Origin of the sequence: Oceanispirochaeta sp. M1, from assembly GCF_003346715.1 — a bacterium.
In the GTDB taxonomy this organism is placed as follows: domain Bacteria; phylum Spirochaetota; class Spirochaetia; order DSM-2461; family DSM-2461; genus Oceanispirochaeta.
Genome location: NZ_QQPQ01000026.1, coordinates 1 through 56,901 on the forward strand (window position 1 = coordinate 1; position 56,901 = coordinate 56,901).

A 56,901-nucleotide genomic window follows, 5' to 3' on the forward strand; every position below is an offset into this window, starting at 1 on the left:
AAAATGTAAATGCCTGGAAAAATAGAATGAATAAGCAGAAAGTAAAGTTTGATTGGAAATTTACCTTTAAGAAGGCGAAAATTAAGTTCCGGCTGGATGATTAAAATTCAGCCGGTCATGACACTAGTTTAAAAGGGACAAAGACAGAAAAGAATATCCTCACCGCATTTTGCGGAGAGTCACAGGCAAGAAACCGTTATACATACTATGTGAGCAAGGCTAAAAAAGAGGGCTTTGCTCAGGCTGCCTGGGTATTTGAAGAGACTGCAAATCAGGAAAAAGAGCATGCCAAACGGCTTTTTAAATTGCTTGAAGGCGGAGATGTTGAAATAGCAGCCGCTTTCCCTGCAGGGGTTATCGGCACAACTTCTGATAATCTGGCGGCAGCAGCAGCAGGTGAGCACCATGAGTGGACAGTGATGTATCCTGAGTTTGCTGTAACGGCAAGAGAAGAGGGATTTGATCAAATAGCTGTTATTTTCGAAGCCATTGCGGTTGCAGAAAAACAGCATGAGAAAAGATACCTTGGTCTTAAGAAAAATATTGATGCTGGAACAGTCTTCAAGAAAGACTCTTCAGTTGTATGGCGCTGCATGAACTGCGGTTATATTTACGAAGGTAAAAGCGCGCCGGAAGTATGTCCTGCATGTGCACATCCTCAGGCTTATTTTGAGCTTCTGGGTGAAAACTGGTAATTTTCCGCCCAGGTCTATTGTTCTATATCACCCGGGCTTTATATGAGATTCGGCAGGATGGAAAAGACAGGGCAGGAATAATATAGATTTTTATTAGGAGATAGATATGATAGCTGTAAATCAGGTATATAAATGTGATCACTGTGGTAATATTGTTGAAGTACTGACTGCGGGTGGTGGCGAACTTGTGTGTTGTGGTGACCCTATGAAACTGCAGGAAGAAAAAGCTGCTGATTCTTCAACCGAAAAGCATGTTCCTGTGATTGAAAAAATTGATGGCGGATTCAAGGTGACCGTCGGAAGTACACTGCATCCAATGACAGAAGAACACTCCATTCAGTGGATTGAGCTTATTGCTGACGGAAAAGTATACAGACAGAATCTCAAACCTGGAGATGCTCCTGTTGCAGAGTTCTGTGTAGAGGCTTCTGAAGTTTCTGCCAGAGAGTATTGCAATCTTCACGGCTTGTGGAAAGCCTAGTCACTTGCTAGTATAAAATGTCTTGTTTCAGGACGATTAATGACTATAATAAAAATTGAAGCACAAAGCTTCCGGAGGTAATGACAATGAAATATGTATGTGATGTTTGCGGTTATATTTATGATCCTGCAGATGGTGATCCCGATAACGGAGTAGCCGCAGGAACCGCATTTGCCGATATCGCCGAAGATTGGGTATGCCCTCTCTGTGGTGCTGAAAAATCCGATTTCTCTCCTAACGACTGATATCAGATTTAATCAAATATGGAAAAACCGTCCTTTTCAGGACGGTTTTTTTATTCTTTGTATTATACTCTTAGTAGCTACAGTATTAGAGAACAGGAGCTTATTATGGACTTTTATTCAGTACTGTCCCGCTATTATGATGAGGTTTTTCCCCTATCAGAAGAGTGCAGCGGGTTTGTACAAAAAAATATGAACAGCGGAGGAACCCTGCTGGATGCGGGATGCGGTACGGGTGAACTTGTTCTGCATCTGCAGAAAGAGGGGATTCAGGCCCATGGCTTTGATCTTGATGAGGGGATGATTCTAAGTGCAGCCTCTGCTGCCGCGGATGCCGGATTACCGGGTAATGATCTATTCAGAATCGCCAATCTGAGTGAAATGAAGAATCAGTATGAGGATAAATCCCAGGACGTTTTAAGCTGTCTGGGGAATACCCTGATACATATTCCCTTTAATGAGCAGTTCCAATTTCTGCAGGATACAGCGAAAGTACTGAAACCGGGGGGCCTTCTTATTCTGCAGATTCTCAACTACAACAATATCCTGCATGATGGTTTGAAGTTTCCTCTTATTGAGACGGAAAACTGTATTTTTAGACGGACATACGAAGCCCGGGAACTGGTAGGGGAACTTGACTTTGTTACAGAACTTGAAATAAAAAACAGCGGGGAGACATATACAAACAGTATTATTCATTATCCCCTTCTTCCCGAAACACTCATGGCTGCCTTAAGCATGTCAGGTTATTCCGGCTGGGAGACATTCGGGTCCTATGATGGCAGTCCTGCAGGGGAAGGGAAGCTTCCTCTGATTATTACGGCCCGCATTCCTGATTGAAAAGTCTGCTCAGGTCATCTGAAGGCTTTTCTGCGCACCCAACCTCAATAAGTGGTCACACACTACAATGGCTGCCATAGCCTCCATTACAGGGATTATACGGGGACAGATGATGGGGTCATGTCTGCCCTCTGTGATAATCTCGCATTCATCACCCTTCATATTGACCGTACTCTGGGGAGATGAGATCGAAGCCGTGGGTTTCACGGCTGCACGGAAAATGATTTCCTGACCCGTTGAGATCCCTCCGGTGATTCCTCCGGCATGGTTGGTGACAAAGCCGTCAGAGGACATATCATCGTTGTGCTCTGTTCCGAACATATCCGCCGCTTTAAAGCCCTCACCGATCTCAAAACCTTTTACGGCGCCGATGGACATGATTCCCTTGGCAAGATCCGCCTCAAGTTTATCAAATACGGGTTCTCCCAGACCCGGAGATACTCCCTCTATTCTGCACTCTATGATTCCACCGGCGCTGTTGCCCTTGTCTATAAGTGATTCAATAACCTCAATCATCTTTACTGCAGCATCGGGGTCACAGGCTCTTACTGGATTCTTCTCAATCTGTTCCGGAACATATTTTTCGCATCTGATTCCTGCCGCGGCAAGTGTGTAGGCGGTAATGGTGATTCCCTTTTCTCTGAGGATCTTCTTGGCTATGGCGCCGGCTGCAACACGAGCTGCTGTCTCTCTGCCCGACGCACGGCCGCTGCCACGCCAGTCTCTGATACCGTATTTCTTATGATAGGTATAGTCAGCATGACCCGGACGGTATTTATCCATCACATCGTTGTAATCACTTGAGATTGTATTTGTGTTGTGAAGTATCATCATCAGGGGGGTACCGGTGGCTTTACCTTCAAAGGTGCCGCTCTGGATGGTCACCTCATCACTCTCCTTGCGGGGAGTCGTTATGTCGGACTGACCGGGTTTCCGGCGGTCCATTTCCGGCTGGATATCTTCTTCTGAGATAGGGAGTCCGGGAGGTACGCCGTCGACGATAACACCCACACTCCTACCGTGGGATTCTCCGAAAGTGGTAATTCTGAATGCTGTTCCGAAACTGTTACCGCCCATATACGCTCCTGATGACCTGAACCGTTTTTTCAGCAGACTCCTGCTGATCCAGGCCGTGAATATTAATTATATGATCACCCTGCTCAAGCAGAGTCGTTCTTCTTTTTTTATACAGTTCACCAAAAGAGGTTTTGGGATCATCTCCCTCCAGAAAGGGGGGAATGCCTTTTCGTATGATTCTCTCAAAGAGGATATCCTCTTCTTCATCAAGTATAAAGATTCGGGCACCCGCATCTTTGAGCAGTTTAACTGCTTCAGGATTTTCCAGGGTTCCTCCTCCCAGAGAGAGAATACTCAGTTCATCCTCAGTAGACTCCCCGAGATAAGTCCTCAGGGCCTGGGCTTCCTTCTGCATAAATGCATCGCCCCCCTTTTCTCTGTACCATTTTCTGACAGACCACTTGAAGGGGAGTATCTTCAGGATGAGATCATCCAGGTCGTGAAAGGGGAGTTCAAGTCTTTTGGACAGAATATGTCCTACTGTAGATTTCCCTGTGTGTTTGATTCCACCCAATATAATTACCGGCATATTTGCATTTTTTCAAACACTGAGTCAAAAGGCAAGCCCCATTGAGTAAATAAGCAATGCTAAAAAAGAATATTAAAATGCCGATAAATAGAATAACACCCTCGGGTTCCGGGCTTATTAGGCTGGAAAGCTGTGTTTCAGCTTTATAATCGGGAGTGGAATTAAAACAGCGGGATTGCAAATCAGTCCCCACAGCAGAGGAGTTCAAAATGAAATCTTACAGCATTAAAGGCACACCCGGACGGAAAGATATACTGGAAGTCCTGAGAGAAAACAAAGACGGTTATCAGGTTAAAATTATTCGCGACAGAAGCGGCTGGATGGAAGAGAAAAAAGAATTCATGCCCAGGGAGCTTTTTGATACCTGTATCCGCACAGAATATCTGAAACCCATCACCCCGGGGATCTGATTTCCCCGGTTCAGCAGATCATTGGTTACCATAGGACTGTTCAATTAAGAACAGCATTATACATTAATCCTGATCGTACCAGAAACTGATCTGCTGGCGCAGCTCTTTTACTCCGTCTTTTTTGACAGAAGAGAGGGTCTGTATGCTCCAGGGAATAGGCAGTCCCTTCAGAGCCTTATTCATTTCACTCAGTGTTTTCTGTCTTGCACCGCTCTTTATCTTATCTGCCTTACTCAGCACTATATGAACTTCTCTATCCCCCGTAACTGCCAGATCAAGCATAGCCCGGTCAAGCTCTGTCAGAGGGTGTCTGATATCCATTACCAGCACGATTCCCACAAGGGACTCTCTCTTGAGGATGTAGTCGGTCATCTCCTGCTGCCAGCGTTTCTTCTCTTTGGGGGGAACTTTGGCGTAGCCGTATCCCGGCAGGTCCGCTATACGCAGATCATCGGTAACCTTGAACATGTTAATATGCTGCGTCTTGCCGGGTACTGATGATGTCTTGGCAAGATTCTTTCTGTTGGCAAGGGCATTGAGAGCACTGGATTTACCAGCATTTGATCTGCCGGCAAAGGCTATCTCTATTCCATTTTCCTGGGGCAGTGCTTTTACATAGGCCCCACTCATTACAAATTTGATGGTATTGAAGTTTATTTCTTTCACGGGCTTATAATAGCGGAAAAGGGGAGGGAAATGAAAGGGGAGGCTTTGTACAGATGGAAAGAATAGTTTATTATCCATTCTATGAAGATAAGAATGAATACAGTTCTATTGGGAATACTCACACTCATAGCCCTGGGCGCTGTACTCCATGTCATGCAGCTGGTATTTTTACCCCTGGTTATAGCGGTCCTTCTATCGTTTATTCTTACCCCACTGGTCACTCATTTTAATAAAAAAATATCACGAACCCTGGCTGTATTGCTGGTTATCATAATCCTTATAGTGGTCCTCTATGTGATCGGCTGGTTTTTCTATACGAGTATAACTTCGTTTATTTCGGTCATCGGTTATTATCAGGACAGGTTCAGCATTATTATCAACGAGCTGGTTCTCCGCTATAATCTGCCCGATGATATTCTGGAGCTTATGGAGATCTCAGGCAGCCTGAGAACCGGAGTCTATAATATTTCGATCTCCTTTGTGAATTTTGCGGGTCAGCTGATTATTGTGCTCTTCTTTGTGGTTTTCATGCTTCTTGAAAATCCCCTGTCTGAGCGAAAAATGAAAATGGCTTTTCCCAAGTTAAGTGTTCAGACCCGTCTGAGTGCAATCATCAAAAAAATTACATCACAGATCGCCAGATATCTGACTGTAAAGCTTGGAATCTCAGCAGCCACGGGTGCTCTTGTGGCTCTATGTCTCTATTTCATTGGTCTTGATTTCTACCTGATGTGGGGCTTTCTGGCCATCCTGTTCAACTTCATACCCAATATCGGCTCCACTGTGATCATGATTGCAACAATACTTATGTCATTTATACAGTTTTATCCCGAGTGGAACCCAATTCTGGCTACCCTTATCACGATGCCCCTTATTCAGATGATTTTTGGTAATTTCCTTGATCCCAAACTGCAGGGGAATCAGCTGGACCTCTCCCCGGTAATTATCCTGGTCTCTCTGGTGTTCTGGGGATGGATCTGGGGTATTCCGGGTATGTTTCTGGCAGTTCCCCTTGCTGAAGCCATTAAAATCATCTGTGCCAATATTGAAACCCTGGAACCCGTCAGCATTCTGATGAGCAGCGGGAAGGCACTTAATACAAGAAGGCGAAAGAAAAAAAACAATCCTGAGACGGACAATGCTGAACCTGAGAGTTCAGAGCTCCCTGTGGATTCAGAAAATAAGGAAAAATAAATAATGAGCAGACTTGATGCCATTCTCTTTGATATGGACGGGACCCTTATGGATTCCGAACCCTGCTGGCTGCGTGCCGACCTTGCGATGATAGCCGCCTTCGGTGGTTTTATGACCGAGGAGGAGCACGATGCCTGTATCGGTATGGGGGCCGTCACCTTTCTCCCCTATGTACAGGAGAAGTACGGTATAACAGCTTCCTTCGATGAAATGAAAGAATTCCAGGAAAAAACATTTCTTGAGATTGCCAGAGCCGAACTCAAACCCTTTTCCGAGATGATCGAATTCTCACGCTGGGCCAGAGAGAAGGCCATACCCATTGCAATAGCCTCAGGGTCCACTAACCATATAATAGAGGAAATGACGGCCCTCACGGGGATTCAGGAGCTGTTTCCTGTAAGAGTGTCCTCTCACGAAGTGGAAAAGGGCAAGCCTTTTCCCGATGTATTTCTGGAAGCGGCTAAACGGCTGGCTGTAAAACCCGAGAACTGTCTGGTTATTGAAGATTCACCCGTAGGTGTCATGGCCGCCTATCAGGCAGGGATGCACACTGTTGCCGTACCCCCACCTGTTGTGCAGGATCCAAAGGGATACCTGAACAAAGCCGACCATCTTTATGAGGATGGTATGCTCGGATTCAGTTCAGAAAAGATGATCCTCTGGCTGAAGGAATACTTCAGCGACAGCACATTCTAATCTGAAGATTTAAATCAGGACTCTTCAAAGATTCCCGTATTAGAGGGAGTCGCTTCCTCCTGGGCAGCGGTTCCTGCCATCTCTCCCATATTCATCTCTATCTCAACAATACCCTCATCTCCACTGTCAGTTTTAGCAGGTATACGGATCAGCGCATTAGCGGGCCCATCCTTGGGGACCAGGAAAATATTCTGCAGGAAATCACTTGAAATAGAGGGAAGGAATACAATCCAGGCCTTGAAAGGCTGATCGGGAGTGACGATGATAGTGTCCCCGCTCATGGTTTTCTTCATATTTGCCTTTTTCTGTGCCTGTTCAAAGTCACTGTCATAGTAGGGCTGCCAGTCGATGTCTAATGTCCGGCGGGAACGGGCTCTTGATTCTGAGCGGTCGTCAAGTGAAATAGTAATATCCCTGAGTTTAATTTCCACTTCAGAGCTCATCGTTGTGATGGTGGTGTCAAAGACAAAGAACTGCTTTCGCGGGAGTTTCCCGGGGTAGTTATAGTAGGGGTTGTAATCATCTCCGAAACGTTTCCGGCTCTCCTGCTCTGTCACATAGCGGAGTTGAAATACAATATCCCCCACAGTTTTCTCTATTACAGGTGTGTCGGGAGTAAATTCAGTACTCTGGCAGGCAGTCAAGATAAGCAGTGTCATAAGAATCAGAGGGAGGATTAAAATCCGTTTCATGGGTTTTCCTTCAGAAATAAAATTGAGATATGCAGGATATCACAGAATATAAACCCCCGAAAGGCAGGGTTTGTTACTTATAAATAAAAACTGCTCCCCGAAGGGAGCAGATATTAGCAATCTAAGTAATCAGAGAACTGATTAGAAAGAAGCACCAACTTTTACATACATGTTACCAGTGTCACTCAGTTCAGCATCATATGCTTTGAACTCAGATCCGTCTGTGTAACCGATGCTGTATTTAACACCGTCGAGTGTGTAGTCAACACCAACTTCGTATCCAAGTGTGTCACCCAGGTCGTCGAAAACAAAGGAGTTTTTAACGGCAGCTGTTACATTGAACATCTCGGCAGCGGCCCAAGTTACATTGAGTCCAAGACCGGAGTCTGCAGCAAAGTCAGATCCATCGTAGAAAGCTGTTTTGAAAGCAATACCGGGAGTTACAGAACCGATAACGTATTTAGCAGCAATACCAATTTCAGTATTCATTGGTTTTGTACCAGTTACACCAGTAGCAGCCTGAAAATCTTTTTCAAGATCTGTTTCCCAAAGAACACCTACGGAAAGAGCGTCAATAACGAGACCGAGGTTGGCACCGATCATGTCACCAGCTTCATCAATGGCGTCGCCATCGCTGTCAGCAAGGTAAGAAAGGTTAGACATTGTGTAGTAAACAGAAACCTGTGCGGGACCGAATGTTCCGTAAGCGTTCACTGCAAACTCAGCAAAGTTATCAGCATCGAAGTAACCGTTGGCTGCATCTGCTGCTTTTTCAAAGTAAGAAGCGGGGAATACAACGGCGTCAATCATGATCATGTCAGCAAAACCGAATGTCAGAACTGTTCCGAGCATTGAGTTAGTTGTGAAATCAGTGTCATCAGCTTCATATCCCTGACCGATTTTGGCATCTCTACCAGCATCTTCGTATCCACCAACACCGGAGTAGTCAGCAGGCTGATAAGTCTGTTTACCCATTTTATATGCGAAAGAAACAGGTCCTTCAACACCGAGGGCACCAGTTACATCCTGGCTCAGAGTCATGAGAGTTGCAGAAGCATTAGAGTTTTCATCAGCCTCAATACCTACAGAGATAGTTGAGAACTCACCAACTTTTCCGTCGAGGGAAATTTTAGTGTCGTTACCAGTATCAGTTGCAAAATCAGAAAAGTCAGTACCGTATTTGAACTCTACAGAACCAGTAAATCCAGTTTCTGCGAAAACGGGGGCGGCTACGAGAGCCAGAACGATTGTTAATAAAACAATAGTCTTTTTCATATTACTTTCACTCCTACTTGTTTTTTACAGAACATACGTCCTGCGTAATTTATACAATTAACTCGATATTAGGAGTCATATTTGTTGATAATATGAAGGAATTGTGAAGAGTGTGTGAAGCAAGGAAAAAATAACACCTTTTTAACAGTCCTAGGTGCTCTGTGTTCTTCCTTACTGTGAAGATAGTATGTAGGAGGCTATGTTAAGAATTCTTAAAAGTCCTTTTTCAGCCGTGATTTAGGCTGAATTTGAAGCAGACAAGCCCCTGAGGCAGATTTTCAACCTTAATTGAACCCTTATGGAAAGAGGCAATATGGCTGGCTATGGTTAATCCCAGGCCGCTGCCCTGCTTTTTTCTGCTGTTATCGGTTTTATAGAGGGGATCAAAGAGGTGATCCAGATGTTCTATGGGTATGTGTCCTTCATTCAGAATGGTGAATACGGGACTTTCGGAGCTTCCTTTCAGCTTTATTTCCACAGAGGAATGAGGCTGACTGTGCTGTACTGCATTCTTGACCAGGGCTTCTAGTGCCCGGCTGCATAGATCAAAATCACAGAACACCGTGTCCACCGACGCCTCCCAGTTCAGTTTTACCTGATGTGATTCCGCAAGTTGCTGGAGAGAGTCGAAAATACTGAGCCTGAGACTTTCATTCTTTACTTTCTTTACCAACAGGGTGCGGCCGGCATTTTCCAGTTCTCCCAGAATCAGAAAATCCCTTGTCAGAGACTCCATAGTCTCAAGTTCGCTTATTATTTTATCCCAGCGATCTTCTGTCAGCACAAGCGCTCCATCCCGGCATGCGGTAAATTGTGTGCGCATGGCAGTCAGGGGGGTGCGGAGGTCGTGGGCTATGCTGGTGGACCATCGCTGTCTACGCTGCTCTTCTGTTATGAGCATGGTCTGTAGAGAACCCGCAGCTACATTGATGGATGCCAGTTCCTGAGTAGGGGTGTTCTTGAATTCTTCAGTCCGCGATCCTGCTGCCAGATTTATCAGAGAGCGTACTGTATTTCTTGCCTCTTTAGTAAATCTGCCTGAGATACTGTATGCCAGTAGAAAGGAGAGCACAGTTGACGTTATAAGTCCCAATAATAAAAGCTGAATGATGCGGGATATAAATATATTGTTATGTTTCAGGTCTCTGAATTTAAGAGGGACTATTTCAACAAAGCCTCTCAGCTGATCTTTCAGATAAAGGGGGGATGCAAGTGATATCTCACCCTTCAGGGGAGTATAGTCGCTGAGGGTCGGGTTAATCCAGACGCCCAGTTCCTCCTCCTCAGGAGAAAAAAGGATAAGCTGTGCAGTATTGATCAGACTGCTGTCATAATCATTTAAGAGCTGGGAGGCAGTGCCTGAATCCAGGACACCTCCTGTCTCCATGACACCCGTCAGGAATTCCATTACAACCTTATGGGATTCCTGTTCTACAAGATAGTTCCAGTATTTACGTGAACTGCTGAATCCCAACAGCAGGGACATTACAAGCAGAACAGTATTTAATAGGATAATAAGGAAAAAAGCCGCCAGCATTCTGGCGCGCATGGATCTCACTTACTGTTTCCTGCAAACCTGTATCCGTAGCCTCTCACAGTTTCAATCCAGTCCGGATTCTGCAATTTGGCACGCAGGTTCTTTATATGGGTATCCACGGTCCGGTCATATCCTTCAAAAGAATATTCCAGACAACGGTCCAGTATCTGCTCCCGGGAGACAACGGCTCCACCATTGGAAGACAGGTATAGGAGGATTTTCCACTCTGCGGCTGTAAGTTTAAGCAGCTGGTTGTTCAACATTGCCTTGTGGGAATCTTCATCGGTGGTCAATATCTGACCATCAAGTTCCCAGCCCTGCATCTTCTTCTGAGGGACGGCAGTTCCCGTTCTTTTCAGAACAGCGCCTACTCTCAAAACCAGCTCTTTTGGAGAAAAGGGTTTGACGATATAATCATCCGCCCCTACTTCAAATCCGGTAATACGATCCGACTCAGATTCACGGGCTGTCATGAAGATGATAGGAATATCCGATTTCTGCCTGATCTCCTTGGCGAAAACGAAACCGTCTCCGTCAGGAAGCATGGCATCCAGTATCAGAAGTTCCGGGCTTTTGGCTGCTATTGCATCCTTAACCCTGCCCAGGGTATCAAATTCTTCCACTTCATAATCAGAAAGCTTCAGATATCCTGAAACAGCTTCCCGTATCGAGTCATTGTCTTCAATTACAAAAATCAGTGCCATACTGATATTTTGCCTGAAAAGAATTGATTTTACCAGTCCTTTTTGCCTTGAGCTCTAAAAATCTCCTGGTTAAGAATGATGGCAGAGCATATTGTTCCCATTTTGAAGTTGATATGGAGAGCTTGAGGAGATGTTTAAAAAAAAGTGATTGTATATTAAAAGAAAAAGTAATATACAAAATCTAAATATAAAAGGAGTAGGTAAATGAAAAAAACTATTTTAATTGGTCTCGTATTAGTACTTGTCAGTGCTGGTTTCCTAAGTGCTCAGGCAAGGTTTGGTTTAAAAGTGGCGGGTGGTTTGTCATCCTATACCGGTTCAGATTGGAATGATGTCACAGACCTCAGTTCAATTGTTGATAATAAACTGGGATTCTCCTACGGTGGAGGAGTATTATTAAATGTTGCTTTCTCAAAAATGTTTTCAATACAGCCTGAAATCCTTTACAGTTCTTTAACGGGAGGAAGGACTTTTCCTGATTATGATTACAATTACGAGTGGCGAGAGAATACATTGGAAGTACCTGTTTATCTTCAGCTGGGATTCCCTGTGGGGAATGGTAAATTCTTGATTATGGGTGGTCCTGATTTTTTTTATACCTTTGGTGAAATCAAATATAAAGATTCTGATGGTTATGAGACCTCAGTTGCAGCATCAGATGATATGGATAATCTTTTCAGAATCGGGTTTGCTGCCGGTATTGGATATGAAGTCAATAATATCCAGTTTGCTGCCCTATACAAAAGAGCACTCAGCTCTCAACTTGATTCTTTTGAAATACACAATCAAAACATGACATTGGAGATAGCTTACTTGTTCTAATCAAACAAAGAAGTCATCAATTTAGAGGGCGGTTTTCCGCTCTCTTTCCTTTTATAAAGGACTATGTTAAAATCGCCCGCATTAAATGACAGCCTGATGTACAATCAGCTTTACTAAGAAAGGATCTTCTATAATGAGCAAAAAAGTAGTTCTTACAGGAATAAAACCCACCGGAATGCCTCATCTGGGAAACTATCTGGGAGCCATCAAACCGGCTCTGAGTCTTACCGAATCCTACGATACCCGTTACTTCATTGCCGACTACCACTCTCTGAACAGTATTAAGGAGCCCGAACTTCTTAAAAGTTACACATATGAGATAGCAGCCTGCTGGCTGGCCTGCGGTCTTGATCCCGAGAAAACCCTTATCTACAGACAGTCTGATGTTCCTCAAACCTTCGAGCTGTCCACCATGATTATGGCATTCACTTCCAAAGGGTTGATGAACAGGGCTCATGCCTATAAGGCACAGCTTGATCAGAACAGGGAGAAGGGGAAGCCTGAGGATCACAATATCAATATGGGACTCTATACCTATCCCGTCCTGATGGCCGCGGATATTCTTCTTTTTGATACGAATCTTGTGCCCGTTGGAAAAGACCAGGTTCAGCATATAGAGATGGCTGTTGATATCGCTCAGGCGGTAAACCGTAATTATAAAGAAGAGCTTCTGACTCTGCCTGAGGCATTTGTATCAGAAAACACGCAGGTGGTTGTTGGTATGGACGGACGGAAAATGTCCAAGAGCTATGACAATACCATCCCCCTGTTTCTGCCCGAAAAAAAGCTGAAAAAACTCTGTAACAAGATTGTGACAAATTCTCAGACTATGGAAGAAGCAAAAGATCCTGAGACATGTAATGTTTTTACTCTGTATAAGCTCTTTGCCACTCAGGAACAGCAGGATGCACTGGCCGCACGTTACCGTGCCGGCGGAATGGGCTGGGGCGAAGCAAAGGCTGAGCTTTTCAATCTTCTCAACACTACTATTTCTCCTATGAGAGAGCGGTATAACCAACTCATGGAAGATACATCCTATATCGACAAGATACTGGCCGATGGATCCGAAAGAGCCAGAACCATTGCTTCTGCAAAAATCAGCAGACTCCGCAAGGCCATGGGCTTTATAAATTAGTTTCTTAACGATTTCTTAATGAAATGGGATAGAAAAGGGGAAATCAGATTGATTTTCCCTTTTTTTTGCTTCTGGCACTGATCTTGTATCTCTGTGAAGACGGAGGAACATAACTATGCTGGATTATATGACCCATCAGGTATTGGTGTATCAGAGTAGTCTTGGAAGCGGAGTGGAATATGCCCTGAAACAGACCCTTGTGGATGAACTTAGTCTTCATGTCTATTCCTATCCCGGTAAAAGGCACTCTCTCAGTGAAGAGGACTGGAGTGATTTTCTGCTGGGCTTTCATGGGAAAATGCAGGATATACTGATTAATTTCCGCTATCAGGGGCCATCGTTCTGGGGATATCTGAATAAGGTCCTCGAGTGGCATCTGCTCAGCTATTACAGGGCTGCTGTTCAGTTCCGTCAGGCCGAGTGGATCTGTGAGCGGGAATCGATTATCGAATATGAGTGGACTGCCGAACATCAGGAGTCCTGTCTTCTGCTTAAAATCAGCTACATTCTGGATAATGCCGGATTAACCGATTTTCGGACTGAGGCCCTGCGGCAGAGACTGCTTGTCCTTGTGCTGAAAAATGTCGTCTTTATTTCGGAAGATGATTATTTTTCCGTTTTTCCCCTTTTGGGACCATCTGTGGAAGAGGCGGGTAAGTACAGAGATCATCTTCTGACAGTTATGAAAAGAAAGTTTGAGCGGAAGCAGGGGCTGGAACTTAAACGTTGTGAAAACTATTACAAACTTACCCTTACAGAAAAAAAGAGATCCGAGGAGATAGAAACTGAGGCTCTGAGCCGTTTAGATGAGAAGATACTATTGTATCGGAGACGGCTGAAAAGGCTGGACAGACAGATAAACAGCATCCCCATGTTTCCCAGTAATGAGGATATATCTGAACTTCTCACACTGCCCAAGGGCTCAGTGGATTCGGGACTCTATTATTTGAAAAATTATCTGGAAGCCGAATATGGAGAGGGGCCGGTAAGCGGAATGAAAGGGTTGTTATCACCGGGTCTGGGATGTGCCGGGGATAAAATTCCGGATGTATCGGCAGGATAATGGAAAGATCAGTTGCCCACAGGGAGGGAGATGCATTATCTTCTACTTATGGAAATAGTACTGGCCACTGGCAATATGCATAAGAAAAAAGAGCTGGAGGAGATTCTCTCCGGCCATAGAATTCTCATCCCCTCCGATCTGGGAGTGGATTTCGACTGTGATGAAACGGGACTTACCTTTATGGAAAATGCCCTTTTGAAAGCGGAGACTCTGTATGATCTGGTTAAAAGACCGGTCCTGGCAGACGATTCCGGTCTCTGTGTTCAGGCACTTGACGGCGCCCCGGGAATTTATTCCGCCCGTTATGGTTCAGAAGGGGGAGTTAATCTCTCAGACAGTGACAGAAATCTGCTGTTATTGAAAAATATTCAGGGTGCCGAAGACAGAACAGCTTTTTTTGTCTGTGCCATGGTGCTTATAACAGCTCCCTATAGGGTTTATTCGGTGCAGGAAGCCTTTGATGGTTCCATTGCTGAAGCACCCTTCGGGGGGGGAGGATTCGGATATGATCCTGTCTTTATCGATGCACTTTCAGGTAAAACCGCTGCCGAGCTGACAGATGAAGAGAAAAACCGGGTCTCCCACAGAGGGAAAGCCGGAAAAGTTATGAGAACCCTTATGGAGGCCCTGTGATGAGCGGGATGGCAATAAAAGAGAGAAAAAACGTCCCCGCCGGAGATAAGTGGAAGCTGGACTCCCTGTTTTCGGGGCCTGAAGCCTGGGAAGAGGGACTGAAACAACTGGAAGTCCTGATTCCCAAAATTACTTCCTATAAAGGGACTCTGGGAGATTCTGCGCCTCAGCTCCGCTCCTGTCTGGAATTTTTCAATGAACTGGAAATCCTGGAGGAACGGCTTGGTTATTATGCCATGCTCCGCAAAGAGGAGGATGTGGCGGACAGTGAGTCCATGGGCCGTTTTTCCCGTTATATGTCTGTGGCTACAAAAAGCGGCGCCGAGGCAAGCTTCCTCAAGCCCGAGATTCAGGCATTGTCAGATGAAACCCTGGATTCTTATATGAACGATCCTGTTCTTGAGGATTTTCGCATCTCCCTGGAGCGGCTGATCCGCTATAAGCCTCATATCCTTTCAGAAAAAGAGGAGACCCTTCTGGCCATGCAGGCTGAGTCTGCAGGTACTGCCAGAAAAGCCTTTTCGGCACTGACCAATGGGGATATGAACTTCGGCAGTATCGAAGTAAAGGGGGAAGAGAGGGAGCTGACCAACTCCAGCTTTGGTGTATTTCTTCTGGAAGCAGACCGGGATGTACGTAAAAAGGCTTTTCATCAGTTTTATGAAGGATTTGAGTCTCATAAAAATACCCTGAGTGAATTGTTGGGCGGCTCGGTTCTCCGTGATATCTATACTTCAAAAGTGAGAGGATTTACTTCTGCCAGAGAAGCCAGTTTATTTCCCGATAATGTGCCCGTAGATGTGTATGATAATCTGGTGGCATCAGTTTCGGCCAATCTTGAACCTCTCCATCGCTACTATGCCCTCAGAAAAAAAGTCCTGGGGCTGGATGAGCTTCATCTATACGATACAAAGGTCTCCCTTATTCAGGATGTGAAGGTAAAACACAGCTATGATGATGCGGTGGAAGTTGTTCTCAAGGCTCTTTCTCCTCTTGGAGAACTATATGGTAAGACATTAGGTGACGGGCTGAAGGGTGGCTGGGTCGACCGTTATGAGAATAAGGGAAAACGCTCCGGTGCCTTTTCTGCAGGCTCCTATAAGGGTGATCCCTACATCCTTCTGAATTTTAAGGAAGATGATATCCGGGATGTCTTCACCCTCGCCCATGAGGGCGGTCATTCCATGCACTCCTGGTACTCCGTACGGAATAATCCATTTCAAAATTATAATTACACGATTTTTGAAGCCGAAGTGGCCTCTACATTTAACGAGCAGCTTCTGGGGCGCTACCTGATGGATCACTCCACATCCAGGGAGATGACCCTCTATCTGCTTGGACGGCAGATTGATGATGCACTTGCGACTATCTACAGACAGACCATGTTTGCAGAGTATGAGCATCTTTGTCATAAGAACGTTGAAGCCGGTGAACCCCTTACAGTTGATTCACTAAGGTCTGAATACAGGAAGCTTCTGGAAAAATATTTCGGTCCTCATGTGGTTCTTGATGAAGTGTCCGACCTGGAAGGGCTGCGTATTCCCCATTTTTATTCGGCCTTTTATGTCTATAAATATGCTACAGGTCTTTCTGCCGCCATGGCTCTTTCCGAGAGAGTTCTTGAGGGAGGAGATGCTGAGAGAGAAGACTATATGAACTTCCTTAAATCAGGAGGCAGCCGTTTTCCTCTGGATTCTCTGGCTGCAGCCGGTGTGGATATGAGCAGGCCCGATGCCGTCAACAAGGCCCTTGCCCGTTTTGCCTCACTGGTGGATCAGCTGGAAAAAGAACTCCTTGGCTGATCACGATTCCTGAACCCGAGGGCTGGGGTTCAGTGGTAGCTTTCTACTGCATTCCAGTCCATTTTCTGTCCGATGACTCCTGCAAGGTCTTCCATGTCTTTATCGCTATGATAGAGCATGGGGGCATTGCTCACCTCCAGCTGTCTGTTCTTTTCGCTTATTCTGACGGCCAAATGATGAGTGCTCTCAAGATCCTTTGAGAACTGATCATTTCCATCTGAGAGATGAATCTTTCCATTGCAGAGACAGAAGTAGGATGTGTCGGCATCTTCCCGTTTCACATAGAAGCTTGTTCCACGGATTCCCGCCACTACAGTCCCTGATTTTATTGTAAATACATCATCCATTGTCTGAATGAGACTGCTGAGATTGCGGAGTACAGCCGCTGCAGCGCCTCTGTCCAGTGATACTGTAGAATTGCTGAAGGATATACGGATAATTGAGTCTTCGAATACTCTGATGATATTACTGTCCAGAAACTGTATTTCACAGTAGCCGTCAGCACCTGTCTGGATTACCGATTCATCGGATACTGGATCACCGATTTTTGTACTTTTTCCAGCAAGGGTGACATCTCCTTCCATATTTACGATCTCTCCCTTGATATCGGGGGCACTCTTTTCTGTCTGCTTTGTGCATGACAGCAGTAATAGGAAGGGGATGAGTATAAGCAAAAGTTTAGGTTTCATGGTTTTCTCCTGATTTAAACAACCGGGTGTATGGTTTACCCCCTCTTTTCAGGTTAAATGAATTGAACATTAAATTCCAATCTGTTAATATCATTTTACTATGCTTGATTTTAAATATATTAAAGACAACCTGGATGCAGTCCGGGAAAATATCAAAAACAGAAATGTTACAGCCACAGCTGAAAAAGTTGTAGAATTGTATGATCTGCGCAACGGCGTTATACAGGAACTGGAAGATCTCCGCCGCCGGAGAAATGAAAACGCTTCAAAAATGAAGGGTAAACTCGAGGCTGAAGTACGTCAGGGACTCATTGATGAGGGAAAGAGCCTGAAAGAGCAGATTTCTCAGGTTGAAACCCGTCTTGAAGTTCTTCTTAAAGAGCTGAAGGCTGCTGCTGTCCTCATCCCCAATATGGCTCATCCCGATGCACCTGTTGGAAAAGAAGACAAGGATAACCTTGAAATTCACAGGAGTGCTCCTCCTACGGAATTTTCTTTCAAAGCCAAAGACCATGTTGAGCTTGCGGAGGCCATGGACCTGGTTGATTTTGAAACAGCCGCCCGTGTTTCGGGTTCCAAGTTTTACTACTTGAAAAATGAAGCGGTTATTCTGGAACTTGCTCTGACCCGTTATGCACTGGATATTCTTCAGAAGCACGGTTTTATAATTACCATTACTCCGGATATCGCCAGGGAGGAAATTGCCGAAGGTATCGGCTTTAATCCCCGTGGTGAAGAATCCAATATCTATAATCTCGAAGGAACAGGAACCTGTCTTGTAGGAACCGCGGAGATCACTCTTGGCGGATATCATGCAGGACAGATCGTAGATGTCTCGGATGGTCCCATTCTTATGGCCGGGGTTTCCCACTGTTTCCGCCGTGAGGCCGGCTCCGCAGGACAGTACTCCAAAGGGCTGTACCGGGTACATCAGTTTACCAAGATTGAAATGTTCGCCTACTGTAAAACAGAAGAATCCGATGAGCTCCTGATGAAACTCCGTTCCATCGAGGAAGAGATTTTCGGCGGTCTGGAAATTCCATTCCGGGTGGTTGATACCTGTACAGGAGACCTTGGTGGACCTGCATACAGAAAATATGACCTTGAAGCCTGGATGCCGGGACGTGGTGATGAGGGAGACTGGGGTGAAGTTACAAGTACTTCCAACTGTACCGACTATCAGTCACGCCGTCTGGGAATCCGCTACAAGGATGATGAAGGCAAGAATCGTTATGTTCATACCCTGAACGGAACGGCTATTGCCATTTCCAGGGGAATCATTGCTCTTTTAGAGAATTTTCAACAGGAAGACGGTTCTATCCGGATACCCGAGAAATTGATTCCATATACAGGTTTTTCTGAGATCAGACGGCCAAAATAATGTCCTGCTCTGACTCATAGAGATTAAGGACTATGAAGCAAAGTAAACGGATTGTTTCTAAAACTATTATATTTCTCATGATCTTTATGATTCTGACGGCTCTTCACGGGGCCGTTTTGGCGTATCTGTATCATAATCAGTACAATGGGGATCTGGCTTTAATTCTGAAGTCCCAGGAGAATATGATAGAGTTTGAGCAGGCCCGGATCAGAACTGAACTGCGGGATGTCTCTCAGGATCTCTTTTTTCTGGAAGGCATTGTAGAGGATCATTTTACAGAAAGATCAGTTTCTGAGGTCTCATTTCATGAAGGTTCCGCTTTTTACGGGTTTTTAAGTCTTCTCGGTGATCTTACTCAACGTTATGAGAATATCCAGATCGTATCTCCTGATGGGGATGAATTATTCAGAAAGTATTATGATAAGGACGGACAGTTCCAGGTTGTCCCGGCGGATGAACTGAGGAAGGGTATTCAAGGATACTATTTCCAGACATTGAAGAATAATGCCTATTCGCTGTACTTCTCCGAATTGAAGCTGGCCGAAGAGAATGGTGTTGTTACAGAACCTCATACCCCTGTTATCAGGTTTGGCAGGGCTATTACAGAGAGGAACGGTGAAATTATTGCCTATCTTCTTCTTGATTACAGAGGATCTCTGATTCTGGATCGTCTTGGTGAATATGAAATACTACCCGAAGAGTCTTTCAATACCTATTTGATTAATAATGAAGGGTTCTTTCTCAGTTCTCCTGACAGCAGGCCGACCTTTGCCTTTCAGTTTCCCGAATTGAAAAACAAGACTATTTCAAAAGAGCTGCCCGAATTATGGCTTCATCTTAAGATGAATGACAGTGGTACATATACTTATAAAGAGAATCTTTATGTGCATCGCAGGATTGAGCTGGAGAGGATTATCCCGGAAGAGAGAGGGGAATTTCTGACAGAAAAGAGTCTGAATCAACGCTCCTACTATCTTGTATATGAGACTCCTGGGCCGGTTTTGAAATCACTTTCCCATCATATTATAAAATCTCTGTTTATCCCGTTTCTGGTTACACAGCTGATAATTCTGTTTCTTTCAATTCTTGTTACCAAATGGACCAACAGACTTCAGAGATATCAGCAGAAACTGCTTCATTTTTCCAGTATGGATGAAATGACCGGCTGTATGAACAGAAGAACCGGAAGAAAAATCCTGGAAAATTATCTGTCCCTCAGCCGTCGGCGCAACTCCATACTGACAGTAGTTTATCTGGATTTAAATAAGTTAAAAACTGTAAATGATGAATTAGGCCATAGAGAGGGTGATCATTATATTCTCACCATGGTTGATCTGATCAAAGAACAGCTTCGAAATACTGATTTCTTTATACGTATGGGTGGAGATGAATTTCTGCTGATTCTCCCCGACTGCAGCAGAGATCAGGCTCAATGCATTCGAAAAAGGGTTCTTGTTAAGGAATATAAACTGAATAAAGCCGGAATTTATCCCTATACCCTTGGTATGAGCTGGGGAATCCTGGAAGTGGCAGCTGAGCGGAATATCACTGTTCCGCAAATACTCTCTGAAGCTGATCAATTGATGTATGCAGAGAAGTCAAACTATCCTCAGGTCAATGATGCCCTTATTAAAGAAGTAGAAGAATATCTCTCCTTTGATTCTGTGGAGATTAACTGAAATTGAATATCATTGCAGAAATCGGTACTGCTCATGGAGGCTCTCTAAGCAGGGCCGAAGAGCTTATCAGGGCGGCAGCATCCAGCGGAGCCGATACAGCAAAGTTTCAGATCGTGTTTGCCAGAGAGATACTCCATCCGGAAACCGGTACTGTTCCCCTGCCCGGGGGAGATACTCCTCTTTATGAAGTCTTTGAATCCCTGGAAAAGGATCTCTCCTTCTATGCCTCTTTGAAAGAGATGTGTCAGGCCGAGGGTTTGAGGTTCCTTGCCAGCCCCTTTGGCATGGAGAGCGCCGCTCTATTAAAGAGCCTGAATCCGGAGACCGTGAAAATTGCCTCACCTGAAGTTAATTATACTGCCCTTCTAAGGGAGGTCGCCTCCTGGAATATTCCGGTAATTCTCTCTTCGGGAGTCAGCAGAATGGAAGATCTGAAAGAAGCCGTTGATATTCTGGGACGGAAAAATCTTACCCTGCTGCACTGCGTAACATCCTATCCGGCACCGGAAGAGGATTACAATCTGTCGGTTCTTCCTCTTCTGCAGAGAGAACTTGCCGTTCCTGTCGGGATTTCAGACCATTCCATGAATCCATCACTAGTCCCATCGGTGGCCATGCTTTATGGTGCGGTGACCATTGAAAAACACTTCACCCTTTCCCGGAATGAGGACGGACTGGACGATCCGATTGCCCTGGAACCCGAAGATTATTATCTTATGTGTTCCAGAGTAAGAGAGTTGGAATCTCTGGATATGGTGCAGCGGCAGAAATGTCTGAAAAGCTGGTTTTCAGCAGACGAGATAAAGGCGGTGCAGGGGCATGGTCAGAAGATCCTTGCTCCTTCGGAAAAGATGAGTTACGGGAGAACAAACCGCAGCATACATGCGAGTTTCACCCTCGAAAGGGGCACTGTTTTAAACCCTGAAAACTGCTGTATAGTGCGCACAGAAAAAAAACTGACCCCAGGTATGCATCCCCGTTTTTTTGATGAAATTATGGGACGCCGGGTAAATAGAACAATCCCCTCGGGAGAGGGAATATCAGAAGATGATTTAAGTCTCAAGCTATGAACTTAGCTGGGATTAATTAGGAGCACCAATGTCAATAATTATAGACCCTGTCAGCACATTTCCTATGGCTGATCCTGAAATAAAGCCTTTTGCAGAAAAGATTATAAGTCCTGAGGATGTTCAAAAGGCTCTTGAGCCTATGATTCTCTCGGCTTCCGGCTGGAGAAAGGTTTTTGCTCCTGATGGAGATGAGGAGAGCAGGGAAGAATATCTTAACCCCGCAGACAGTCTGCTGGCAGCGGCCATGGCGGAAGCCTATATGGACTTTCTGTTCAGCCGAGTCTCCAACCCCCGTCCTGTTGTTGTGGTGGGCCTTGATTCCCGCTTTACCGGTCCTGTCATTGCGGATGTGATGATCAGAGCACTTCTGAGCCGGGGAATTGAAGTCAGATATCTCTTTATTGCAGCTGCACCCGAGCTTATGGGTTATACAGGACAGACTCCGGAGTGTGACGGATTTATCTATATCTCCGCCAGTCATAACCCGATCGGGCATAACGGTGTGAAATTCGGCCTGAATACGGGGGGTGTACTCTCGGGCGAAGAGGCTGCTGAGCTTATTACAATCTATAGAGAAATCCTTTCAGATCATGGAGCTCTTGAAACCCTGATGGAGCGCTGTGACAGTCAGGCTGTTTCCGATATTGAAGCTGTCTATAATGCCAGCGCCGCATGGAAAAAAGAATCCTATGCAGTTTATCTGGAATTCAGCAGCAGGGTCATGAGCGGTCTGGAAGAGAAGGATGCCCGCATCCGTTTTATTGATTCTCTTAAAAAAGGGATCGCAGCCAACCCTGTTGCCGTAGTGGCAGAACTCAACGGCAGTGCCCGTACTCTTACGGTGGATAAGGAGTATCTTGAAGATCTGGGCGTTAAAGTTAAGGTCGTTAACGGGATTCCACGGCAGATTACTCACAGGATTGTTCCAGAGGGCGAATCTCTGGATCTCTGCCGCTCTGTTCTTCAAAAAGAGGCTTCTGCAGATCCGGCCTTTCAGCTTGGATATGTTCCAGACAATGACGGAGACCGTGGAAATCTTGTCTTTTTCAGTAAGAAAGACGGTGAAGCACATATTCTGGAGGCCCAGGAAGTATTTGCACTCTCAGTACTTTCTGAGCTTGCTTATCTATACTGGAATGAGGGTATGACGGATCAGACGGGAGTCGCTATCAACGGTCCGACATCCGGCAGAATTGAGGATATCTGTGAAGCATTCGGCTGCACCGCATTCCGGGCTGAAGTGGGTGAGGCCAATGTGGTCAACCTTGCAGGAAAGCAGAGAGCTGCCGGCTGGCAGATCCGCATTCTGGGTGAAGGGTCAAACGGTGGTAACATCACATGGCCTGCCGCAGTAAGAGACCCCCTCAACACCCTGGGTGCTCTGCTTAAACTTCTTGTACTGAGAACCACTCCTGATAAGCCCGGACTCTTTGAAATATGGTGTCATCTCTCAGGTCAGTCCGATAAATATCGCAGTGACTTTGATCTGCAGGATATTATTGAGTCACTCCCTGCTTATACAACAACCAGTGCCTTTGAACCAAGAGCCATTATGAAAATTACGGGTATGGATCAAGCTTTGCTGAAGAAAAACTATGAAGCGGTTTTTGCACAGGAATGGGAGAGCCGGAAGGATGAGCTCTTTGAGCGCTTCGGTATTGTAAGCTGGGAAGAGTGGAACCAGGAGGGAATCTCATCTGTACAGGGTGTGGGTGCTGAGTTCCGCAGTGGAGCTGAAAAAGGGGGACTTACCATTCGTTTCCTTGATTCGGAGGCTGCTGTCTGCGGGTTCATCTGGATGAGAGGAAGTGGTACTGAACCTGTATTCCGTGTTCTGGCCGACTGGAAGGGAGATAATCCCGAGGCTGAGGCCTATTTTCTGGACTGGCATAAACAGATGATCGCCGGGGCAGATAAGGATTTGATTTGAATTATATAAATGCAGATATAAAAACAATACTCTTTGATGTAGATAATACTCTCTATGATGTTCGCTGCGGTGTGGAGGACGAAATGGTCCGGCGCATCACAAAACTGGTTTCCCAGAGGCTCGGGGTCAGTGAAGAAGAGGCTGTCAGACAGCGTAAGGCATCTTTCTCTCAGTACGGTACATCTCTAAGATGGCTTCAGGTCTGTCATGGGCTGACTGATGTGGATTCTTATATGGAAATAGTCCATCCAGAAGATCTGAAATCCTTTATCCCGGCAAATCCTGAACTCAGAAAGATGTTGGAATCTATACCCTGCCGCCTTGAAATCCTGACTAACGGTCCTGAATTTCATGCCCGCCGTGTACTGAGTACTTTGGGTATCAATGACCTTTTCCCTCATATGTATGCCTTGGAGTGGCTCGGATTCAAGGGGAAACCCTATGCTTCAGCCTATGAGAAGGTTCTGGCTCATATGGATGAGTCAGCAGAATCTGTTTTGTTTCTGGATGACAAGGAACAAAACCTTGAGGCATTTGCCCGTCTTGGGGGAAATGCCATATTGGTCGGCCCGGATAAAGGGAGCGGTAAGTTTCCCTGGATTCGGGATATATTAGATTTGAAAGATATGCTTCCCGCCTGCTGCGGTGAGGCTCAAGAGGCAATTAAATGATACGAAAACCAATCGCCGGTGATGATAAAAAATCCATGATAATAGCCCGTTCCCGGGACAGGCGCTACCATTTTTTAATGGCCGATGGTGCAGTCAGGGGTGTGCTGATCCAGGGCAGCCGTTCCCTCCGAGAGATGCAGAACAACCACGATCTTGGTGTTCTCGAGAGTATCGTTCTGGGGCAGGCTTATCTTGGCACCGCACTTATTGCAGCCGGACTTAAGGGTGACGGTCTAATTCAGATGAAGGTGGAGTGCGGTGGTCCTCTGAAGGGACTCTCGGTGGAGGCGGACTCCCATGGTACTGTCAGGGGTTATCTGATGGAAAATCCAATCCCCCTTGAAAAGGCTCCGGACAGCCTTGATACTTCAGACCTCTTCGGTCCCGGTTTTCTCTCTATAACCCGTTATTCCGGAGAGAAGAAGAGTGCATTTACCGGTCAGGTTGAGCTGCGTACCGGCCGTCTGGCTGAAGATCTTGCGGCTTATTATGAAGAATCAGAACAGCTTCATACGGTCTTCAATCTCAGTGTCCATCTTGAAAAAACAGGCGAAATTACAGGGGGGGCCGGACTCTTTCTCCAGGCCATGCCCGGTGCTGAAGATATGGTGCTTGAGATGGTGGAGGAAGCTGCAGTGAAAATCCCTTCATTGAGCCGTAATTTCAAGGCCGAAACAGATGCAAAAGAATTTATCAATACCTATTTTTCTGATTTTCAACCCGAGATTCTTGATGATAAGAGGTTCGAGTTTATGTGCGGCTGCAGCAAATCAAGGTTTGAAAAATTCCTGGGCAGCTTGAACAAAGATGATAAATCGGAGATCCGAACCAAGGGTCCTTTTCCTCTCAAAACAACCTGTCATAACTGCAATTCATCCTACGAATTTACCAAGGATGAACTGGAAAGTATTTTCTCTGCAGAATAAAATTTCAATTCAGGGCTCTTTCCTCTTATAATTATCAGAGGGGAGAGTCTTTTCGGCTCCTCCCGGAGGCGGCCCTGAATGAACTTTTTTAATAGATCCCTGATACTCTGCTTCCTGAGTATATCATTGTTCTCCTGTATGACTGCAGCTGAATCCTCCACCGAGAAAAGGGTCGATGCCCTGAGTTCTGCATCCTGGAGTGATCCGGAGCTGGGAGAAGGATTTGAGGAACCTCCTCTTCCTGAGATAAAGACAAAGGGGCTGACAGATCAGGAAATCAACAGCATGGAAGTCTACCGGAATAATATCCGGGCTATTGTAAATGTCACTACTATCAACCTCTATAACTCCCGTTTTGTTGGAAGCTATGCCCAGGAAGGGAGCGGCTCGGGGGTCATCGTTTCGGGGCTGGGTTATATCCTTACAAACAAACATGTTATTTCGGATGCCGACTATGTGGTGGTCACTCTGTATGACGGTTCAAATTATCAGGCAAAACTTATCGGAAGCGATGCTGAAAATGACCTGGCTGTAATCAAATTTGAACCCGTAGGACGTGGTCTTCAGACTATCAAGGCCGGCAGTTCCAAAGGCCTGCAGGTAGGGCAGAAGGTCCTGGCTCTGGGTAACCCTTTCGGCCTTGAGGGGACCCTTACAACAGGTATCATATCAGGATTGAACAGGCCTCTCCAGACTGAAGCAGGATTTCTGCTGAAGGGTATGATACAGACTGATGCGGCCATCAATCCCGGCAACTCCGGAGGGGCGCTTTTGAATTCGAGAGGTGAGCTTATCGGGATTAATACAATGATTATCAGTCCCGGTGGAATGGGCAGTGTGGGGATCGGTTTTGCCATCCCTGTGGAAACAGCTCTGCGAATTGTTCCTGAACTGATTGAAGCAGGCAGGGTTAACAGAGGCTGGATTGATATTGAAGCCCTCTCTCTGACCCCCAATCTGGCCCGTCAGCTGAAAATACCCTTTATACGCTACGGCGTTCTTATTACCTCTGTTCTGGCTGGCGGGAATGCTGAGAATGCAGGGCTCAGAGGCGGAACAGAGAGACGTGGTGTCGGTCTGGGGCTGAACAGTATTGCTGTGGGAGGAGATATTATTACCAATATAAATGGAAAAGAGATCAAGAATGTACTGGATTATTTCTCTGTTCTGGAGGTCTCACGTCCCGGAGAGGAGTATGATGTGGTATATCTCAGGGATGGAAGACTGGAATCCACTTCAATTATTCTCTCTGAAAGACCACAGGAATTTCAATTCTGAGATAGTTAATCGGTAGACTGTTTTTTTAGAAAAAGAGGGATGTTGAGAGGAGTATCTCATAACGTTCTGATAGATCTCCCGGTCCGAAAAGATCAAATCCAACGGTAGTTCTCAGGTTTATTGAGGTCAGTTTTTCAGGAAATACAAGGAAATCACATCCCAGTGTCATTCTCATATCTTTTTCAGGGGAGAAGGATCTGCCCGCAGGGAATACAATGCCGAAATCACTGAAAGGCTGCAGCTGTGCTTCCATCACATTTTTCCAATTGAATATTTTAATGGGAAGGCTGTTATTGAAAAAGACTCCCTGCATACCGGATAGATTAAAGTCGGGAACACCCCTCATATATTCACCCAGTTCATAAATTTCATCCCTGATTGCTGTGAATGCTAAAATCCTGTTTCCATATGACATATTATTATTTATAAGGGTGAACCATCTGTTTGATAACAGGAGCTGTCCCTTGAATCCGTCTTCAGGGACTATTCTGCTTATCAGTTCAGTCTCCCAGTGCAAACCATCCTGGAAATTACCTACCCAGTTAATCTGATCCCTTCCTCCCTTCTGATAAATACCATAGGACTGAGGTTCTTTTTTTATATAGGATTCTCCCATGCCTATCTTATCACGATAGTTGTAGGTCAGTTCAAAGGTCGGGGCCGCTTCATAATAATAATCTGATCCAAGATCGAAATTTGTAGCTATATAGAAATCAGATTTATTGAATGTATAGTATTCAATAACTTCAACTCCATCTTTCTTTATTGCACGGTCAAAAGCCTGAATCCATGAGACCGTAAAAGAGATCCCTTTTATATTGATATTCGAAAAACTGGTCTCCACATTCCAGAAATTGATTCCAAAATTGTCGGTTACAGGATCAATGCCTACTCCGAAATCACCGTCTATTCTGAAGTTCACCAGAGTCCCGAAAAAGTTGGCATAATTTACTTTCAGCTGCAGAGAGAAGTTATCGTTACTGTTGAAGATAGGAATTAAAAGTGGGACAAAGGTCCATCCGTCTATGACAGATATTTTAAGGGTATATCTTTTTGAGCTATCATCCAGATCAGCTTCTGATGGAATAAGTTCTGCTTCTACAGTTTTAAATATTCTCAGATTGATAAGATCCTGTTTCATTTTCAAGGCAAATTTCTGCATTGATTCATAGTTTGAAAACTCGGCAGTTTCGGGAGCATTCAGATAGTTATCTATAGCCCAGGGGCGGCTGATTCCATCAATTTCATATTCATAATTATCTATAATATAATGGGGAGTTGCTTCAGGATCGTTCTGAGCATAGAGAGAAATACAGCTGATGCTGAATATAATCAGTATTGTTATGAAGGAGCGGATATTCAACAGTGATGCTTTATCCTACAGGCTGTTTTATTTTGAATATAATCCATGTGGAAGATAGTACATCTACTCCCTGTTAAAGTAAAGCTTTTAAGTGAATCGGACTTCACCTGATGATCAACTCTCGATACAATAACAATATGAAACTGACTGTGTATACTCCGGGAACGGTTCCCTATGAAGAGGCTCTTGAATGGCAGTATGAGCTTGTAGAAAAAAGAAGAAATCAGGAGATAAATGACTGCCTTATTCTCCTGCAGCATCCGCCTGTGCTGACAACAGGGCGACGGAAACAGGAACATAATATCCTGATTGATGCTCAATCAATGGATATTCCTGTTATCAGAACAAATAGAGGCGGGGAAGTCACCTATCATGGTCCCGGACAGCTTGTAGGATATCTGATTGTTGATCTTGCGGCATTTTCCAGAAGGGTTAAGCAGTTTGTGTTTAATCTGGAAGAGGTTTTTGTCCGTTTTCTTGACAGAGAATATGGAATCCGGGCGGATCGTTACGATAAGCATCGGGGTGTCTGGGTGGGTAATGACAAGATCACTGCCATCGGACTCGCCATAGAACGTGAAATTACAATGCATGGTTTTGCATTCAATATAAATACAGATCTGGAACACTTCAAATGGATAGTTCCCTGCGGCATCTCAGATAAAGGGGTTACCTCTCTTGAGAAGCTTACAGGAAAAACTCAGGATCTTGAAGCATTAATACCCAGGATAGCCGAAATCTATAAAGAGGTTTATTCCTACGATTCAATGGAGATTATTCATGGCAGATAACAATATAGATACAGCTGTTGCAGAAGCTAAACCCTTAAGAAAACCTGAATGGCTTAAAATACCGATACGCAGGGGAAATAATCTTGCCTATGTGGAGGATCTATTAAAGGATTCCACCCTTAATACTGTCTGTAAAGAGGCAAACTGTCCCAACAGAATGGAGTGTTACAGCAATAAAACTGCAACCTTTATGATTCTGGGGAGTATCTGTACCAGGGGCTGCCGCTTCTGCAATGTTACGGGAGGAACACCCGGATGTCCCGATCCGGAAGAACCTGCCAAACTGGCTGAGGCAGTAAGGGCACTGGGTTTGAAATTCGCTGTGGTTACTTCGGTAACCCGGGATGATCTGGAAGACGGTGGAGCTTCGGTTTTTGCGTCAGTTATACATGAGGTTCACTCTCTTGATCCTCCTGTGGGAATCGAGGTTCTCATTCCTGATTTTCAGGGGAACAGGCAGGCTCTGGAGACCGTTCTCAAGGCAGGACCTGAGATTCTGAATCATAATGTGGAAACTGTTCCTTCTCTCTATGAAACTGTAAGGCCGGAAGCAGAATACAGGCGTTCTCTTGAAGTACTTGCCAGAGTAAAAGAGATTGATCCTTCTATTTATACAAAGTCCGGTCTTATGCTCGGGCTTGGTGAAAGTGAAGAGGAAGTTCTTCAGGTTTTGAAGGATCTACGCAGTTCAGGTTGTGATTTTCTTACTATGGGACAGTATCTCCGCCCCTCAAAAGAGCATCTGCCTGTAAAAAAATATATCAGCCCTGATACTTTTAAGAAATATGAGAAGGCAGCGCTTTCCATGGGATTCAAGGCTGCAGCCTGCGCTCCCTTTGTAAGGAGCTCCTACAATGCTGCGGTGATGCTGGAAGCCGTTGAGATTTGAGAATTACTCTTCTTCTCCCTTTTCCTCACTGAGATAGGACTGATATTTCTTGTAGAGCCCCCTGAACTGGTCATAACTCAGTCCGAGAGCCTCGGCAGCCTTTTTCTGGCTGAATCGGCTCTCCTCCAGTGCTCTGCGGATAAACTGGAGTTCCAGTTTCAACATAAAGTCTCTGTATTCTTCCAGAGGGATTACTTCATACTCATTTTTCTGTGAATTGTCTGATCCCTCTGATCCTTCTGATTTTCCAGGTTTTTCTGGTTGTGAAGAGGACTCTCCCCCATTTTTAAAAGTCTCCACAGAGCTTCGGGAATCAACCAGATAGGGATTATTAAAGGGATCCAATTCCAAATCTTCGATCAGGGTTCCTTCTGTCTTATATACTGCCCTTTCAACTGCATTTTTCAATTCACGCACATTCCCGGGCCATGAATACTCCTGAATCTTCTGAATCAGTTCGGGAGAGAAATCGGGGACATCCAGCTTACCCATCTCTCTGGACATCCGCATGGCAAAATGAGAGGCAAGGAGGGTAATATCCGTTGAACGGTAGCGCAGAGGAGGGAGATAGAGTACTTCAAAGGAGAGGCGGTCCAGAAGATCCTCCTTGAATTTCCCCTGGCGGCAAAGTGCTGGAAGATCGGCATTTGTGGCACCGATGATTCGGACATTCACCTCTTTTTCCTGGGAGCTGCCCACACGGCTGAAACGGCCGTACTCAACTGTTCTGAGTATTTTTTCCTGTACTTCCATAGGAACCAGCCCGATCTCATCAAGAAAAAGGGTTCCTCCGTCGGCCTCCTCAAAACGTCCTTTTCTCATTTTTGCGGCACCCGTAAAGGAGCCTGATTCATGACCGAAGAGTTCTGATTCAAGCAGGTTGGGGGGGAGTGCGGCACAGTTAACCGGAACATATGGTTCTTTCCATCTGTCCGAAAGGAAATGGAGCCGGGCCGCTGCCAGTTCCTTACCTGTTCCTCTCTCTCCGATAAGGAGTATGGGGCGATCAACCCGGGCAGCAAGACTCAGGTTCTGTTGAAAATCCATAAAGGCGGGAGATTCTCCCAATGCATCATTGCTTGATGTATAATTCTGACTCATAGGCCTATTGTACTGATGAATGGCAAAAAATACCAATAGAATTCTGATTCAAAGTGCTGAGGGTGCCTAGAATACCTGTTTTAGAAATTGGCACGCCTCTTGCAATGTGATTAGTAACAAAATTATTAATTTGAGTTTTTCTTCCAAACGGGAATCGAATCCGGGAGTGAAACTTGAGGAGGAATGTATGAGTATTTTTTCCAGATTTAGAGATATCGTGAATTCTAATATTAACGATTTGCTGGATAAGGTTGAAGAACCTGAAAAAATGATCCGTCTGATGATACAGGAAATGGAAGACACTCTTGTTGAATTGAAATCTTCCTGTGCCGGTAAAATGGCATCCAGAGCCGAGATCAACAGGGAAAAAGAGTACCTTGAAAAAACCCTGGACCGCTGGGACAGCAGAGCCCGCCTGGCCCTTGAGAAAAAGAGAGAAGATCTGGCAAGAGAAGCCCTTCTTGAAAAGAAAAACTGTCTGAATCAGATAGATCTTATGGGAAAGGATCTGGAGCACTTCGTAAAGCTTATTGACGAGTGTAAATCCAATATTCTACAATTGGAACAGAAACTTGAAGAGGTTCGTCAGAAACACAAAATTCTGATACAGAGAGGCCGTCATGCTGAAGAAACCAAGCAGGCCAGATCCGCAATGAGACAGGCCAGCGGAACAGATGCTTTTCACAGGTTCAATGAACTGGAAAAGACTGTAGAACGTATGGAAGCGGAAGCGGAACTCTCCGGATACGGAGCATCTGTGGACAGTTCCATTGAACATGAGTTTGACAAGCTTGAGTCTGAATCAGAAATCGATGAAGAACTGGAAGCTCTTAAGAAGTCCATGAAGGGGAAAGAATAAAGATGCATGCTGTCTGGATAGTTGCCATTGCCGTGGGTATACCCGTTTTAAGCGGGACAATTACCCGTATTACAAAATTATATTATACTAACAAAGAGAAAGAACGGAATATAAACCTCAGTGAGGAAGCTGAGGCCCTGGGTGACATTCAGACGAGTATGAATGATCTTAAAAGGAGGGTGGCAAATCTTGAAACCATCCTCCTGGATCTGGAAAACAGAACCCCTTGAGATCTCCCTTAAAGGGAATCTTGACAAGATATTTTACAGGAGATTGTAATGATGGCTTATAGTGCAAGGAAACTGTACCGTTCACGGAGAGGTAAAATCTTCGGAATCTGTCAGGGTATCGCAGACTGGAGAGACCTTCCGGTGGAATATATACGGATCTTTATGATCCTGGTGTTTATTTTTTCCGGTTTCTTTCCTGTGGGAATACTATATTTTCTGGCTGCATTAATAATACCCGTTGAACCTGCGGGATACGGTGAATCCAAAGAATCCAAATTCGGCGAAGCTGATGAGAAAAGGAAAGACCGGTATGAAAATGTACGTAGGGATTTCAGTGATCTGAAAGACCGTGTGAAGAATATGGAAGGCCGGGTTTTTGATAAAGAACGTGACTGGGATGAACGGTTTAAGAAAGATAAGAATTAGAACTGATCTTCGATTTTGAAGAATATTACAACATTGAAGAATACCAGAGCCGGGAGGAACTTATAATGAGCTTCTACCGGTTCTCTTTATTTATAACCAAGATCCCTGGAGATCCTTTCACTTCCTTCCTTTATTTTAACAGACAGTTTTTTTAATTTCTCTTTTGTCATTCTGATGGAGGGACCCGAGATACTGACGGCTCCGCAGACCTGTCCTCTATTGTCGTATATGGGCGACGCTATACAGCGGACGCCGGGTTCATTCTCTTCCATATCGAAGCCCCAGCCGTTTTTCCTTATTTCCCTGAGTCTTTCTTCAAGTTCTTCAATTGTTTTTACGCTGTGTTCAGTAGGGGGGGTCCAGTCTGCTGCTTCAAGCATCTGATTCTTTTTATCATCAGGAAGATTTGCCAGAATCACCTTTCCTACAGCTGTGTATACAGGGGGAGCGAAACGCCCCTGTGCCGATCCCATGGCAACTCTTAAGGCAAGCTGGGATTCAATTTTATCAAGATAAAAAACCTGATTGTTCTCCATGGATGCCAGGTGTATGGTCTCCTGAGAATATTCTGCCAGTTCTTCCATGACAGGAAGTGATGCTTTATGGATATCAAGTCTGTTCAGGGCCTGAACTCCCGTTTGAAACAGTTTCAGGGTCAGTGAGTATTTTTCATTGATTCTGTTCTGACGCACATAACCTAGGCCTGTGAGTGTATTAAGAAATCTGTAGACAGTGCTCTTATTACCATCTACGGCCGCTGCCAGTTCCGTTACACCGACTTCTTCTTCTGTAGACAGGGTTTCCAGGAGCTTCATCGTCTTTATAACGGATAGAACAGGGTCTGCATTTTTTATCATGCATCATTCTATCTCGGGGGCTGTCGCTTTGTATATTGCTTGTTTCATTTTTTAAAGGATTGTTTCAATAAAACAGGGAGCTGTTTTAAATACAGCTCCCTGAATAGATATTATCTGCTTAACAGATTTCTGAAGGCCAGCAGGAATATAAGTGCATGATTATTGTTTGCACTCTTCTGCTGGTTTTTATAGTCAATCAGTCTCCGCCTGGCAGCCAGATTCTGCTCCAGTTCCACTTTCCGGTTCTGGTACAGATTGTCATAATTATTGTAAAGTTCGTACATTTTACTTTCTCCCTGACGGTAAAAGCCATTTCTCCAGGGCTTTCATACCGCCGTATAAATCGGTGTCAGAGAATGAAAGTAAGGTGCCGGCGTCAGTTTCTATAATGAAACCGGCGACCTTCTTTATCCACTTCAGTTGCGGTGGGCATTTTTATAACAGCCCCCTTAATGGTTTCAGTATTCTTATCAATAAATCGCATTCATATTCCTCCTCCCGAAACAGTTCTGTTCCTTGGAATATTGAAGTGATGAAGCCCTTCCTTTTACTGCAGCGGATGATCAATTCCGCATCAGATGATCAGGCTTCCGGATAATTTCGTCGGGATCAGAGAACACGCGCATTCTCCCAATCTGGACAGGCCAAAAAAAACCCCCGGATATTCCGGGGGTAATATTTAAATTCTTTAATAAACACTAAAGAAGGTACTCCCGGAAATATGACTTATACACATAGACAGCTACTGCTGCTCTATGATCGAATTGCAGTGATACTTTGTTGCTGAATGTCATATTTTCGTCCTCCATAGTTGATTTACAGTATTATTATCATGGATTATTAGAATGAACAAGTGTTTTCATTGATAAAATTAAAAAATAAATATAGTTTATTTCTGAAATGACCAAAGAAGATCTGATAGAGGCCATACAGAAAGAAGGTAAATTCTCATTTTCACGTTCGGGGGGACCGGGTGGTCAGAATGTGAATAAAGTTAATACTAAGGTCCTTCTTACGATCTCTCCGGATAATCTTGAATGCCTGAGTGACGAGGAGATTCATAGGGTAAAAGTCAAGCTGCCTGGCCGTATCAACAGTGAGGGTGAATTCTATATTCAGTTTCAGGAAGAGCGGAGTCAGCTGATGAACAGGGAAAAGGCCGTGGAGAGAATGGCTGAACTTATCAGTCAGGCTCTAGTGGTGAAGAGGAAAAGGAAAAAGACCCGACCCGGCAGGGCCGCTGTACAGAGAAGGCTGGATGGCAAAAAAAAACTGAGTAATAAGAAGAAAAGCCGGGGAGCTGTCAGGTTTCATGACTGAAACAGATTAACTCCTTTCCGGCTTTTTATATTCTTATATTCAGGGACTTTTACATTTCATCGTCCATAGCCATCAGCATTTTTGAAAGGTGGTTATAAGATTTTCCGTTAGCCTGGATGGTGACTATATCATCACCTTGAGATTCCATCTTCAGATTCTTAACATTGCTCCCAGTCAGATCAACATCCATATTCAGATTTCCAGCTTCATCAACTTCTATGATTCCGCTCATCTTTGTAAAGCTGAAATCGATATCTTCATCTGATGATTCCATCATTTCAGCCATACCGGTAGTAAAGTCCGTTACATTAAATGCATCAAAGGTCATCTGTGAGTATCCGGTTTCCATATTCATATCCATAATTACACCATCCGGTGCTGTTCCAAACATGGATGACATAAATACAAGACCGAATACTGATAGTACAGCAACTGTAGCTTCATAAACTTCGTCATCACTGGGGCTGGCGGCAAAAACAGATGCCGGAATAAGTATGGACAGCATAAGAACTGTCAGTAGTATTTTTTTCATTAAAGTAACTCCTTTCAAATTTACAATTCAGATATCTCTATAGTTTACCTGAAAAAAACTGTTTATTCCATTTAATAATGATTTTCAATTCAGGTAATGGCACTCTGTAGTGATCAATTTCTGCTTTTCTATCTGGATTTCTCTCCACCCGGAACGGAGATCGGAAATAATGTATTCATCAGCCTCGGGATCAAGAGACCCGAGAGTCGGGGGAGTTATATATACAGTTATTTTTGTATTTTCAGGTTTAACAGTTTTTTCTATATGATAATGACCTGAAAACATGGTCAGCTTACGGCCTGTCTCTTTTATGGTCTTCTGGAAAAAATCAGGGGTTTTGTAAGGATATTTCTCATCCATAATTTTTACTCCGCAATGACAGGGAGGGTGGTGCATAAAGAGAAAAAGATCATCATCCTGAATACCTATTTCTCTTGAGAGCCATGTGGACTGTTTCAGTGGAAGTCTTTCGGAAGAGCTGTCCAGGAACATCAGACTCTCTCCCTTTGCTGCAATAACACCGGTGAGAATGACTCTCGGCGGCAGGTTTATCAGATTAAAAACCTCCTGCATCTGTGATGGATTATCATGATTCCCCGGAGTAAGATAATAGGGAATCTCCATATTATCAAGTTTCTCTTTGACCCATTTGTATACAGACGCATCGCCTCCGGGGTAACAGATATCACCGGTATGGATAATAATATCATAATCAGCCTTTGATATTTCATCCAGAACATCCCTCAATTTTTGTCTGGTATCTATTTTTCCCAGCATTTTTCCTTCCTCGGAAATATGGCTGTCAGTTATATGTGCAATTTTAAGCATTGGAACTCCTCCTCAAACAGATTACTATAGTGTGTTTATTTCATCAATCGATGGATTTGCTTGACATTATAAATAATAATGATAACTATTACTGTAATTATAATAGGCAATAATGACTTGAAATAAATAAAAAGATGAACGAAAGTGACTTTATTAGGAGAAATAAAATGATTGAGTGGATTTCACAGTTTGAACCGGTGATGCAGGCTTTTATTGCAACGATGTTTACCTGGTTTGTTACTGCCTTGGGTGCAGCCATGGTTTTCTTTTTCAAAACCATCAGTAAGAAAGTGCTGGACGGGATGCTTGGGTTCGCAGCGGGAGTAATGATTGCCGCCAGTTTCTGGTCCCTTCTGGCTCCCTCCATCGATATGGCGGAACAGATGGGAATGGTCAAATGGGTCCCTCCGGTTGTAGGATTTCTCCTGGGTGGTATATTCCTGAGGCTGATTGACATTGTTTTACCCCATCTGCATCTGAACGCTCCCATGAGTGAAGTCGAAGGTGTTAAAACCAGCTGGCAGAAGAGTATACTTCTGACCCTGGCAATCACTCTGCATAATATTCCCGAGGGACTGGCTGTGGGTGTGGCATTCGGTGCAGTTGCAGCAGGGATACCCTCGGCCTCTTTGGCTGGGGCTGTTGCATTGGCTATAGGTATTGGAATCCAGAATTTCCCTGAAGGAGCTGCAGTATCAGTACCATTGAGACGGGAAGGACTGAGTAGAAGAAAAGCTTTTGCTTATGGTCAGTTTTCCGGAATGGTAGAGCCCATCGCAGGAGTTCTGGGAGCAGTGATGGTACTCGCTATGAGACCCATTCTGCCTTATGCCCTGGCCTTTGCCGCCGGAGCCATGATCTTTGTTGTTGTAGAAGAGGCAATTCCCGAATCTCAAAGTTCCGGGAATACAGATATTGCCACCATGGGTGCCATGATCGGCTTTGCTGTCATGATGACCCTGGATGTCGCCCTGGGCTGATCAGTCCTCATCATCCCAGGAGCCGTAGGGCTGCTTTTTAATTCCAAGCCGGCGAAGCTGTTTTTTCTCTATTTCGTCGGCTACTTCTTTTTCTTTATTAAGACGAAAGGCTTTGCGTTGCTCTTCTTCATTTTTAGCCTTGAGCCAGGGAGGTGCGCTTGTCTCATCTGTCTTGGAAATTATTTTAATTTTCCCGGGCAGTTTAGTATTGCTCATTATGGTTTTGGCCAGATTTTCAGGTTTTACCTGAGCTCCTGTAAGGGATGCATCGGTCATGTCGGCACCCTTCAGGTCAGCATCATTAAGGTTTACTCTACCAAGTTTTGCTTTGGATAGATTACAGTTTAAGAGGCTTGATCCTGAAAGATCTGCACCATTGAGGTTGGCACCCCTGAGGTCGGCATTTTCAAGATTTGCTCCGGACAGCATGACCTCTTCCATTTTGGCAAAACGGAGGTCTGTCGCTGTAAGATCGGCAGCTGTTAGATTAGCCCTGTTGAGGTTGATCTCTTTCAGTTTCAGTCCGGATAAATTTATACCCTTCAGATTGGCTTTAAAACGGGGGCCGTTACTGTTGTTGAATTTATTCCAGATGAGTATGTTCTCTTCTTCCAGAGCTTTCTGCAGAATTTTCAACTGTCGTTCATTACCGACAAAATCAGGCTGTTCACCAAGTGTCATAAAGGGTCCTTCTCTCGTATATATGTCAGGATATGTGAGCCTAGTGCTCCAAATCACCGGCTGATTGTATAGGATTATCCCCTTCAAGGGCAATGTCAAATCCCCATAGAAACAGGAATAAATTGAAAAAAAGCTCCGGATTGAAGATGGTAATCTGTTCTTTTCATAGAGAATCATTTATATTATTTAACTTAGATTATTTATGGGACCTGCTTATCTGATTTATTGCAGTCCCTTTTGATAAGGAAGTGAAGATAATGAGTGAAGTACAGAACAGCATTACTGCTGATTTTAACCTGAAAAGAGAAGATGGTTCTCTGATAGACAGCTCTGAACATAGTGGAGCATTAAACTATATTGAAGGTCTTGGAATGATTATTCCCGGCATTGAAAAAGCACTGAAAGGTATGGACGAAGGTACAAAGTTTGATGTAAGCCTCGATCCTGAAGATATGTACGGTTTAAAAGATGATACCAAAGTAATGGAGGTTTCTGCAAAGGACTTTCAAGGTTCCGCTGAAGAACTTGAAGTCGGTACCATTATTGAAGCCCATACTCAGCAGGGCAATCAACTGATGACTGTTCAATCTATTGAAGGTGATAAAATCATTCTTGATGCAAATCATCCTCTCTCAGGTATCAAAATGCAGTTTTCAGGAACTCTCAGTTCTGTTCGTCCCGCCACTGAAGAAGAGATTAAGAAACTCACCAGCGGCGGCTGCGGATGCGGTGGGCATGGAGAGGGTGAAGGCTGCGGAAGCCATGATGAAGGCGAAGGTTGCGGATGCGGTGGTCACGAAGAAGGTGAAGGCTGCGGATGTGCAAGTGGAAGCAAAGAAGAAGGCCACAGCCATGAAGGCTGCGGCTGCGGCAATCACTAATTCGTTTTTGTAAGGCCGGATTTAACGGAAACTCCCGGAATCCGGCCTAATTTTCCAGTCAGCCCTCCCAGTTCATCGGTAGAGGACTGAACAATCAGGGTAATGACAGCAATTCTGTTGTCATCAAGATGAGGCAGACCCATCCTCCCCAGTATAATTTCTGAATACTCGGACAGCACCTTTTGCACCTGCAGAGCATGGTCGTCTTTATTTTCTATTGTTATCCCTACAAATCCGTATCTCTTTTCCACTAGAGTTCTTCTCCGGGCAGAACCCTGATCGCACCCATATCGGCTGAAGAAGCCAGAAGAGCGTAGGCTTTCAGTGCCTGACTGACAACTCTGCCTCTGCCCTCGGGGGTAAATGCAGTTTTGCCTCTGGCCTCTTCGGCCGCTCTGCGGGAAGTAAGTTCCTCATCGGAAACAAGAACATTTATTTTTCTCATGGGAATATCAATCTCAATCTGATCACCGTTCTGAATCAGGGCAATGGCACCGCCGGCAGCTGCCTCGGGTGAAACGTGACCGATGGAAAGCCCGGAAGTTCCTCCGGAAAAACGTCCGTCTGTGATCAGGGCACATTCCTTGCCGAGGTGCATTGATTTCAGATAAGAGGTGGGATAAAGCATCTCCTGCATTCCGGGTCCGCCCTTGGGACCTTCATAACGGATGACAACCACGTCTCCGGCTTTGATCTCTTCATCAAGAATGGCATCACAGGCCGCATCCTGTGAGAAAAAGACTCTTGCAGGACCTGTAAACTTGAAAATGGAGGGGTCTACTCCAGCTGTTTTTACTATACAGCCGTCAAGGGCAATATTTCCCTTCAGTACACCCAGACCGCCGTCTTTGGTGTAGCAGTTCTCTCCATTTCTGATGCATCCATGGGCTCTGTCTTTATCCAGTTCTTTATAATAATTTTCCTGTCCTCCCATGACCAGACATTTTTTGCGTCCCGGTGCGGAAGAATAGAATTTCTGTACTTCTTCAGAACAGTCAGCAGACATTATATCCCAGGAGCCGAGAACATCTTTAAGTCTGCCTCCGGCAACATGGTATGTTTCAGTCTGTAGAAGATTCATGCGGTCCAGTTCCCCCAGTATCCCGATAATCCCTCCGGCTCTGTGTACATCTTCAATATGATATTTAGGAGAGTTGGGTGATACTTTACTTAGGCAGGGTACTTTTCTGGATAGTGCATTGATATCATCCATTGTGAAGACTACACCTGCAGTACGGGCTATGGCCAGAATATGAAGAACCGTATTTGTGGAGCCACCCATGGCAATATCAAGACTCATGGCATTTTTAAAGGCATCCATTGTCGCTATGGAGCGGGGAAGAACGGATTTATCTCCATCCTGATAATAGGCGTATGTATTTTTTACAATGATATCAGCTGCTTTTTTAAACAGGCCCATTCGGTTTATGTGAGTCGCCAGTATGGTTCCGTTTCCGGGAAGTCCCAATCCAAGAGCTTCCACCAGACAGTTCATGGAGTTGGCCGTGAACATTCCTGAACAGGAACCGCATGTAGGACAGGCGTTCTGTTCCACCATGGCAACAGTCTCATCAGATACAGACTTATCTGCACCCATAACCATCGCATCCACCAGATCCAGTCCTCTTCCGTCATCCGTACGTCCTGCTTCCATGGGACCACCCGATACAAATACGGCGGGAATATTAAGCCGCATGGCAGCCATAAGCATTCCCGGGGTAATCTTGTCACAGTTGGATATACAGATCATGGCATCCGCTTTGTGAGCATTACACATATATTCGACACTGTCGGCAATGACTTCACGTGAGGGAAGGGAATAGAGCATTCCATCATGACCCATGGCAATACCGTCATCTATGGCTATTGTATTGAACTCAGCGGCGAAACAGCCCTGCTCTTCTATATAACCCTTAACTTTCTGTCCAATCTCATGGAGATGGACATGGCCGGGAACAAATTGAGTGAATGAATTGACAACTGCAATGACGGGTTTGTCCATCTGTTCTTCTGTCATTCCATTTGCACGCCAGAGGCTTCTGGCTCCCGCCATACGGCGTCCGTCTTTTGTTTCTGAACTTCTCCATTTACCAGCCATGTATAATCTCCTATCTTCAAGACCTTCTGTCCCGATGTTTATCAGTATAATTACCCCGAGCCTGATGCCCAGGGTAAAATAAGTATAACCCTATCCATCGGGATTACAAGGGAGATTCCGGTGAAAAATAAAGGATGGTTTGTTGCATTCTGTGCAATGGAAAGTTCCCGGCCGATTCTTCTGGATTCTTCCTGTAGTGAAGTCTAGAATGGAAAGTGAATAAGTAATAAACAAGGACACAACATTGAAAAAGAAAACAATCGGTTTGGTGGCACATGATAATAGAAAGAAAGATCTCATTGAATGGGTTGAGTGGAATTTCAGCACTCTTAAAAACCACAAACTGATCTGTACCGGAACAACAGGTAAACTGGTAGAACAGGCTCTTAAAAATAAACTGGCTCCCAGAGGCGGAGAGGAGCTTGATATTACCAAACTCAAGTCCGGTCCACTGGGGGGGGATCAGCAGCTTGGAGCCATGATCTGCAACTCTGAGGTGGATATATTGATATTCCTCTGGGATCCAATGGAGCCCCAGCCCCATGATGTTGATGTGAAGGCACTTCTGCGTATTTCTGTTTTATACAATGTCCCGGTTGCCAATAACAGGGCCACTGCAGATTTTATGATATCATCCCCTCTTTTTGAGGGAGATGAATACTCTCCGCTTCTGAAAGACTACTCTTCCTATATCAACAGGATGGATTAGATGACCCGCTTCCAACTGATCGCTTTATCAGAGGTCTCTCTGTTTAAGGATGTTGATATAGTGAAGCTGGATGAGTTCTTTTCAAAAATTGATATTTCCATCCGTAATTATGGGAATGGTCAGATTATTCTGAATCAGGGTGATTCCTGTGATGATCTGACCATACTACTGTCGGGTGAGGCAGGAGCCTGCATGACGGCTCCTAACGGGAAGCTCATTCGAATTGAGACATTAAAGGGACCCTGTGCCGCCGCAACCGCCATACTGTTTTCTTCTGAACACAGCTTACCGGTCAGTCTTATTGCTGAAGGAGAACTGAATATGCTCAGTATTCCGGTAGAACTGGTTCTTGCCCTGATGCATGAGTTTCCTGAATTTCTGAAAGCATATTTGAGAGAGAACGGAGATAAACTTGTTTTTCTTTCAGAAAAAATAAGACTGTTTCAATTTAAAACCCTGAAACAGAAACTTGTGGGTCATATTCTTATGCTTGCAGCCAGGCAGGGGAGTGATGAACTCCGGATGATCTATTCCCGTGAGGATCTCTCACAGCTGATGGCGGTAGCCCGTCCCAGTCTGAGCAGGGAGATCTCATCCCTGGTTAATGACGGTTATATTGAAGCCAAGGGGAAGATAGTACGCATTCTTGATCGAAAGGCTATGATGTCTCTTCTCTCAGAAGATAGAAAAAGGTAGCTGCCGTTTTCTTTTGAACTTCCAATTCTAATCATGTATAATTTATCGAATTAAAACTACGATTGAATACAGAATCAGGATGGTGTAAAAATGAAAAAAGTATTATTTCTATTTGCAGTATTATTGTGTGCCGCTGTCTTATCCGCGGAAGCACCGGATGCAGGATTTTCTTATTCGGGCTATGCCCGAGGCGGAATCGCCGGCAACGCCCGGGGAGAAGCTCTGGGAACAGCTAACCCTTTTACCGCAAATGGAGCCTACAGTCAGGCCCGTTTTGCCAATGAGTCAAATTACAGTGAGCACCTTTTCAGGTTCACAGGTCTCGGTGATGCCATGTGGTGGCAGATCAATACCAGAATAGCTCTGGATATTCCGGGATTCCCCAAGGGATGGAATAATATCAGCGACCTTGAATATGGAATTATTCTTCCTGAAGCCTATATCAGAATGGGCTGGAATGAAAAACCGGTCTCTGTCTGGGTTGGTAACCGATATCATGATTCAATCGGGATCAATATGTACGATTATTATATTAATGATATGTCCGGTGCCTATGGTGGTGGAGTAGACGGTATTGCTCTGGGTAGTTCAACTCTGGATACTGGTTATTTTATGGCCTACGGCGGTTCTGATAATGCCGCTGCCGTGTCCCCTGCCATAGAACGTGAAGGAACTATTCACTCCCTGATGGTGAGACCCCATTTTTCATTGGGTGATAACAGGCTCTCTTTTAAAGTTGTTCCCTCATTTGCTACAGGATCGGATGATGCCAGATATGGAGGCATATTTGAAGCCGATTTTGAAATGAGCAGCTTTTTCGGATTAGCAGAAGGTTCGACTCAATTTTTTGGATACTATGATCTGGGTACGGGTGTAAACAACAGCGAATACTGTTATTACGAAACAGATGCCTATAGAACTGGTGGAGGTTTTCAGGGTGGAGCCGAGTTCAGTGATAAAATCAGCATGAGAACTACTGTGATGATTGAGTCGAGAGGAAACCAGGATTCTGCTTCAGACGGAATCTGGACCGCTTTTGCAATCAGGCCCTACTATGGCTTTACTAATATGTTCGGTATCACATTTGAATATGATCTGGATTACTTCATTTATGATGACACCAGCAATGACGAGAGTATGCTGAACCGTTTTACACTGGCTCCGACCCTTACAATTGACAGTAATGGTACCGTATTCAGCGATCCTGTTATTCATGCCTTTGTCACATATGCCATCGGCGATATGGATGCTTCTGTTCTTCTGGAAGATCAGGATGATCAGGGCTTTAAATACGGGCTCAGTTTTTCTGTAGGCTGGTAACAGCTGCTTATAAATACGGTCCCCGGAGGGACCGTATAAATCAATATTCTATAGAGAATTAAGCACCCATGAACATTTTGATATCATCTTCAACTTCACCGATACCGGCAATGCCGAAGTTGTCGATCAGTACCTTAGCCACGTTGGGGCTGAGGAATGCGGGGAGTGTTGGTCCCAGGTGGATGTCTTTGATGCCCAGGGAGAGAAGTGCCAGAAGTACGATAACCGCTTTCTGCTCATACCATGCAATATTGTAGCTGATGGGCAGGTCGTTGATATCGTTCAGTTCAAATACTTCTTTCAGCTTCAGTGCTGTTACTGCCAGAGAGTAGGAGTCATTACACTGACCCGCATCCAGTACTCTGGGGATTCCACCGATGTCACCCAGGGGAAGTTTGTTGTAACGGTATTTTGCGCATCCTGCAGTGAGGATAATAGTATCACTGGGAAGCTGTTTGGCGAACTCACTGTAGTAATCTCTGCCCTTCATTCTCCCGTCACATCCGGCCATAACAAAGAACTGTTTGATGGCACCGGATTTAACTGCGTCAACTACCTTGTCGGCAAGAGCAAGAACCTGTGAGTGTGCGAATCCACCGACGATAGTTCCGGTTTCGATCTCTATGGGTGCTTTGCATTTTTTCGCATGTTCAACAACAGCCGAGAAATCTGTATCTCCGGAAGCAGCTTCTTCAATATGTTTTACACCGGGGAAACCAGCAGCTCCGGTAGTGTACATTCTGTCTTTATAGCTATCCTTGGGGGGAGTAATACAGTTGGTAGTCATAAGAATGGGACCATTAAATGATGCGAATTCTTTATCCTGTTTCCACCATGCATTACCGTAGTTACCAATAAAGTGGCTGTATTTTTTGAATGAGGGGTAGTAGTTGGCAGGAAGCATTTCACTGTGTGTGTATACGTCTACACCTGTACCATCTGTCTGTTTCAGCAGGCTTTCCATGTCTCTCAGGTCATGACCGGAGATCAGGATACCGGGATTTGTGCTTACTCCGATATTTACTTCTGTAATTTCGGGGTTACCGTAGGTTTCAGTATTGGCTTTATCCAGGAGAGCCATGACAGAAACTCCCTTTTCTCCTGTTTCCAGAGTCAGAGCAACCAGCTCATCAACAGTCAGACTGTCATCGAGGGTTGATGAAAGAGCTTTGTACATAAACTGCAGTACAGATTCATCCTGCTGTGTCAGGTGATCGGCATGGTAAGCGTAGGCAGCCACTCCCTTCAGGCCTATAATAATCAGTTCTCTTAAAGAACGGATATCTTCATTTTTTGTAGCCAGAATACCTACAGTCTGTGCTTTTTCATTCATGGCAGTAGCTGTAAGAGTTGTAAAAGTGGCACAGTCGTGGAGCTCTGCGGGTACGAGGTCACCTAGTTCGCCTTTCAGTTTGTCTCTGAGGGCAAGATCTTCGATGATAGTTTTTACAAAGACATCATTGTCAAAGTTTGCATTGGTGATGGTCATGAAAAGACCACGCATGATAGCAGCGTCAGCTTCGGGAAGGGCTTTACCCTGGGCTCTGGCAGTACCGGCAACCTGGGCGATTCCTTTCAATGTATAGATCAGAAGATCCTGAAGGGCTGCAGTCTCAGGTTCTTTACCACAGACTCCTTTAATCTCACAACCTGTTCCCTTGGCTGCTTCCTGACATTGGTAACAAAACATACTCATAATTCAATTCTCCCTAATTCCCTTCACGCCCTTACAGCCGGGGATATAATTTCCTGTTGATAGAAGCAGTATAGGAGGCCGCAAAATTTAAATCGGTAACAGATGTTACAAAAAAGGAAGTATTTAAGTATTTAAATACCTAAATAGATGTGATGATATATTCAGCATTTAAGATGTACCTGGGATTGCAGAAGTCAATGGACTGTTTATCCAAAGAGGCAGTCAGGTGAGTTGAAGAGGGGTTAAAATAATACCCGCACTGGTTTTTTAATTCCAAAGAAATTATGATGAAGTCATGAAAACCAACTACCATACTCATTGCAATTTCTGTGATGGAATTGCCGATCCTGAAACTGTCGTTAAAATTGCACTTGAAAAAGGATTTGATGTCCTGGGATTTTCATCTCACTCTCCTCTGGAGGGAGAAGAGTGGCCCCTGGCTCATGATGAAGTACATACTTATATACAGACCATAAGAGGGCTGCAGAAGAAATATGAAGATCAGATACTCATATTGGCAGGGATGGAGCGTGACTTTATTGTTTCCGAATCTCCCTGGCAGGAAAAGCGCTGGGAAAAGGAAACACTGGATTTTGTAATCGGTTCAATTCATATGGTTTTCTCCAAAAAACTGAACCGCCTTATGTCCGTAGACGGCCCTCAGGATCAGATCCTGGAACTGATAGATAAAGGTTATGACGGAAATGCCAGGGGCATGGTGGAAGACTATTATGATAATCTTGCCATGATGGTTAAAAGAGAGACTTTTGACTTTGTGGGACATATCGATGTTGTTAAAAAGAGAAACAAAGTAATCGGATTTCTTGATGAGTCAGATCCCTGGTATATGAAAAAGGTAAAAACTGTCCTGGAGGTCATTCACAGTAAATCTGTGCCCATAGAGATTAATACGGGGGGGATTTTCAGGGGGGCGACGGATGAGCTTTATCCCTCACAGCCTATCTTAAGAGAATGTTTCAAAAAAGGCATTCCCATTGTGATAAGCAGTGATTCCCATGATCCCCAGCATCTGGACAGTGGTTTTGATCTTGCCGTGGAAAGAGCCGGGGATGCGGGTTATAAAAAACAGATGATACTTGATCGAAACGGATGGAGATCCATAGCTCTTTAATCAAAGACGATGGTTTTGTTTCCAAATACAAGTATTTTATGTTCCAGGTGAAGTTGGACAGCTCTGGATAGAACGCTCTTTTCCAGGTTCCGTCCTTTCTCTATCAGATCATTGACATTATCCCTATGATTCACACGGGCTACATCCTGAGCGATGATAGGTCCCTGATCCAGATCTTCAGTAACATAGTGGCTGGTAGCACCAATCAATTTGACACCCCTTGAAAAAGCCTGATGATAAGGCTTGGCACCCACAAAGGCCGGGAGGAACGAGTGGTGAATATTAATAATTTTTCTGGGAAAGGCATCTATGAATTTTCCTGAGAGAATCTGCATATATCGGGCCAGAACAATGAGATCTATTTTTTCCTTGTTAAGCAGGGCAATCTGATTTTTTTCCACCTCGGCTTTTGTATCTTTTGAAACCGGGAAATGATGAAAAGGTATATTGAAGTACTCTGCAATGGGTCTGCAGTCTTCATGGTTGGACATAATCAGTTTAATATCTGTTTTCAGTTCTCCCGCTTTATTCCGGATCAGAAGTTCATACAGGCAGTGGTCATATTTTGAAACAAGGATTGCCGTCGTGGCTCTCTCTGTTGAGAACTCCAGGCGCCAGTCCATTTCGAACTTTACGGCGATAGGTTCAAAGGCAGATTCAATTTTTTTATTGTTAATGGCAAAATCCGACATATCCCATTCAACTCGCATGAAGAACATACCTGATTCATCATAATGCTGGTCACAATTTAAAATGTTCCCTTCATACATGGTGATAAAGTGGGTTATCTCTGCAACAATCCCTTTTCTGTCCATACAGGATAGAAAGAGTATGGCTGATTCTCTGTTCATGGTCTTCTCCGGATACATTTCTCAATTTATCCTGTTTTTAAGAACAGGAAAACTGGAGGTCATTATAGAAAGGATGGAGGGTTTTGAACAGCTCCGAAGCCTTCCGTTTCCATTTTTGAATTTTACTTAAATTCTTCCGCCAGTTCTCTGAACCTGTCACCCCTGTGAAATTCATTGATGAACATACCGAATGATGTGGCACCGGGAGACATAAGAATCACATCCCCCGCAACAGCTGTTTCAACCGCCTTGTGAAAGGCTTCTTTCAGTGAGGAAAATGGACCGTTATAGGCTATCCCGGCCTTCTGAAGCTCTGCAGACAGTTTCTCAAAAGCTGTTCCTTCGAGGATGTAGATCCCGGCTGCTCTTTTAAGGCTGTCTGAAATTCCGGAAAAATCCAGTTCCTTGTCCGTACCGCCGCAAATAAGTTTAACCGGTTCTTCAAAGCTTTCAACCGCAGCTGTCATTGCTTCGGGAATAGTGGCGGTCGTATCATTGTAGAAGCGTATTCCCTTGTATTCTCTCACCATTTCAAGGCGGTGAGCTATTCCTGGAAAATCACTGAGCCGGGAAAAAACAGTCTGGGCATTCTCGCCATATAGAATGGCTGCAGCTCCGGCAATAAGACAGTTCATTCTGAAATAGACCCCAGGGGTTTTCAATTTCTCAGGAAGCAAGTCAAGTTCACTGCCTTCATGTCTGAACCATCCTTTTCTGCCGTCCATCCGGATCTCTGCATGACTGTCATGGTAACTGTAAAAATAACTTTTTCCAGGGCACTCAGATGCAAAGGTTTTCCCTCTTTCATCCAGAAGAAATATGGACTTCTGATCCCTGTTCTGTCCTCTGTAGACTGTCTTCTTATCATCAACATAGTCTTCAAAATCATCATACATATTCTGATGGTCATTCATAATGTTGGATAGTACGGCTATTTCCGGATGTAGCAGATCTCTCCCTTTCAGGTCTCCCAGCTGCCAGGAGGAGAGTTCCAGAATGACAGGGTCTCCGGGCTGAAGCTCATCCAGAAAACTTAATGGAGAGAGTGTGATGTTACCTCCCAGACGGCACCCCGGATTGTTTTTTTTCAGTATGTGAAAAAGGGCGGAAACAATAGTGGATTTCCCTTTACTCCCGGTTACCGCAATCACGGGATTGGAACAGAGGGTGAGGAAAAGAGATAGATCTGTTTCAACTCTTGCAGCGGCTTTCAGATAAGGAGAAGTGCCGGGGACTGCGGGGTTTTTGATAACTATATCAGCCTCGCTGAAGTCCTCCATTCTGTGTTCTCCCAGAACATAGCGGACATTAAGATCACTGAGACTCTCAAGGGTGGGGGCAAGTATTTCTGCAGATCTGAGGTCTGTTGCCGTAACATGAGCGCCCCGTTCTGCCAGGAAGCGTACACTGGCAAGTCCGCCTCCGTTCAGTCCGAGTCCCATGACGGTCACTTTTTTATTTTTGAAGCTCTGAGAGTCCATCTATATTATTCCTTATCAGCTTGTGGCTGAATAATCTATGTGCTGCCAAGGCAAATAACATTGTCCCGGTGGTTATCCGCAGGAGGTCCAAGGGTGTGATTCTCTGCAGATAATGGTGTATAATGGGCATAATAACAGAATATTGAATACTTGCCAAAGGTGGAGGATTTCTGAATGGAAATACGATCGGACAGTAGGGCTAAATTATGCTTTCTGATGCTTTTTTGTTTGCAGATAATGGTGATTGCATTCCCCTTGTCTGCTCAGAGTTCAGCCGAAATTGTTTATGCCGAAGGTGAGGGATTTTCTCTTGTCAGAAATGGAGAGAGCGAATACTACGATATATATCTGGGTGAGGCCGAGGGCCTTGAGCTTAGAGGCGGTGACCTGATCCTCAGCGAGGCCGGTACATGGATTGAAATACAACTGGCCGGTTCCGGGACTATCATCAAGATTGCTGAAAATACGACATTCACATTGAAAACGCTGCAGAATGAGGGAGGAACCTTTGAGGTCTCCTATGGCAGGGTGCGGGCCAGAGTTCAGAAACTGACCTCAGAAACACCATTCTGGATTGAAGGTTCGGATACAGTTGCCGGCGTTCGGGGAACCGACTTCGGTTATGATCTTTTTTATGACCCTGCATCTCCTGAAAAGAAAAATGTCAGTGTCTACTGTTTTGAGGGTGAAGTGGAAGTCGTGCGTCAGCTGGAAACTGAAGTGGAAGAAGACTTTGTGGCTGATTCCGATTTTGCAAAGGGTAAGGAAAAAACTTCAACTGTCATACTCAGAAGAAATGAGATGGTATCAATTACAAGTGAAGATAAAACTGCGCCTCTGAATAAAAGCCGTATAGAGTCGGAGGTCAAGGAATTCTGGGAAGTCAATGAGTTTATCTTTGAACCCGAACCTGATACTGAACAGAATACATTCCAGCTGTTCCATAATGATGTAAAACAGTTACGTCAGGGTGCATTGGTTTCAACCATCACCGGTACCCTTCTAGCCGGAGGTGGTGCCGCTGCCTACATATTGATGGATGCAGAGAGTGTGGGTATCGGTATGATGACTGTAGGTTCCTCAATGATTGCCGCGGGAGGATATTTTTTGATCCGCTCTTTTATCCTTCAATAGAGCCCTGCCTCAGGGATAGGATATCTCTCGTATCTTTCTGTCTCTCTCAACAATTAGCCAGTTTCCCTTTTTCTGTTCTTCCAGAGTCAGAAGGTCTGTGACTTTCAGGCCGTAGGGTGGAACAGGCTTTGCCTCTGAGATATCGCTGTCCTGAGTTGTACCGGGCATCCATTTTTCATATACAACCCGGAACTGTCCGCTGCCTAGATCATTTATTTCGAGTTCCGCTACACCATAGATACTCTTTCCGAAACCGGGAGCGACTCTTCCGGATTGAACCCACTCTTCAGCATTGATGATACCGCTGTCTCCTTCGTAGCCCATACGGACTCTGGAAGTAACAAAGATATTGGTGACCTCTCCGATATCTCCCTTTCCAAGCTTCTTTTCAATGCAGTCTTCCATTATCACCTGATCCATATCATTGAAACTGCGGTAGTAAGATTCAACAACCTGACGGGCATCCATCCCCATGGTTGCAGGGGGTTCCAGTGATTTCCGAATGGGAGTACTTATCAATATTCCCAGAAAAATTACAACTGCCCCTATTGCGATATATAAGCTGTTTTTCCGTCTCCAGACCTGTCGTCTTTTACGGTTTTTCTCACCCCGTTCTACTATCTGATCTGCCTTCAGTTTTATTTCATCTTTTTCTGTGCTGCTGAGTTCCCGCAGGGCTCCGTCTTTTCTCCATAGATCAATAATACTGCTCCATTCCTTCAGAGAAGAATCTTCTGCTTTAAAGCTGCTGCTGATAAGGCCTGCAATCTCATCCTTTAAACCGGGGATCATAAGTTCCGGACTGAGGGAGGGAGGTCTTCTCAGTTGTTCATTACGATCATCTTCCGCTTTCTCAAGGGGAGCATAGGGATGAGTTCCGGAGAGCAGCTGACTGGCCAGCACTGCTGCTGTGAAATCCAAACCTTCTGTACCCAATTTGTCAGGATGATTGTAGGGATACCAGTTTGTGACTCTGCTCTCCTCTTTTTCTGACTTGCGGATAAAATCCATAAGAGAGACAGGGAGAATCAGAACTCTGCCATCCTCCAGAAAAAACCAGCTCCGGCTGTAAAATCCCTTATAGCTGCTGTCTTTATGTTTAAGTGCCTGAAATACCCGGATAATTTTTTCAAATCTGTCCAGTGTAAGAGTGGCTGCTGTAAATGATTCACCCTTGATAAGGGGACCGTAAAAGATCATGGAACCGTCCTGTTCACTGGCCCCTTCCAGTTTCCAGCTCTCCATCCGGCCCTCTTTGTCATATATCCATCCCGGTTCATTCTGAAGGGACGATATATCTACAGCTCTGAAAACTTTCGGTTCAAGTCCGCTTTGTATCCCGCTGTATTCTTTACCTTCAGCTGTGAAGGGGATTAACTGGTTCATGACATACTCCTGTACCGGCAGGAAAGCCGGATATCTGTCTGCAAATATAATAAAAATCAGCTGCTATGAATATGAAAAAATCAATTATCGTCCTTCATTCCGAATACCTGGGCCGTGAAACTGTATAGTTTGTAACTCCCCGCCAGCCAGAACTCCATGGGCAGTCCCGCCTTGGCACAGAGATGATTCATAAAAGTCTCTCTGTCCCATCCCTGTTCTGTCGCAACCTGAGGGAGAAAGAGTCCTCGTGACATCCCTGATTCAAGGAGTGCTCCGTGCTCGCCCATGATCAGCTCCTCTGGAGTGCTGATCTTTTCCAAAGGGCTTAGCAGGGATATTTCCAGATCAGACTCTTCCCATTCTTCTTTCCTGAGCTGTGGAAATCGGGGGTCTTTGAAAGCTGCTGAATATGCCGCATCTTTCAGACTGTAATTAAGATCCTCTCTGCCTTCGATAGAACCGATACATCCACGGAGTCTTCCATTCAGATGAATGGTTACAAAGACGCCGCAGCGGGGAAGATCTCCCAGAACAGCGGGGACTTCGGTTTCTACTCTCCCGAAGGCGGTTCCGATGGTACTGTATACCCAGTCCAGAATCTGCTTTTGTTCCTGTCTGCTTAATTTTTTCATAACACTTATCTCCCTTGGGGAATTGCCGGTTTATGACCAATGAGCTCCGGCATAATACACCGCCATTGTTCCTTTCCGGTCTATGACTTCAGTATGATTTCTGCTTCGCACTTTGAGATGCCCTTTATTTGGGGCACTGAAGATACCAAGATCAGAGAGGAGGGTGAATAAAACGATTCCGCAGCTGCTTATCTCTTCGCTCTTTTCAAGTTCCCGAAGAGAAGTCTCCAGAGGCATGTTTATATGATTTAACAATTCTTCGGCTTCTTTTTCTGTTTCTGAAAGCAGAGCGTAGCGGCTCAGATTGGCCGAGAGGATAATAAGAGTTCTACCGGGAAGTCCCAATATTGCTGATCTGATAACTGCGGCGGCTTTTTTTATGGATGATCTTTTCAGATTCCCGGAAAGAAGCGGTATGATTGGAATATCCGGAAATAGAATTTGTATAAAGGGGAGCTGCAGTTCCAGTGAATGTTCCTCCATATGGGGAGAATCGCTGATACTGAAAAGTTCATTATTTTCTGTCAGGGTTTTGCAGGTTTTCTGATCCACGGGAATAAGCCCCAGGGGGGAGTTATAGTATTTTTTTGAAGGCAGGTAGATCTTCTGAGTTTTTTTCTCTCTGTGGACCGGTCCCATAAGAAGTATTCTGTCCGGTTTGTAATCTTTTGCAGAGCTGAATGCCGAGGCAATGCAGTCACCGCACTGTTCCCAGCTTCCGTGGGGAGTTAAAATGACCTGAGCAGATTCAGCCCCGTCATCAGCCTTGTTGTTTTCCATGAGTTCATTGACTCTCTGAGTCAGTACTTCCGGTTCATCCGGATAGAAAAGACCGCTGACAATGGTTTCTCTGATATCTCTTTTTAAAATGTCCATTCTATTTCAATCCCTTCAGCCGTCTGATTCTATCTTCATCAAGTTTTATATGCAGGTTTTTTTCTCTGGTGGGGAGAACCAGTCCTCTTTTTCCTTCTTTAGGTTTTCTTAGATATTTTACCTGTGTGTAGTACAGATCTGCAACAGCCGAATTTTTAGCCTTGCTGTAAAAAAGGGCCAGGTTTCCTGCGTCCAGGAGTGTTTCCAGGGGGACTGTCTTTCCCCGTGGAAGACGTATGAAAACATAGGCTCCCGGATAGTCTCTGGTATGAAGCCAGTAATCATTACCCCTGACAAAGGAGCCCAGAATGGCTTCATTTTCTTTGGCGGAACGTCCCACAATGATCGGAAACCCTCCGGATTCAAACTGCAGTCCCGGAGAGGGTTTTATACTGGATTTTATCACTTCCTTTTCAGGAGGAATCATCTGCTTCAGTATATCGGGGTCTGTAATCTCATCGAGATCTGTCAGCTCCTTTTCCACAGACTTGAGCTTCTGCTGCTGGTTTTCTATTTCCTCTTCTGTCAGAGCTCTTCCCCGTGAAGCCTTGGATGCTTTTTTATACAGATCCTGTGCATTTTCAACAGCCGTTTTGCTGTTGTTCAGGGGGATCACTCTTTTTGTCTCTTCTGGAATAAAAGTTTTCTGTCCTTTTGTTATCAGATGGAGTGAGGACATCAGTATATCCGCATCTTCCCTGTAGATATTTTCATTCATGTATCCAGATACCCGCTCTTCCAGAGTTTTCAGCCGGGCTCGTATACCGTTTTCCCTTACCTTCAGCAGTCTCAAGGCCTTTTCTCTCAGGAGTCTTATGTCTTCGCTCTGTTCCCGGTCACTGTAGAGATCTTCAAAAAAGGCATTATAAGTTTCATAGTTTTCCGGACAGGATCGCGGAACAAACTGTTTTTTCGGAGCGGGGCTGTCCGCAGGGGGGGCATATAATTTCCCGGGAACTTCATCCCGGGCCGGTCTTCTTGAAAAGGCATCCAGAATAAAATTCTCACTGTCACAGAGAATCAGATTGGCAGCACCGCCCCAGAGCCGGATATACAGGATGTCCCGCAGATTTCCTTTCTTCAGATCCAGACGGATAATTCTGTCAGTTCCCAGCTGTTTCGCCTTAAGTATCCGGGCACCCTTGATTCTGGAGCGCATATAGGATGTGAAACGGGGAGGTTTGGGGAGTGATTTTTCTTTCCTGCTCATTTCGTGGATACGGAGCGAATCGCGTTCGAGTGAGACTAGAAGGTTTAAACTGCGTCCGGGGCGGTGAAATTCAAAGATAAGATGGGAATAGCTGCTCTGCCTGATATTCTGAAGGAAGGAGCCTTCCAGGGGCAGCTCTTCCAGTATCTTATCTATTTCAAGCCAGTTCATACTCAATTCTGAATCCCCGGCTCACCCTTTAAGGCATTTAGAAATTGAGTCTCTCCATTCTGAGAGAAAAAAACAAGAAGCACCTTCTCAGGGAAACTGAGTGCCGGGAGGAACTGTTTCATTGTCCTGTACACTACATGAGCCGCTTTTTCAGGAGGATAGCCGTAGACGCCCGTCGAGATGGCCGGGAAGGCTACAGTCCTGAGCTTTTCTTTTTCTGCCAGGTTGAGGGAATTACTGTAACAGGAGGCCAGAGTTTCCTCCTCATTATATCCTCCACCCTTCCAGACAGGACCCACTGTGTGAATAATCCTTGAGCAGTTCATTCCGCCGGCATCTGTGATGACAGCCTGCCCGGCAGGAAGTCCATCTGGATACTGTTCCTTCCTGATTCTTCGGCACTCTTCCAGGAGGCCGGGACCGGCTGCTTTGTGAATGGCTCCGTCTACACCGCCCCCTCCAAGGAGGGATGAGTTGGCTGCATTCACCACTGCATTGCAGTCTATGGAAGTGATATCGCCACACATCGTTTCAATTCGTCCATCGAATAAAGTCATAAGAGAACTCCTGTAAGAAGAGCCGCAGTGATAAATATCCAGTTGATAAGAGGCAGCAGAAGAGGTTGTCTTTTTCTGACACTTCTCCTGGACAGAATAAACATCATTATAAGGGGCATGATTCCGGGAATCAGGTGATAGACAGAAACTCTGCCTATCATTATGAATCCGCTGATAATTGCAAAAGGAAGGATTACCTGGGATAGACTCATGAAGAGGCGGTCCCCTTTTGAGGGGGGTAATCCTTTTCGAAGAAGAACAGCGGATCTGAATAGAAAAATAGAGTGTGAGATAAAGAGAAGGATTCCTGCAATTTTATGGATTAACAATATCATGACAGAGTTACTTTATCGTTTTCAGGTAAAAAAATCCATTGGAAATTGTATATATGAGGAAAATGCAAAAGTAAATAAACACTTTAATTTACAAATGGATGTTATGTGTTTATTATTTAAGAATGAACAAACGGTCAATTCTGATATTTTCTGTTCTTCTGGTGTTCCTGACGATTCCCCTGAGTGCTCAGGTCGATTTCCGCTCACGTATTGTTGTAGTAGCTATGGAAAATGGAACAGGATCGGATCAGTATAACCCTCTATGCAGTACAATTACAGATACAGTTTCTCTGGTTCTTGAGTTCCTGAAGGACTACAGAGTTCTTGGAGAGGAAGAGGTAAACCTTGCCGAACTCCAGAGAATTGATCCTTCAGACAGGGAGGCTGTGAAGAAGGTTGCCCTTGAAGAGGGTATCGATGAGATCGTCTATGGAAACATGGTGCAGGTTGATGATGTATTTCAATTCACCATTTCCCTCTATAACGTAAAAAAAGCCAGAGTCACTAATACCGAAAGTGCCGAGGCCTATTCTGTGCTCGAAGTATTTGATGCGGGAGATGAGCTCACAGCAGGACTTATTTCCCAGCTTTCTGATATAGAAATTGCTTTTGGATCTATCAGCCTTGTTCAGAAGGGTGGTAAAGGCAACTATACAGTCAATCTGGATACCTATCCCCTCAGAAATCCTGACAAAACATTCAAAAAGGTACTGAATGGTCAGTATGAGGTCTCAATATCACAGAGACGCCTGACAGGTGTTGAACTTGTCTTTACAGATATGATTGAAGTTGTGGAAGATCAGGAAACAGTTGTTGAATTCACCATACCTCCTGGAACTCCTGAAGAATTTCAATGGATGGAGGAGCAGGGTGCTGCTCTTATTACTCTTGGGCAGGATAAAGATAATTTCGAACAGTTTATGGAAGAACTGACAGCTTTTCAGAATAGAACCCTTGCCATTGAATATGATGAGGACCTTGAAGGCTTAAGACAGAATTATCTGGATAAGGCGGGAGAGCTGGCTACAGCTACACTTCAGGGGAGAATGGAAGAGGCGGATGAGTCTTTTTATTCAAAGAAAGTCCGCTTTGATGAATCGCTGCAGCAATATGAGGGAATCTCTTCTCTTGTCAAAACCGAATATGAAGTGAAATTACTGAGCAGCTCTCAAGAACTGTTTCTTTCTGAACCTCAAAAAGTTCAGCTTGGGGGGGGAGATCTTGTCTATTTCACAGCCTACGATAGAGATTCTGTTAATACCCTGTATCAGTGGAATCCTGCAGATGACAATATTTTGCTCAGAGCCCTTGAAGGGGAGACTGAAGAGCATTACAAAGGTGATTTTTATACTTCAGGCTGGAAGCTGTATCTATGGGAGCCTGAAAGTACTGAGATTCAGATCCTGGATGATACTTTAGAAACTACAGAAGTATTGCCCATTCCTGATTTTGCAGAAGGCAGCACTGAGGTTAAACTGACAATTTCCGGAAGCGGACTTATCTATCTGGTTTCTGATAATCACATACGAGTTATTGATACGGCCAGAGTGTATGATGACTCAGGTAAACTGCAGCTGCCGGATCGTTATTACAGTATTGAAGAAAATCTGACAGAAGTTCTCAGCCCTGAGTCTTCCGGTCCCGGAGATCTCTTCTTTGATAAGGCCGGACACCTTAATGCGTTCTATCCTGAATCAGGACATCTCTATATTACTGATGCCAAAGGAATCCTGTTAAAGAATCTTGAACTTTCATTGGCAAAGCCTGAATCCAGGATCGCAGTGGATGGTACGGGTTTTCTTTATATCACTCTCTATGATGACAATGCTGTTGCCAAATATACACCCGGTGGAGAGCTTATCACCACTTTTGGTCAATACGGTACTGATCCGGACCAGTTTTCTTTGCCTACGGGAATCGCACTCGGTCCGGGGGGAGATATCTTTATTGCCGACTCCTATAACGCAAGAATTAAAAGTCTTACTCCTTTGAACGCTCCTGTTATCTACCCTGAGATAGCACAGTACAGTACCGACCTTGATCGGCGTATTGATAGAAACCGGGTTGCTGTAAAGAAGGATCGAGCCGCAAGAGGTGAAGTAAACTGGAAGACTCACACAGGAAATATAGTGACAACTTCAGTATTTCTCGGCTCTACATTCGGTCTTCTTATACTGCAGGATTACTTAGGCAATAATGCTGCCAATTCATACGTGGAATATCAGGAAAGTACTGATCCTGATGAGGTCAGTGAACTTAGAAAAAATGCTGAAACTCAGAGAGCCCTGCAGATTACGACTGAAATCGGAGCTATGACGGTATTCGGTCTGGCCAGTGCCTGGGGTACGGAAACAGCCCTTAAAATAGCTTTGGATTCAACCTTGACCGGGTATAACAGAAAGCAGATACAACGACTTGATATGAATGATCTGTATGAAACAGATCCGGATAAATACAGAAGTATACGGGCAACCTCAAGAATCGGTATCTGGACAGGTATTGTTCCTCCTGTTCTGGGCTTGATCGGAGCAACAACTTCTGTTGCCATTCAAAATGATGCGGCTGGTGATATTCTTAAATATTCGGTCATAGGGGGAATATTTTCTCCTCCCATCTTTTCTCATCTTCATGGCGGCCGCTTCAACGTCGGGCTTCTGATTGCAGGACTTTCGGCAGATGCCCTTGCGATCTGGGGACTGTCTGAAATGAACTCATTGATCTCTGATGATTATGAACCCTGGGGAACCGACCGTTATGATATC

At 44.8% G+C, this 56,901-nt stretch carries 59 protein-coding genes (1 of these 59 only partly in view); 33 read left to right on the forward strand and 26 right to left on the reverse strand.

The window, feature by feature from the left end:
• Nucleotides 1–155: 155 nt before the first annotated feature.
• The 4 genes from rbr (at nt 156) to DV872_RS17250 (ending at nt 2,258) form a co-directional block, all read left to right on the forward strand.
• Nucleotides 156–695 (forward strand): rubrerythrin, encoded by a 540-nt coding sequence (gene rbr, locus DV872_RS17235; protein WP_114631196.1) that lies wholly within the window; start codon nt 156–158, stop codon nt 693–695.
• 106 nt (nt 696–801) lie between these two features.
• Entirely contained in the window at nt 802–1,176 is a 375-nt protein-coding gene (locus tag DV872_RS17240) for a desulfoferrodoxin (RefSeq protein WP_114631197.1), read from the forward strand.
• An 86-nt stretch (nt 1,177–1,262) separates the two neighbouring features.
• Nucleotides 1,263–1,421 (forward strand): rubredoxin, encoded by a 159-nt coding sequence (rd, locus tag DV872_RS17245; RefSeq protein ID WP_114631198.1) that lies wholly within the window; start codon nt 1,263–1,265, stop codon nt 1,419–1,421.
• Between the two features lie 105 nt (nt 1,422–1,526).
• Entirely contained in the window at nt 1,527–2,258 is a 732-nt protein-coding gene (locus tag DV872_RS17250) for a bifunctional 2-polyprenyl-6-hydroxyphenol methylase/3-demethylubiquinol 3-O-methyltransferase UbiG (protein WP_158547027.1), read from the forward strand.
• Between the two features lie 9 nt (nt 2,259–2,267).
• Here the strand turns inward: DV872_RS17250 and aroC are convergent, their stop codons facing one another.
• Complete coding sequence (gene aroC / locus DV872_RS17255; protein ID WP_114631200.1) at nt 2,268–3,335, reverse strand: chorismate synthase; 1,068 nt, start codon at nt 3,333–3,335, stop codon at nt 2,268–2,270.
• Complete coding sequence (locus tag DV872_RS17260; protein ID WP_114631201.1) at nt 3,325–3,864, reverse strand: shikimate kinase; 540 nt, start codon at nt 3,862–3,864, stop codon at nt 3,325–3,327. The genes aroC and DV872_RS17260 overlap by 11 nt, the downstream gene beginning before the upstream one ends.
• 209 nt (nt 3,865–4,073) lie before the next feature.
• Between DV872_RS17260 and DV872_RS17265 the strand changes: the two genes are divergently transcribed.
• The gene (locus DV872_RS17265; RefSeq protein ID WP_114631202.1) at nt 4,074–4,274 is read left to right on the forward strand and encodes a hypothetical protein; all 201 of its coding nucleotides are present in this window, start codon (nt 4,074–4,076) and stop codon (nt 4,272–4,274) included.
• A gap of 63 nt (nt 4,275–4,337) precedes the next feature.
• Here the strand turns inward: DV872_RS17265 and yihA are convergent, their stop codons facing one another.
• A complete protein-coding gene (gene yihA, locus DV872_RS17270) occupies nt 4,338–4,940 on the reverse strand; it encodes a ribosome biogenesis GTP-binding protein YihA/YsxC (protein WP_233516434.1) in 603 nt (200 codons plus the stop codon).
• 81 nt (nt 4,941–5,021) lie between these two features.
• Between yihA and DV872_RS17275 the strand changes: the two genes are divergently transcribed.
• Nucleotides 5,022–6,134 carry an AI-2E family transporter gene (locus tag DV872_RS17275; RefSeq protein ID WP_114631204.1) on the forward strand — a complete coding sequence of 371 codons (1,113 nt, stop codon included), beginning with the start codon at nt 5,022–5,024 and terminating at the stop codon, nt 6,132–6,134.
• 3 nt (nt 6,135–6,137) lie between these two features.
• On the forward strand, nt 6,138–6,830 hold the full coding sequence (locus DV872_RS17280) for an HAD family phosphatase (protein ID WP_114631205.1): 693 nt from the start codon (nt 6,138–6,140) through the stop codon (nt 6,828–6,830).
• Nucleotides 6,831–6,844: 14 nt separating this feature from the next.
• Here the strand turns inward: DV872_RS17280 and DV872_RS17285 are convergent, their stop codons facing one another.
• The 4 genes from DV872_RS17285 to DV872_RS17300 form a co-directional block, all read right to left on the reverse strand.
• Nucleotides 6,845–7,522: a hypothetical protein gene (locus DV872_RS17285; RefSeq protein WP_114631206.1), complete on the reverse strand. Its 678-nt coding sequence runs from the start codon at nt 7,520–7,522 to the stop codon at nt 6,845–6,847.
• Between the two features lie 141 nt (nt 7,523–7,663).
• Nucleotides 7,664–8,797, reverse strand: a complete 1,134-nt coding sequence (locus DV872_RS17290) for a hypothetical protein (RefSeq protein ID WP_114631207.1) — start codon at nt 8,795–8,797, stop codon at nt 7,664–7,666.
• A gap of 226 nt (nt 8,798–9,023) precedes the next feature.
• Nucleotides 9,024–10,346, reverse strand: coding sequence for a cell wall metabolism sensor histidine kinase WalK (locus DV872_RS17295; RefSeq protein WP_230391627.1), 1,323 nt, complete (start codon nt 10,344–10,346; stop codon nt 9,024–9,026).
• A gap of 5 nt (nt 10,347–10,351) precedes the next feature.
• Nucleotides 10,352–11,038, reverse strand: coding sequence for a response regulator transcription factor (locus DV872_RS17300; RefSeq protein ID WP_114631209.1), 687 nt, complete (start codon nt 11,036–11,038; stop codon nt 10,352–10,354).
• 204 nt (nt 11,039–11,242) lie between these two features.
• Here DV872_RS17300 and DV872_RS17305 point away from each other — a divergent pair, with 204 nt between their 5' ends.
• The 5 genes from DV872_RS17305 to pepF all read left to right on the forward strand — a co-directional run bounded on the left by DV872_RS17305 (nt 11,243) and on the right by pepF (nt 16,493).
• Entirely contained in the window at nt 11,243–11,860 is a 618-nt protein-coding gene (locus DV872_RS17305) for an outer membrane beta-barrel protein (RefSeq protein WP_114631210.1), read from the forward strand.
• 133 nt (nt 11,861–11,993) lie between these two features.
• Nucleotides 11,994–12,995 carry a tryptophan--tRNA ligase gene (gene trpS, locus DV872_RS17310; protein ID WP_114631211.1) on the forward strand — a complete coding sequence of 334 codons (1,002 nt, stop codon included), beginning with the start codon at nt 11,994–11,996 and terminating at the stop codon, nt 12,993–12,995.
• A gap of 115 nt (nt 12,996–13,110) precedes the next feature.
• Complete coding sequence (locus tag DV872_RS17315) at nt 13,111–14,058, forward strand: hypothetical protein (protein WP_114631212.1); 948 nt, start codon at nt 13,111–13,113, stop codon at nt 14,056–14,058.
• A gap of 48 nt (nt 14,059–14,106) precedes the next feature.
• The gene (gene rdgB, locus DV872_RS17320) at nt 14,107–14,691 is read left to right on the forward strand and encodes an RdgB/HAM1 family non-canonical purine NTP pyrophosphatase (protein WP_114631265.1); all 585 of its coding nucleotides are present in this window, start codon (nt 14,107–14,109) and stop codon (nt 14,689–14,691) included.
• Nucleotides 14,691–16,493: an oligoendopeptidase F gene (gene pepF / locus DV872_RS17325; protein ID WP_114631213.1), complete on the forward strand. Its 1,803-nt coding sequence runs from the start codon at nt 14,691–14,693 to the stop codon at nt 16,491–16,493. Before rdgB ends, pepF begins: the two co-directional genes overlap by 1 nt.
• Nucleotides 16,494–16,522: 29 nt before the next feature.
• Here the strand turns inward: pepF and DV872_RS17330 are convergent, their stop codons facing one another.
• Nucleotides 16,523–17,182 carry a FecR domain-containing protein gene (locus DV872_RS17330; protein ID WP_114631214.1) on the reverse strand — a complete coding sequence of 220 codons (660 nt, stop codon included), beginning with the start codon at nt 17,180–17,182 and terminating at the stop codon, nt 16,523–16,525.
• A 100-nt stretch (nt 17,183–17,282) separates the two neighbouring features.
• Between DV872_RS17330 and serS the strand changes: the two genes are divergently transcribed.
• The 7 genes from serS to DV872_RS17365 all read left to right on the forward strand — a co-directional run bounded on the left by serS (nt 17,283) and on the right by DV872_RS17365 (nt 26,117).
• Nucleotides 17,283–18,563 carry a serine--tRNA ligase gene (serS, locus tag DV872_RS17335; protein WP_114631215.1) on the forward strand — a complete coding sequence of 427 codons (1,281 nt, stop codon included), beginning with the start codon at nt 17,283–17,285 and terminating at the stop codon, nt 18,561–18,563.
• A 32-nt stretch (nt 18,564–18,595) separates the two neighbouring features.
• The gene (locus tag DV872_RS17340) at nt 18,596–20,242 is read left to right on the forward strand and encodes a diguanylate cyclase domain-containing protein (protein WP_114631216.1); all 1,647 of its coding nucleotides are present in this window, start codon (nt 18,596–18,598) and stop codon (nt 20,240–20,242) included.
• A 2-nt stretch (nt 20,243–20,244) separates the two neighbouring features.
• On the forward strand, nt 20,245–21,312 hold the full coding sequence (locus DV872_RS17345; RefSeq protein WP_230391625.1) for an N-acetylneuraminate synthase family protein: 1,068 nt from the start codon (nt 20,245–20,247) through the stop codon (nt 21,310–21,312).
• Between the two features lie 28 nt (nt 21,313–21,340).
• Complete coding sequence (locus tag DV872_RS17350) at nt 21,341–23,242, forward strand: hypothetical protein (protein WP_114631218.1); 1,902 nt, start codon at nt 21,341–21,343, stop codon at nt 23,240–23,242.
• A complete protein-coding gene (locus tag DV872_RS17355; RefSeq protein WP_114631219.1) occupies nt 23,239–23,913 on the forward strand; it encodes an HAD-IA family hydrolase in 675 nt (224 codons plus the stop codon). Before DV872_RS17350 ends, DV872_RS17355 begins: the two co-directional genes overlap by 4 nt.
• Nucleotides 23,910–24,839 (forward strand): Hsp33 family molecular chaperone HslO, encoded by a 930-nt coding sequence (locus tag DV872_RS17360; RefSeq protein ID WP_114631220.1) that lies wholly within the window; start codon nt 23,910–23,912, stop codon nt 24,837–24,839. The genes DV872_RS17355 and DV872_RS17360 overlap by 4 nt, the downstream gene beginning before the upstream one ends.
• 78 nt (nt 24,840–24,917) lie before the next feature.
• Entirely contained in the window at nt 24,918–26,117 is a 1,200-nt protein-coding gene (locus DV872_RS17365) for a S1C family serine protease (protein WP_114631221.1), read from the forward strand.
• A gap of 25 nt (nt 26,118–26,142) precedes the next feature.
• Here DV872_RS17365 and DV872_RS17370 read toward each other — a convergent pair whose 3' ends face one another.
• Entirely contained in the window at nt 26,143–27,480 is a 1,338-nt protein-coding gene (locus tag DV872_RS17370) for a hypothetical protein (protein WP_114631222.1), read from the reverse strand.
• A gap of 110 nt (nt 27,481–27,590) precedes the next feature.
• On the opposite strand from DV872_RS17370, the gene lipB reads away from it, so the two are divergent.
• Nucleotides 27,591–28,271 carry a lipoyl(octanoyl) transferase LipB gene (gene lipB, locus DV872_RS17375; RefSeq protein ID WP_216664410.1) on the forward strand — a complete coding sequence of 227 codons (681 nt, stop codon included), beginning with the start codon at nt 27,591–27,593 and terminating at the stop codon, nt 28,269–28,271.
• Nucleotides 28,261–29,160 (forward strand): lipoyl synthase, encoded by a 900-nt coding sequence (gene lipA, locus DV872_RS17380; RefSeq protein WP_114631223.1) that lies wholly within the window; start codon nt 28,261–28,263, stop codon nt 29,158–29,160. The genes lipB and lipA overlap by 11 nt, the downstream gene beginning before the upstream one ends.
• A gap of 3 nt (nt 29,161–29,163) precedes the next feature.
• On the opposite strand, the gene pspF is transcribed toward lipA, so the two are convergent.
• Entirely contained in the window at nt 29,164–30,261 is a 1,098-nt protein-coding gene (gene pspF / locus DV872_RS17385) for a phage shock protein operon transcriptional activator (protein ID WP_114631224.1), read from the reverse strand.
• A 187-nt stretch (nt 30,262–30,448) separates the two neighbouring features.
• On the opposite strand from pspF, the gene DV872_RS17390 reads away from it, so the two are divergent.
• The 3 genes from DV872_RS17390 to DV872_RS17400 are packed head-to-tail and all read left to right on the forward strand — an operon-like array spanning nt 30,449 to nt 31,776.
• Nucleotides 30,449–31,120, forward strand: a complete 672-nt coding sequence (locus DV872_RS17390) for a PspA/IM30 family protein (RefSeq protein ID WP_114631225.1) — start codon at nt 30,449–30,451, stop codon at nt 31,118–31,120.
• A gap of 2 nt (nt 31,121–31,122) precedes the next feature.
• Nucleotides 31,123–31,350 carry a hypothetical protein gene (locus DV872_RS17395; protein ID WP_114631226.1) on the forward strand — a complete coding sequence of 76 codons (228 nt, stop codon included), beginning with the start codon at nt 31,123–31,125 and terminating at the stop codon, nt 31,348–31,350.
• Nucleotides 31,351–31,398: 48 nt separating this feature from the next.
• A complete protein-coding gene (locus DV872_RS17400; protein ID WP_114631227.1) occupies nt 31,399–31,776 on the forward strand; it encodes a PspC domain-containing protein in 378 nt (125 codons plus the stop codon).
• An 86-nt stretch (nt 31,777–31,862) separates the two neighbouring features.
• Here DV872_RS17400 and DV872_RS17405 read toward each other — a convergent pair whose 3' ends face one another.
• Both DV872_RS17405 and DV872_RS26630 read right to left on the reverse strand, forming a co-directional pair.
• Nucleotides 31,863–32,633 (reverse strand): IclR family transcriptional regulator, encoded by a 771-nt coding sequence (locus DV872_RS17405; protein ID WP_114631228.1) that lies wholly within the window; start codon nt 32,631–32,633, stop codon nt 31,863–31,865.
• Nucleotides 32,634–32,743: 110 nt separating this feature from the next.
• Nucleotides 32,744–32,917, reverse strand: coding sequence for a hypothetical protein (locus tag DV872_RS26630; protein ID WP_158547028.1), 174 nt, complete (start codon nt 32,915–32,917; stop codon nt 32,744–32,746).
• A gap of 616 nt (nt 32,918–33,533) precedes the next feature.
• Here DV872_RS26630 and arfB point away from each other — a divergent pair.
• A complete protein-coding gene (gene arfB / locus DV872_RS17415; protein WP_114631230.1) occupies nt 33,534–33,953 on the forward strand; it encodes an alternative ribosome rescue aminoacyl-tRNA hydrolase ArfB in 420 nt (139 codons plus the stop codon).
• Between the two features lie 49 nt (nt 33,954–34,002).
• Here the strand turns inward: arfB and DV872_RS17420 are convergent, their stop codons facing one another.
• Together DV872_RS17420 and DV872_RS17425 are read right to left on the reverse strand one after the other, a co-directional pair.
• The gene (locus tag DV872_RS17420; RefSeq protein ID WP_114631231.1) at nt 34,003–34,485 is read right to left on the reverse strand and encodes a hypothetical protein; all 483 of its coding nucleotides are present in this window, start codon (nt 34,483–34,485) and stop codon (nt 34,003–34,005) included.
• 84 nt (nt 34,486–34,569) lie between these two features.
• Entirely contained in the window at nt 34,570–35,313 is a 744-nt protein-coding gene (locus DV872_RS17425) for a metallophosphoesterase (protein ID WP_114631232.1), read from the reverse strand.
• Nucleotides 35,314–35,480: 167 nt separating this feature from the next.
• Here DV872_RS17425 and DV872_RS17430 point away from each other — a divergent pair, with 167 nt between their 5' ends.
• The gene (locus DV872_RS17430) at nt 35,481–36,293 is read left to right on the forward strand and encodes a ZIP family metal transporter (RefSeq protein WP_114631233.1); all 813 of its coding nucleotides are present in this window, start codon (nt 35,481–35,483) and stop codon (nt 36,291–36,293) included.
• On the opposite strand, the gene DV872_RS17435 is transcribed toward DV872_RS17430, so the two are convergent.
• Nucleotides 36,294–36,974, reverse strand: coding sequence for a pentapeptide repeat-containing protein (locus DV872_RS17435; RefSeq protein WP_158547029.1), 681 nt, complete (start codon nt 36,972–36,974; stop codon nt 36,294–36,296).
• Between the two features lie 257 nt (nt 36,975–37,231).
• On the opposite strand from DV872_RS17435, the gene DV872_RS17440 reads away from it, so the two are divergent.
• Entirely contained in the window at nt 37,232–37,855 is a 624-nt protein-coding gene (locus tag DV872_RS17440) for a peptidylprolyl isomerase (RefSeq protein ID WP_114631235.1), read from the forward strand.
• Here DV872_RS17440 and DV872_RS17445 read toward each other — a convergent pair.
• Nucleotides 37,852–38,106, reverse strand: coding sequence for a TM1266 family iron-only hydrogenase system putative regulator (locus tag DV872_RS17445; RefSeq protein ID WP_114631236.1), 255 nt, complete (start codon nt 38,104–38,106; stop codon nt 37,852–37,854). The genes DV872_RS17440 and DV872_RS17445 overlap by 4 nt on opposite strands.
• Nucleotides 38,106–39,953, reverse strand: a complete 1,848-nt coding sequence (gene ilvD / locus DV872_RS17450) for a dihydroxy-acid dehydratase (RefSeq protein WP_114631237.1) — start codon at nt 39,951–39,953, stop codon at nt 38,106–38,108. Before ilvD ends, DV872_RS17445 begins: the two co-directional genes overlap by 1 nt.
• Nucleotides 39,954–40,197: 244 nt before the next feature.
• Here ilvD and DV872_RS17455 point away from each other — a divergent pair, with 244 nt between their 5' ends.
• The 3 genes from DV872_RS17455 to DV872_RS17465 all read left to right on the forward strand — a co-directional run bounded on the left by DV872_RS17455 (nt 40,198) and on the right by DV872_RS17465 (nt 42,678).
• Entirely contained in the window at nt 40,198–40,662 is a 465-nt protein-coding gene (locus DV872_RS17455) for a methylglyoxal synthase (RefSeq protein WP_114631238.1), read from the forward strand.
• Entirely contained in the window at nt 40,663–41,358 is a 696-nt protein-coding gene (locus DV872_RS17460; RefSeq protein ID WP_114631239.1) for a Crp/Fnr family transcriptional regulator, read from the forward strand. It abuts the gene before it with no gap.
• A gap of 90 nt (nt 41,359–41,448) precedes the next feature.
• Entirely contained in the window at nt 41,449–42,678 is a 1,230-nt protein-coding gene (locus DV872_RS17465) for a carbohydrate porin (RefSeq protein WP_114631240.1), read from the forward strand.
• A 58-nt stretch (nt 42,679–42,736) separates the two neighbouring features.
• Here DV872_RS17465 and hcp read toward each other — a convergent pair whose 3' ends face one another.
• Entirely contained in the window at nt 42,737–44,377 is a 1,641-nt protein-coding gene (gene hcp, locus DV872_RS17470; RefSeq protein ID WP_199563504.1) for a hydroxylamine reductase, read from the reverse strand.
• A 292-nt stretch (nt 44,378–44,669) separates the two neighbouring features.
• Here hcp and DV872_RS17475 point away from each other — a divergent pair, with 292 nt between their 5' ends.
• A complete protein-coding gene (locus DV872_RS17475; protein ID WP_114631242.1) occupies nt 44,670–45,506 on the forward strand; it encodes a histidinol-phosphatase in 837 nt (278 codons plus the stop codon).
• Here the strand turns inward: DV872_RS17475 and purU are convergent.
• Complete coding sequence (gene purU / locus DV872_RS17480; protein WP_114631243.1) at nt 45,503–46,357, reverse strand: formyltetrahydrofolate deformylase; 855 nt, start codon at nt 46,355–46,357, stop codon at nt 45,503–45,505. The genes DV872_RS17475 and purU overlap by 4 nt on opposite strands.
• Before the next feature lie 122 nt (nt 46,358–46,479).
• A complete protein-coding gene (gene murD, locus DV872_RS17485) occupies nt 46,480–47,838 on the reverse strand; it encodes a UDP-N-acetylmuramoyl-L-alanine--D-glutamate ligase (RefSeq protein ID WP_171832125.1) in 1,359 nt (452 codons plus the stop codon).
• Nucleotides 47,839–48,054: 216 nt separating this feature from the next.
• Here murD and DV872_RS17490 point away from each other — a divergent pair, with 216 nt between their 5' ends.
• Nucleotides 48,055–48,972: a FecR family protein gene (locus tag DV872_RS17490; RefSeq protein WP_158547030.1), complete on the forward strand. Its 918-nt coding sequence runs from the start codon at nt 48,055–48,057 to the stop codon at nt 48,970–48,972.
• Between the two features lie 9 nt (nt 48,973–48,981).
• Here DV872_RS17490 and DV872_RS17495 read toward each other — a convergent pair whose 3' ends face one another.
• The 6 genes from DV872_RS17495 to DV872_RS17520 all read right to left on the reverse strand — a co-directional run bounded on the left by DV872_RS17495 (nt 48,982) and on the right by DV872_RS17520 (nt 54,139).
• Nucleotides 48,982–50,358 (reverse strand): hypothetical protein, encoded by a 1,377-nt coding sequence (locus DV872_RS17495; protein ID WP_114631245.1) that lies wholly within the window; start codon nt 50,356–50,358, stop codon nt 48,982–48,984.
• Nucleotides 50,359–50,438: 80 nt separating this feature from the next.
• Nucleotides 50,439–50,990, reverse strand: a complete 552-nt coding sequence (amrA, locus tag DV872_RS17500; protein ID WP_114631246.1) for an AmmeMemoRadiSam system protein A — start codon at nt 50,988–50,990, stop codon at nt 50,439–50,441.
• 30 nt (nt 50,991–51,020) lie between these two features.
• Nucleotides 51,021–51,866 carry an AmmeMemoRadiSam system protein B gene (amrB, locus tag DV872_RS17505; protein WP_114631247.1) on the reverse strand — a complete coding sequence of 282 codons (846 nt, stop codon included), beginning with the start codon at nt 51,864–51,866 and terminating at the stop codon, nt 51,021–51,023.
• Nucleotide 51,867: 1 nt separating this feature from the next.
• Nucleotides 51,868–53,247, reverse strand: coding sequence for an NFACT family protein (locus DV872_RS17510; RefSeq protein ID WP_114631248.1), 1,380 nt, complete (start codon nt 53,245–53,247; stop codon nt 51,868–51,870).
• A 2-nt stretch (nt 53,248–53,249) separates the two neighbouring features.
• Nucleotides 53,250–53,804 (reverse strand): O-acetyl-ADP-ribose deacetylase, encoded by a 555-nt coding sequence (locus tag DV872_RS17515; RefSeq protein ID WP_114631249.1) that lies wholly within the window; start codon nt 53,802–53,804, stop codon nt 53,250–53,252.
• On the reverse strand, nt 53,801–54,139 hold the full coding sequence (locus tag DV872_RS17520; RefSeq protein ID WP_114631250.1) for a hypothetical protein: 339 nt from the start codon (nt 54,137–54,139) through the stop codon (nt 53,801–53,803). Before DV872_RS17520 ends, DV872_RS17515 begins: the two co-directional genes overlap by 4 nt.
• Nucleotides 54,140–54,261: 122 nt before the next feature.
• Between DV872_RS17520 and DV872_RS17525 the strand changes: the two genes are divergently transcribed.
• On the forward strand, nt 54,262–56,901 hold the 5' portion of the coding sequence (locus tag DV872_RS17525) for a hypothetical protein (RefSeq protein WP_158547032.1). Its footprint extends 267 nt past the window's final position; 2,640 of the gene's 2,907 nt are visible here — the first part of the coding sequence; its start codon is at nt 54,262–54,264; its stop codon lies beyond the right edge, outside the window.

What these genes read in the sequence shown, in the direction of transcription:
- DV872_RS17240 (WP_114631197.1), top strand. Translation starts at nt 802, where the DNA reads ATGATAGCTGTAAATCAGGTATATAAATGTGATCACTGTGGTAATATT.
- rd (WP_114631198.1), top strand. Translation starts at nt 1,263, where the DNA reads ATGAAATATGTATGTGATGTTTGCGGTTATATTTATGATCCTGCAGAT.
- DV872_RS17250 (WP_158547027.1), top strand. Translation starts at nt 1,527, where the DNA reads ATGGACTTTTATTCAGTACTGTCCCGCTATTATGATGAGGTTTTTCCC.
- aroC (WP_114631200.1), bottom strand. Translation starts at nt 3,335, where the DNA reads ATGGGCGGTAACAGTTTCGGAACAGCATTCAGAATTACCACTTTCGGA.
- DV872_RS17260 (WP_114631201.1), bottom strand. Translation starts at nt 3,864, where the DNA reads ATGCCGGTAATTATATTGGGTGGAATCAAACACACAGGGAAATCTACA.
- DV872_RS17265 (WP_114631202.1), top strand. Translation starts at nt 4,074, where the DNA reads ATGAAATCTTACAGCATTAAAGGCACACCCGGACGGAAAGATATACTG.
- DV872_RS17275 (WP_114631204.1), top strand. Translation starts at nt 5,022, where the DNA reads ATGAAGATAAGAATGAATACAGTTCTATTGGGAATACTCACACTCATA.
- DV872_RS17280 (WP_114631205.1), top strand. Translation starts at nt 6,138, where the DNA reads ATGAGCAGACTTGATGCCATTCTCTTTGATATGGACGGGACCCTTATG.
- DV872_RS17285 (WP_114631206.1), bottom strand. Translation starts at nt 7,522, where the DNA reads ATGAAACGGATTTTAATCCTCCCTCTGATTCTTATGACACTGCTTATC.
- DV872_RS17290 (WP_114631207.1), bottom strand. Translation starts at nt 8,797, where the DNA reads ATGAAAAAGACTATTGTTTTATTAACAATCGTTCTGGCTCTCGTAGCC.
- DV872_RS17295 (WP_230391627.1), bottom strand. Translation starts at nt 10,346, where the DNA reads ATGCGCGCCAGAATGCTGGCGGCTTTTTTCCTTATTATCCTATTAAAT.
- DV872_RS17300 (WP_114631209.1), bottom strand. Translation starts at nt 11,038, where the DNA reads ATGGCACTGATTTTTGTAATTGAAGACAATGACTCGATACGGGAAGCT.
- DV872_RS17305 (WP_114631210.1), top strand. Translation starts at nt 11,243, where the DNA reads ATGAAAAAAACTATTTTAATTGGTCTCGTATTAGTACTTGTCAGTGCT.
- trpS (WP_114631211.1), top strand. Translation starts at nt 11,994, where the DNA reads ATGAGCAAAAAAGTAGTTCTTACAGGAATAAAACCCACCGGAATGCCT.
- DV872_RS17315 (WP_114631212.1), top strand. Translation starts at nt 13,111, where the DNA reads ATGCTGGATTATATGACCCATCAGGTATTGGTGTATCAGAGTAGTCTT.
- rdgB (WP_114631265.1), top strand. Translation starts at nt 14,107, where the DNA reads ATGGAAATAGTACTGGCCACTGGCAATATGCATAAGAAAAAAGAGCTG.
- pepF (WP_114631213.1), top strand. Translation starts at nt 14,691, where the DNA reads ATGAGCGGGATGGCAATAAAAGAGAGAAAAAACGTCCCCGCCGGAGAT.
- DV872_RS17330 (WP_114631214.1), bottom strand. Translation starts at nt 17,182, where the DNA reads ATGAAACCTAAACTTTTGCTTATACTCATCCCCTTCCTATTACTGCTG.
- serS (WP_114631215.1), top strand. Translation starts at nt 17,283, where the DNA reads ATGCTTGATTTTAAATATATTAAAGACAACCTGGATGCAGTCCGGGAA.
- DV872_RS17340 (WP_114631216.1), top strand. Translation starts at nt 18,596, where the DNA reads ATGAAGCAAAGTAAACGGATTGTTTCTAAAACTATTATATTTCTCATG.
- DV872_RS17350 (WP_114631218.1), top strand. Translation starts at nt 21,341, where the DNA reads ATGTCAATAATTATAGACCCTGTCAGCACATTTCCTATGGCTGATCCT.
- DV872_RS17360 (WP_114631220.1), top strand. Translation starts at nt 23,910, where the DNA reads ATGATACGAAAACCAATCGCCGGTGATGATAAAAAATCCATGATAATA.
- DV872_RS17365 (WP_114631221.1), top strand. Translation starts at nt 24,918, where the DNA reads ATGAACTTTTTTAATAGATCCCTGATACTCTGCTTCCTGAGTATATCA.
- lipB (WP_216664410.1), top strand. Translation starts at nt 27,591, where the DNA reads ATGATCAACTCTCGATACAATAACAATATGAAACTGACTGTGTATACT.
- lipA (WP_114631223.1), top strand. Translation starts at nt 28,261, where the DNA reads ATGGCAGATAACAATATAGATACAGCTGTTGCAGAAGCTAAACCCTTA.
- pspF (WP_114631224.1), bottom strand. Translation starts at nt 30,261, where the DNA reads ATGAGTCAGAATTATACATCAAGCAATGATGCATTGGGAGAATCTCCC.
- DV872_RS17390 (WP_114631225.1), top strand. Translation starts at nt 30,449, where the DNA reads ATGAGTATTTTTTCCAGATTTAGAGATATCGTGAATTCTAATATTAAC.
- DV872_RS17395 (WP_114631226.1), top strand. Translation starts at nt 31,123, where the DNA reads ATGCATGCTGTCTGGATAGTTGCCATTGCCGTGGGTATACCCGTTTTA.
- DV872_RS17400 (WP_114631227.1), top strand. Translation starts at nt 31,399, where the DNA reads ATGATGGCTTATAGTGCAAGGAAACTGTACCGTTCACGGAGAGGTAAA.
- DV872_RS17405 (WP_114631228.1), bottom strand. Translation starts at nt 32,633, where the DNA reads ATGATAAAAAATGCAGACCCTGTTCTATCCGTTATAAAGACGATGAAG.
- DV872_RS26630 (WP_158547028.1), bottom strand. Translation starts at nt 32,917, where the DNA reads ATGTACGAACTTTACAATAATTATGACAATCTGTACCAGAACCGGAAA.
- arfB (WP_114631230.1), top strand. Translation starts at nt 33,534, where the DNA reads ATGACCAAAGAAGATCTGATAGAGGCCATACAGAAAGAAGGTAAATTC.
- DV872_RS17420 (WP_114631231.1), bottom strand. Translation starts at nt 34,485, where the DNA reads ATGAAAAAAATACTACTGACAGTTCTTATGCTGTCCATACTTATTCCG.
- DV872_RS17425 (WP_114631232.1), bottom strand. Translation starts at nt 35,313, where the DNA reads ATGCTTAAAATTGCACATATAACTGACAGCCATATTTCCGAGGAAGGA.
- DV872_RS17430 (WP_114631233.1), top strand. Translation starts at nt 35,481, where the DNA reads ATGATTGAGTGGATTTCACAGTTTGAACCGGTGATGCAGGCTTTTATT.
- DV872_RS17435 (WP_158547029.1), bottom strand. Translation starts at nt 36,974, where the DNA reads ATGACACTTGGTGAACAGCCTGATTTTGTCGGTAATGAACGACAGTTG.
- DV872_RS17440 (WP_114631235.1), top strand. Translation starts at nt 37,232, where the DNA reads ATGAGTGAAGTACAGAACAGCATTACTGCTGATTTTAACCTGAAAAGA.
- ilvD (WP_114631237.1), bottom strand. Translation starts at nt 39,953, where the DNA reads ATGGCTGGTAAATGGAGAAGTTCAGAAACAAAAGACGGACGCCGTATG.
- DV872_RS17460 (WP_114631239.1), top strand. Translation starts at nt 40,663, where the DNA reads ATGACCCGCTTCCAACTGATCGCTTTATCAGAGGTCTCTCTGTTTAAG.
- DV872_RS17465 (WP_114631240.1), top strand. Translation starts at nt 41,449, where the DNA reads ATGAAAAAAGTATTATTTCTATTTGCAGTATTATTGTGTGCCGCTGTC.
- DV872_RS17475 (WP_114631242.1), top strand. Translation starts at nt 44,670, where the DNA reads ATGAAAACCAACTACCATACTCATTGCAATTTCTGTGATGGAATTGCC.
- purU (WP_114631243.1), bottom strand. Translation starts at nt 46,357, where the DNA reads ATGAACAGAGAATCAGCCATACTCTTTCTATCCTGTATGGACAGAAAA.
- murD (WP_171832125.1), bottom strand. Translation starts at nt 47,838, where the DNA reads ATGGACTCTCAGAGCTTCAAAAATAAAAAAGTGACCGTCATGGGACTC.
- DV872_RS17490 (WP_158547030.1), top strand. Translation starts at nt 48,055, where the DNA reads ATGCTTTTTTGTTTGCAGATAATGGTGATTGCATTCCCCTTGTCTGCT.
- DV872_RS17495 (WP_114631245.1), bottom strand. Translation starts at nt 50,358, where the DNA reads ATGAACCAGTTAATCCCCTTCACAGCTGAAGGTAAAGAATACAGCGGG.
- amrA (WP_114631246.1), bottom strand. Translation starts at nt 50,990, where the DNA reads ATGAAAAAATTAAGCAGACAGGAACAAAAGCAGATTCTGGACTGGGTA.
- amrB (WP_114631247.1), bottom strand. Translation starts at nt 51,866, where the DNA reads ATGGACATTTTAAAAAGAGATATCAGAGAAACCATTGTCAGCGGTCTT.
- DV872_RS17510 (WP_114631248.1), bottom strand. Translation starts at nt 53,247, where the DNA reads ATGAACTGGCTTGAAATAGATAAGATACTGGAAGAGCTGCCCCTGGAA.
- DV872_RS17515 (WP_114631249.1), bottom strand. Translation starts at nt 53,804, where the DNA reads ATGACTTTATTCGATGGACGAATTGAAACGATGTGTGGCGATATCACT.
- DV872_RS17520 (WP_114631250.1), bottom strand. Translation starts at nt 54,139, where the DNA reads ATGATATTGTTAATCCATAAAATTGCAGGAATCCTTCTCTTTATCTCA.